We start from the raw sequence: 57,671 nt of genomic DNA, 5'->3' as shown, positions 1-57,671 counted from the left end.
GGTTCAGGATCAGTTGCAGATTCTCGTTGTCACCACTGGCCCAGAACGCCCCTGATTCCAGTACATTCACCTCAACCGTGATGCCGATTTGACCCAAGGTTGCCTGAATGATCTGCGCAATGGTGCTGTAGGTGGTCTTGTTCAGGATATCCAGCGTCAGGGTCACATTGGTTTCACCGGATTCCGCCAGCAATTCTGCCGCTTTGGCAAAATCGGCCTGCGGTGGCACCAGACTGTTAGTGCGGTTGCCGGTCAGCCCCGGCGCGATGATCCCGGTTGATGGCTCAGCCGCCCCGAAATACGCCGCCTCAAGAATGGTCGGTACGTCGATGGCATGCTGAATCGCCTGCCGCAGCTTCTTGTTTTGCAGCTTGGGGTGATCCATGTTCATGCCCAGCCAGACATAGTACAGCGACGGGTTCTCGATCAGCGTCCCACCATTGGGCACCCCTGCCCGATAACGTTCGACCGAACCCAGCGACACTCGTGTCAAATCCAGTTCACCGGCTTCAAAGGCGATCTCGGCGGTATTTTCATCGTCGATCGGCAGGATTTCTATTGTATCCCAGGCCGGAGCATCCCCTTTCCAATCGGGGTTGCGGGTCAGAACCGTCTTTTCCTTCGGGTTCCAGGCCGACCGCAGATAAGGACCAGACTCTGCCACCGGATCGGTGCCGATACGCCCGCCCGCGGCCTCGACCGCCGCTTTCGACACGATATTGCCGGTGATATAGGGCAACGCAATGGACCAGAGCGGTGCAAACGGATCGTTCAGAACGATGGTTCCTTCCCGTTCGCCCGTCACCTCGACATGGCTGAGCGGGCCCATATCCGGCTTGTTCGGGCTGCCGGTGGCCTCGTCAATAATCCGCTCGAACGAGAACTTCACGTCCTCCGCCGTCATCGCGCCGAACCCGTTGGTAAATCCGATATCATCGCGCAGCGCGAATTTGATATGGGTCGGATCAGCCTGTTCGATCATGGCCGCAGCATCCAGTTGCCAATCCCATTCTGTGCCGGGTTTATACTGGATCAGCTTGTTGTAAATCGGGGCCTGAATCTGTTCGTCACTCTGACCTTCGGAATGCGCCGGGTCCAGCGTCTGCATGTCACGATACGAACGGATGCGCAGAACCCCATCTTCTGCCGCAATCGCCCGCCCCGGCCAAACGCCAGTGAGCGCCGAGCTTGCACCTAATGCGGCGGCCGTTTTCAGAAATCCGCGCCGATCCAGCGGCGCTTGCATCCATTTCATTTTCATGTCGTTCTCCCTTTGGCTTTCCGGGCCGTGCTGTGTGCAGCGTGGGACCAAACCCCGCATCCGCTATTCTGCCGCTTTCTGATTGCATACGCATGACACCCGGTCTCATGCGCAGCTTTAGGGCAAATAACCACGATCGAGGGGCATGTTGAAAGTAAGCGAGTTTATGCTAGTGTATGTATGTTTACGCACAACTGCAGCAACTAGTGTAAGAAGCAAGACCAATGGCCGAGGATTTTTCAAAAAACCTGCGGGCGCTTTGCGCGCGCTTTGCCAGCATATCAGCCGTCTGCCGCGAGATCGGAATCAACCGCCAGCAATTTAACCGGTATTTGAACGGTGGCGGGCTGCCTTCGGCCTTTAACTTGCGCCGTATCGCTGGGTTTTTCAGCATTGCCGAGGCAGAGCTACTGCTGCCTCATGACACGTTTCATGCAAGACATATCCGTCAAAACAAGGTTACGCGCCGTGTTCCGGAACAGCTGATCGGCGACGTGTTTCGGGATCAGGCCCGGGGCCTGCGCCGCTATTTGGGGTTTTATCACGGGCATTTTCGTACTCCCACGTGGGAGGGCGGTATTCTGCGAACCCTGATCTGGCTGCGGGAACAGGATGGTTATGTCGTCACTCACAGTTTTGAACGCGCCACGGATGCCAATGGCAACATCCGACAGCGGACACGTTACTCAGGTCTGGCCGCATATCGCGGCAACCGGATCTACATTTTCGAACGCGCTTTCAGCGATGACGGGTTTTTGTCCGAGACCATTCTTTATCCGGCCCATCGCCAACAGATTGTTCATATCAAGGGATTGACCACGGGCGTGGCGACGCGGCCTCGACTTGCACCGTTTTCGTCCCCGACTATCTGGAAGCGCATCGGCAATGCAACCTCGGCGCGCGATGCGGTCAGCAAAACGGGTGTATATCCGACCGCCAGTTCCAGGATCGAACCCCAGATCAGACGGTTTTTGACAGAGAACGAGGGGACGTTGCTGAGGTGACCGGCTCATTGCGCAGGCATCGAATGCAAACTCTAGGCTTTAACTTCAAACTCAGGAGTCAGTTAATCACATCGTCACAATGCTTGAATTGACGGGCTGCACAGGAGGGGTTAGCTCCAGCCAGAACATCGTAGTACGCTCCCGCCATAATCGAACAAGTACCAGCGACATACACTAGTTCTGAAGGTGTAGACGCCCCCGCCATTCAATGAAACTTGTACGGATCTGGTGATATCAGCGAAATAAAGGTGTGAGCGCGTCCAACGAACTCAAGCTCGCGATGCCTTGCAAGCGGTCGTATAGGTCACCGGCATTTTCATGACCATCTATGCAATCGAGGAATTTCTCTCGTTTTTGCGACTCAGAAAATGGTTCGGTGATGCTGCCTTTTGGATTTCGCCGAACCCGCTCGACCTTTGATCCATCCGTGAGTGTCACGGTCAGGATATGTGGTAGAAAGTCCTCGGCTGCTTCTTCCTCTGCTGTGTAGTGGGTCATCTTTATGCGATCCAGCAGCGGTTCCTCCGCATGGGTCGCCACCCCTTCCGGGGTGAAATCCGTGACGCTCAACCGGCCCGCCCGCACCGCGCGCGCGATGCAATAGGACATCGAAAACCGGGCTTCCATTTCGTTTTCGGGATGCGTGAACGGCATGTTCCGAAAGTTTGCTTTGCGCACTTTGACCGTGATGTCAGCAATGTTCTCGGGGTTGGTCACCCCTTCGTCCCGCAGATCCAGCGCCATGTCGATGGCCATATGGCTTGAGCCGCAACAGGGGAACCGCTTTGGCATGACACCGGCGGTTTCGATATAATGGGGCATGTCTGGGACAATGTCGAGATCGCCGTATCCACGAGGGTCTTTGCCGCCCAAAAGCTCAAGAAACCCCTGCCCGCGTTCAATGATATCAGCGTGCCCGGACAGGCCAGCCCGCGCCAGACGGGCGGCCTCGATAGCATTCTTTGCGCCCATGCCCGCGTGGAATGGTTTGACGGGCGCTCCGAACTGGGCCTTGCTGCCCGAGGCGAAGCTGGTAGCCAACGACATTGCGTGCACGATTTGCGCGCGGTCAAACCCCATCATCGAAGCCACGCCAGCCGCCGTTCCGATGGTGCCGATTGTCGACGTGCTGTGCCAGCCAGCTGTGTAATGAGAGGGGACAACACCCGCACCAATCAGGCCTTGAACCTGCAACGCGACCAGATAGACCTCAACAACCTGTGCGCCGGATGCGTTGAGTTCGTCACCGATTGCCAGCAAAGCCGGAACTGAAACCGCCGAAGCGTGGCTGAGCGCGGGTCGGAAATTGTCGTCGAAATCCAGCGCATGAGCCGCGGTTCCGTTGATTGCAGCGGCAATTGCGGCGTCCGACCGCCCGCCGCCAATGAACCGCGCGGGGCCGTCGCTGGTCGACCCCGACAAATAGGCCTGTCGCACGCTGAGGGTCGCCGGGTCGTCGCGCCCCAGATACATGCATGCAACCGTGTCCGTGATCGCATCGGCTGCGAGGGCACGTTGACGTTCTGTCGATTGGTACGAGACGCACCAATCCGCGATACGTTCCAGAACGGTGCTCATATCAGTTGGGCATGCTGGTCGGGGCCAGCACGTTCTCGACGACCTCGGCAAACCACGCCGCGCCGACGGGCAGAACATCATCGTTGAAATCGTAACGCGGATTGTGCAGCGGCACGGCCGTCTCACCGGGTTTGGTGGTGCCGATCCGGGCAAAGCAACCGGGGCGCGCTTGCGCCAAAAAGGCAAAGTCCTCGCCGCCCATCGCAGGAGGGCGCTTTAGCATCACATTGTCGCCGCCAACAACGGCAATGGCAGCGTCCATGCCAAAATCAGTCGGCGTGTCCGCGTTTATCACGGGCGGATAGCCGCGCCGGTAATCGACGGCAACCTCGGCTCCCATCGTTGCCGCCGCGTTGCGGGCAACCTCGGAAATCAGCCTTTCGAATTCGTCCTGAACCTCGGGTGTCAGGCTGCGGGCGGTGCCTTGCAGTTCGGCCACTTCCGGTATCACATTGCCTGTGGTGCCGGCATGAAACTGCGTCACCGAGATCACGCCGTTTTCCAGTGGATCGATCCGGCGCGAGAGGATCGTCTGCAGAGACAAGGCAACCTGCGCCCCGGCGATCAGAGGGTCAACGGTGTGATGCGGGCGCGCGGCGTGTCCACCCTTGCCTGTGACCTTGATCGAAAACCGGTCGGACGCAGCCATTGTTGGGCCTTTGACCACGCTCATCACACCTTCGGGCAACAAAGGGTCGTTGTGTTGGCCAAACACCATGTCAGCAGGAAATTTCTCGAAGAGACCCGCATCAAGCAGGCTTTTGGCCCCGGCCAGCCCTTCCTCGGCGGGTTGAAAGATCGCATGAACCGTTCCAGAATATCGGCGCGTCTGCGACAGGTATTTCATCGCACCCAACAGCGTCGCGGTATGCCCGTCATGGCCGCAGCCATGCATGACACCCGGCACGGTCGAGGCCCAGGGCGCGTCTCCCTGATCTTCCATCGGCAGCGCGTCCATGTCGGCTCGCAAGGCTACGGCCCGGTTGCCGTCACCTGCGCGCAGAGTTGCGACGATGCCGGTCTCTGTCAGGCGTTCAAACGGGATGCCCCATTCCGTCAAGTGCCGGGCGACGAAGTCCGAGGTCTCGAACTCCCTATACCCCAGCTCGGGGTGGGCATGGAGATGCCGGCGCCAGCTGGTCATTTCACCGGCAAAGGTGGCGATTTCAGAAGGTATGGCCATAAGAAACCTCATGCATGGAAAAGGCCCTGCCCTCTGCCTGTGTGCGATGGCAGAGGGCAGATGCTGTGTTTGGGATCAGTCGTCCTGAATGGCGGCAAGCGCCTTGTTCATCCGGGCTTTTCTAATCCGCATGATGATCATGATCACCGTCAGGATCAGGATCGTCAGCGAAATCGGGCGCTGGAAGATAATCCAGAGGCCGTCATTGGCAAGCAGCTGGGTCTGACGCACCGCACGCTCCATGCCGCCGCCCAGAAGCAGGGCGATCATGAAGGCGGGGATGTTGTAGTTGTAGCGCCGAAACAGATAGCCGAGGACACCGAACAGAACCATGATCCACACGTCGAACAAGGACGAATGCAGCACATAAGCCGACGAGACCGAAATCATCAGGATCAGCGAATAGGTAATCCGCGCAGGCACCGCCAGAATGATCCGCCCGATCATCGGGCTGAACCAGAAACCAACAACAAAGTAGGCGACGATGCAGAACAGCCCGGCACTGAACAACGCATAGATCAGGTTGGCATCTTCGGTGAAGACCTGCGGCCCAACGGTGATGCCGTGGATCAGCATCGCACCGGCCAGCAACGCCGCCTGTGTCGACCCGGGAATACCAAGCGTCAGCAACGGGATCAGGTTCGCGCCGGACGTTGCATTATTGGCTGCCTCGGATGCTGCAACGCCTTTGACTTCACCATTGCCCCATTCATCATCGGGCTTTGCCTGCCGTCTGGCCTCGCCGAAGGACAGGAACGACGCAACCGAGGCTCCGATGCCGGGGAACATACCGACCGAGGCTCCGATGAACATCGACCGCACGATTGTCGGCAGAACCCGTAGATAATCCGCAAAGCCGAAAGTATCGTCGGGTTTGCTGACTTCGTTCTTTTGGTTCTTTTGATCCTTGTGCGAGGTCGCACCAAAATCCCGTACGTCAAAGCGGTGGAACACTTCTCCAACCACAAAGATACCGATCAGCGCCGGAACCAGCGGCAGACCATCCATCAGCGGCAACTGATCAAAGGTCATACGCAGGTTGCCCGAGATCGGGTCGAACCCGACCAAGGCCAGAGTGATGCCGAACAAGGTGCTGATGATACCTTTGATCATCGATTCACCAATGATCGACGAGATCACCACAAAGGCCAGAATATAGATCGTCACCAGCTCGGGCGGACCGATTTTCACGGCGTAAACGGCAAGGTAAGCCGCGCCAAAGATCAGCAGGCATTCCGAGAAGAAGTCGCCCGTTGCCGACGCCGCCGTGGCGGCACGCAACGCCTTTACCGGGTATCCCTTCCGCGCCAGCGGATGACCTTCGATCATGGTCGCAGCCGCGGAAGGGGTCCCGGGAGTGTTGAAGAGAATTCCGGGGATCGAGCCGCCGAAATCCGATGACTTTGAGATCGTATACATCAGGATCAACGCGATCAGCGGATCCAGATAGAACGAAAAGGGCAGAAGCAGAGCAACAGCCGTGGTACCGCTGAGGCCGGGCACGGCACCGACGAGAATACCCGCAACCGAGCCGATGATGGCAACAATCACCGCGCTGGGGCTGGTGATGAACGCCGACATACCTTCCAGGAATGGAGACATATTCTAGGTCCTTTTGATCGGTCTTCGGATGCGTTCAGAACGCAGCAAAGAAATCGCGGCGCCATGTGGGCACCTTGTCGTTCAACCCGGTCGAAATCAGCGCGCCATCGCCTTCGGTGATCCCGAGGACAAAGAAGAACAGAAGGTATGACAACAGGGTGAAACACACCGCAATCGTTGCCTGCTTGCGACCGAATTCTCCGGTAAACAGGCTGACCGCGACAAAGCCCACGATGGTAGTGGCGATGATGTATTCGGCGGTCCAGAAGAGGATCGGATAGGCACAGCCCACCAGCCCAATCAGAACACCGCGCCGTGTCATGAAAGGAAAATAGGCATCCGGGTCCTCGCGCTCTTCCAGACTGGCACGTGCAGCGGGCGACAGGATGACCACGGCCAGCAAGATGACCGACAGGACGATGATGGCCAATGCAAAGGCCACTCCGCTGTCCTGCGCAATTCCGGCCAAGCCACCAACGGACAGCAGATCATACGCGCCCGCCAAAAAAACAACGATCATGAAGAGTCCGAACAGGATCTCGCCATCAAGCCACTTAGGCATCTCTCTCTCCCTATTTCCGTTGACCGAAGGCAGCGTACTGCCTCCGGTCCTGATCAAGATGCTCTTACAGCGAGCCTGCGACCGCGTCGGTCGTCGGGCGCCATGCGTCCATCAGCGTTTTCATGTGCTCATGGGTTTCTGCACCATCCATGAACACGACATTCAGGTTCGCGTTCTTGACTTTTTCCTGCGTCGCCGGGTCATCGATGGCGAATTTGAACGCGGCGGTCAGTTCCTCGATCACCTCGTCGGGGGTGTCTTTGGGGGCAAGCACGAGGTAAGGTGCAGGCATGGCGACGAACTCGGTATTCTGTTCGGCGAAGGACAGCATATCGGGGGCCAGACCATCGCGTTCTTCAGCCATGACACCGATTGCGCTCATGGTGTCGAGGTTGGCCAGATAGTGGTGCGTGCCAACTACGCCAAAGGCCACCTGATCGCCGATGATCGCAGCACGGGCCGGGGCGCCGCCTGCAAACGGGACGTCCTGCACCTTGTCCTGCAGATCATTGGCCAGCAGCCAGCTGGTCATGGCGACATCGGTGATCGAGCCTTTACCGGTATGGGCCCAGCGAAGCTGTTCGCCTGCCGCGTCCGCGTCCAGAATGGCTTGTTTCAGATCGGCAACCGAGTTCAGGTTGCGCGCCTTAGGGGCAACAACGGCCAGGTTCGCCACGGCCACATGCGCCACTGGTTTGAAGTCGTTCAGAACGTCAACGCCGGTTTCCTTGACCATCGTTGCGATCATGGCCGAGCCCGAGATCATCACGACGGTCTGGCCATCAGGCTTTGCAGGTTTGGTGAATTTCAGGCCAATCAACTGGCCCGCACCCGGACGGTTCGCGACGACGATGGGCTGGTTATCCAGCGCTTCGGTCAAAGCCGGCGCAAATATGCGGGACAATGTGTCAAGTCCGCCGCCGGGTTTTGCGCCCACAACGATAGTGACCGGCCCGTTCGGGAAGTTGTCGGCGGCCATTGCCGCACCGGCCATTGCGGCCAGCGCGATTGTCGCGCTTGCGGCTACGCTTTTAAGTGTTCTGTACATGGTGTTCTCCCTTGATTGGTATGCGCAGAATTGAGGTTGAAGTAAGCATCCACAAAGCGGGTCAGCTTATGCAGAATGTCGTCGAAGAAGATCTTGCCTGCCTCGGCACTGAACGGCACGTTTTCACCGTTGATTTTTGCGTCTTCGCTGATGTCCTCAGCATAAACGGGCAGGTTTACGTCGAGATCCTCGAACTTGCCCTGATGCATCGAGACAAGGGGGATTCCGTTCATCTCGCCTTTGCCTTCACGATGCACGTCCTGCTGCGGGGGGCAGTCATCGGGGAACAGATAGCGGCTGAGCGAGCCCATCGGCTCGGTCCCGTGGCCTTTGGCGCGAATACCGAGTTCGGGCTGCGCACGGTTCCACACATCATCGTCGAACTTGCCCCAGACATTAACCGACGGAATGATGATGCCGTGCTTGGCACGCGCCAACCGAAGCTGATTGGCAATGATCCCGGAATTGCCGCCATGCCCGTTCAGAACGAGAATATTCCGAACGCCGTCCCGAATGAGACCGTCCACAATCTCCGAGAATACGGCGGCAAATGTCTCGGCAGACAGGGCGATGCCTGCAGGGGCGTTCTGAAAATAGGTGGCATGACCAAAAGGCAGCGTTGGTACGGTGATGCAACCTGTTTTCTTTGCCAGACGCTTGGCCAGTTCATCGACCAGCCGGTAATCCCCCATGGGCGTAAAACACCCGTGCGGTTCCGTCGACCCAACCGGGATCAGAAAGGGCTTGTCGGCGGCGACGGCTGCGCGGGCGTTCAGAATGGTGGTTGCTGCAAGATCAGTCATTGCGCTGTCTCCACGGTCACGGCGTATTGCGCCACAAGATCGTCGGCACCGGACAAGGCGCCAAGCGTTGCCCCGGCCTTCATGTCCGCACGGCGCTGGGTGCTTGTGTCCTCTTTTGTCGCCGCCGCTTTGGCGAGCTCTGCGGCTTGGGCGCGGGGGATGCAGATCACTCCGCTATCGTCGGCCATGATCAGATCGCCCGCATGAACCACAACGCCGCCACAGTTGACGGGCAGGTTCAGGCTACCTGCGGGGCCGGTCCGACGCGTGGTGATGGGCGAAACACCGTCGGACCAGACCGGAAAGTCATGTTCGCGGATTTCGTCGGGATCGCAGATCGGGCCATCGACAATGGCACCCGCCGCGCCCGCCTGCACCAGCCCATAGGCTACATTGCCACCAAGACAGGCCAAACGGGTATCCCCTGCCCGGTCGATCACGACGATGTCGCCGGGACGCACCCGTCCCGACGCATAATGCAACAGAGTCGAATCCGGCGTGGGCAACCGCAGCGTCACGGCTGTTCCCATGATGCGTTGGTCGGACTGGCGCGGCGTGATGCGGTGATGATCCAGAAAGCCGGTCCAGGTCAGATGACCGACCGTTGCAACCGAAACACCGGACAGCATCGACAAGATTTCGCCGTCGATCTGGTCCGGCATGGGGGCTATGTCGTAGTGTCCAATCATATGTTCGAACATTTCTATTATTTCGATGATCTATAAATTTGTAGCAGAAACATAATTATCGGTCAACAATTTCAAATTCGACTATTTTCTAATGCCCGATCACATGTTAAACACAAGGAATGCGCACAGATATTTTGCCCACCTCCGCGACCTCGACCGCCAAAGAACCGATAACGAACCGAATTTATGATTCGATTCTTGAGGACATCCGGTCGGGAAAGCTTGAACCGGGGCAAAAGCTGAAAGTGCGCGAACTAACATCCGAGTACGGCGGCTCCACCGGATCCTGCCGCGAAGTCCTGAACCGGCTCGCGGGCGAGCGATTCGTGCAAACCAAAGGCATGACCGGTTTCAGCGTCCGCGATCTGTCAGCCGAGGATCTGGTCGAAGTGCTCGATCTACGGGACCAGCTGGAATCGCAGGCCTTCGTTCAGGCGATCCAGCATGGGGATACCGAGTGGGAAGAACGCATGGTTCTGGCGTTTCACAGGCTGGAACGCGAGCGCGCGCGGGAAGGAACCTCGTTGATCGAGCGGGAGTATTTCCACCGGGAATTCCATCTGGCCCTGATCGGCGCACATACCTCGGAATGGCATCAGTTCTTCATTCGGACACTCAGCCTGCATTCCGAACGATACCGCCGGATTCTGCTGCCCAAGAGGATATTCGAACCCGAATACGTCCAATTGGTTGATGAAGAACACGCGCAGATCATGGGTCTGGCGATGGAACGTCGCGCCGAAGAAGCGGCCGCGGCACTGAAGAAACACCGCTCAAGATCCCGAACAGACCTGCTTATCGCACTGGAAGGTCGCTGACCTTGGGCCCGACCTGTCCAAACCCCGCACAAAGTGAAGCCTGACGTATGACCCTGCCCCGTATCGCCCTGATCCATTTCCATCTGGAAAGCAATCGTGCCGCACCGATAACTGCGCGCGCGGATTTTGCCGCTCAACGCCTTGCCATCGGCACAGACTTCGCTCGCGACCTGGCGGAACGACCTGCCCTCGCCTCGGCCGGGATCAGAGGGTTCCAAGAGGATTTCGGGCCGTTTGACCCCGTGCCGGTCTTCGCGGCATTCGCAGGGGCTGGCGGCATGATGGACGGCCCATTCTTCGACGAGTTGTTGCAAGCGGTGCATGACCAGCTTCCGGCCGACGTCGATGGTGTCTATCTGGACGCGCACGGGGCCTGCATCGCAACCAACGACGAAGACCCAGATGGGACTCTGATCTCCCTGATCCGCAAAATTGTCGGGCCGGGTGTCCCGCTGGCGGTGACGCTGGACTTACACGCCCATGTCAGTCCGGCCATGATTGAGGGCGCGGATTTCATCGCCGCGTATCGGACCAATCCTCATGTGGATCAGTTCGAACGGGGACAGGAAGCAGCCGCTGCAATGAAACGGCTGCTGAACGGAGAAAAAACAGGCCGTGCCTTGGTCCGCCTGCCCTTTATTCCGCCGTCGACCACGCAGGATACGACAGGTGGGCCATATGGGCGGCTTATGAACCAAGCGGTGACACAGGCCATCGGCCCGATCTGGAACGTGTCATTATGCGCAGGCTTTTCCGTCGGAGATTCGTCGAAGGCCGGTGTGAATGTCACGGTCACGGCGGATACCTCTGCGATCGCGTTAAAAACCGCGCGCGCTATCGGACAGGCGTTTTGGGACGCGCGCCATGAGTTCCGGATCAACCTGACCTCAATCGACGATTCTGTTCGCCTGATGTCGGATAGGGGCACCGCTCGTATTTATGCAGACGTGGCGGACAACCCGGGCGGCGGAGGTCGCGGCAACACGTTGGCCATATTGCAGGCCATGCTCGACGCAGGGGTTGAAAACGCTCTGGTCGGGATGCTCTTTGACCCCGAGCTCGCCGCCGAGGCAGCGGGACATGGCGAGGGCGTAAGATTTCAAGCCCGGTTCAACCGGTCCGAAGCCGATACGCAATCGGGCCATCTGACAGCCGATGTCGACGTCGTGAAACTGGCCGATGGCCCGGTCGATTGCAGACGTGGCCTTTATGCGGGCGGGCGGCAAGACCTTGGCCAATGCGCCCTTCTGCGGTGCCAGGGTGTGCTGATCATGGTCACAAGCATTCGTCGCCAATTGTGTGAACCCGCATTCGTCGAGCGTTTCGGGCTGAACATCGCCGATTTCAACACAATTGTCGTCAAATCCCGCGGCCATTTTAGGGCCGGTTTCGACGAGTATTTCACGCCTGACCACGTTGTGGAAATCGACGGCCCGGGCCTGACCTCTCCGGAGTTGTCCCGAATAGACTTCAAGAAGACACCGCGCCCTATTTACCCGATTGATCCGGGTGTGGAATGGTCTTCCGAGTCAGAAGAGTGTGTCACCGGAAGAAGCTGACCACCTGCACCCACTTTATTGAATGGTAGAACATGCGCCACTACAGCGGGAAAATCGTTGCACTTTCCATAGGCTTAGTTGGCGCAGGCTTTGCTACGAGCATCGGGTTTCCTCTTCCATGGATGCTGGGATCAATGATCATGGTTACGATTGGCGCAATTGCTGGCGCGCCCGTTCAGGCTCCAATCAAATTGCGAAAGGTCATCATGCCAATCATTGGCGTGATGCTGGGCTCTGGATTTCACCCCGAGATTTTCGAGCAGATTTCTCAATGGGCCGTCACAATCGCCGTCATCCCGATTTTTATCGTGCTGGCGTTTTCAGTTGCTTTCGCCGTGTACACCAAGCTTGGTCAGTTTGATCCTGTCACTGCGTATTTCTCGTCGGCACCTGGCGGATTGAATGACATGATGCTGATCGGTGCGGAAGCCGGAGGTGTCGAACGACGAATTGCGCTGGCTCACGCAAGTCGGGTGCTGATCGTTGTTTCTGTTGTGTCGTTCATATTCTGGTTCTTTTTCGATGTTCGCTCGACGGGTCAAACGTCAAAAAGCGTAGCTTTTGAAGACCTGAATCTAGCCGACTATGGCATACTTATCGCCTGCGCTGTGATCGGTGCCTTGGTTGCCCCGAAGTTGAAACTCCCCGCAGGTCCCGTCATCGGCCCCATGATTCTGTCATCGATCGTGCATCTCACGGGCCTCACCGGAAGCGCTCCACCTACGATGGCCGTCAACCTTGCCCAGCTTGTAATGGGAACCGTTGTCGGATGCAGATTTGTCGGCGTGCCGCTTCGCGAAATATGCCGGGACATCGGTTTGGCCACCATCTCCACAACTGGCATGATGATAGTCGCGGTTCTTTGCGCGTGTTTTGTGACCTGGCAGACAGGTATGGATCTGAAACAGACACTTCTGACGTTTGCGCCTGGCGGATTACCTGAGATGAGTCTGTTGACGCTAGCGATGGGCGCTGATGTGGCGTTTGTCGCAACCGCACATATCATTAGGATTCTTATTGTTATCGCTGCTGCCCCAATTGCATTTCAAATCTTCAAAGCAAAGATCTAACTGACTCAGTGTCAGAATCCTTCGGCATTGGTTTCAACTAGCCAATGACGTACCTATCAAGTTGGACTCTATTCTTCGGTAAGCACAAAGAACCGTCCATACCGTATGCTGACCTCTCGTTGTACTTTCAATCAACGAAAGTAGCTTTGAATAATCGCGACCTAACTTTCAGCCTGCCTTGATGGTCCAGGTGGTCCAGCCAAAAGCCATATCTAACAGCCTCCAACGTTGTCCACGGCGATGAGAAAGACGGCCATTTGGCGGAGCAAAAGTTGTCCACTGTTTGGGTTACCGGTGCCTTGGCAAACCCGCTCCCAAATAGCTGGCGGTTGCCAAGGCGTCTTGGTCCGCCGGGACCAATCTATTCTGTGCCTTAGGAGTTCTGCCGCGCCTTGCTCTGTGCGAAACGACAGCTTCCTCCGTTCGTCTCCAGGATGCTGATATGGTGGGTCAACCGGTCGAGCAAGGCACTGGACGCCGGTTCAACACGTTCGAGGCTGTGCCAGCCGAAACACAGGCATGGCGCGCAATATCGACCATCGTCGGATTCTTCATCAGTCCCTTCCCTAAGAGAATCTCTTTTTAAAACCTTTCAATACGATTTTCTGCGACCCTCCAGACACAATCAAAGCGCCGGATTAGCAGATCATCTGGCGGAGTCGGCGGTTGAGATCATCGACATGAGGCGCAGTTTGCGAAGCTCGAATACCGTGTCCCTGGCATCGGACAGCACCTCAAGATGCGGAGAAGCGTTGTGTTTGTCCCACTCCGCGCGGTTCGCCCAGTTTTCATAATACATAAACTCGGCCGGATCCTCGTTGTCCTGATGCAGCCAATATTCAATACACCCCGGTTCCTGACGGGTAGGTTCTAACAGACCCATCAGGATAGATCTGGTTTCTTCAATCTGACCGTCAATGGCCCGGATATGCGCGACGACCGTTAGCTGTTCCGACATGTTTTTCTCCTGCTCGAAATCGTAACGTTGAATAGTTTGGGATAGCCGTTACAGAACCTGTTCCAGGCGGTCCCGCATGGGGGCCTTGTCGGGACTGACGCCGGTCCAAAGCTCGATGCCATAGCGCCCCTGTTCGATCAGCATGTCCAGCCCGTCGATGGTGCGGCACCCAAGGTCTGCGGCGCGCTTGAGCAAAGGCGTCTGCGGCGGATTGGGCACCACATCGATCACCAGCGCCGAGGACGGAAGGCTGTCAAAATCCAGCGGAACAAGGGCGTCGGCATCCGGATACATGCCAATCGAGGTGGCATTTACGAAAACATCCGTGTCCGCGTCCAGTTGGATGGTGCTGACCAGTGGTCTGAATTCGGCAGTGAGCCCCGTGGTCTGCGCAGTCAGTTCATCGGATTGCAGCCGGGCCAGCAGGTCCTGCCCCCGCGCTGTGTCCCGATTTACGACCGTCAAATGCCGCACACCGGCCAAGGCCAGTTCCACCGCGATGGCGCGGGCCGCGCCGCCTGCGCCCAGCATCGTAACCTTCAGCCCCTGCGGCGACACCACATCCTGCAACGCCCGAACCAAACCGCGCCCATCGGTGTTTTCGCCTATCAGGCGATCCCCCTTGCGCACAACGCAGTTGACTGCACCGATCAATGACGCGGACGGGGCAATCTGATCCAGACAATCCATCACGGCGATCTTGTGCGGCATGGTGCAGTTGAACCCGGCAAACCCCATGGCGCGCAGCCCCTGAACCGCAGCGGCCAGCCCGTTTTCATCGACCTCCAGCGTCAGATAGCGCCACGGCAGGTCGTGATGGTCAAAGGCCGCCTGCACCATCGGTTCGCTGGGATTGTCCCACACCGGTTTGCCGATCACGCCGACAAGGTCTGTTTTGAATTTCATTCTTCTCTGGCTTCCCGTTGGCGCGATCAGCTACTGCGGCTGCGCGATTTGATGTATGTGTCGAAGGCAACGGCGGCGACGATGATGATGCCGATCACGATCTGCTGCCAGAACGGTTTGACGTTCAGCATGACCAGCCCGTTGAGCAGAACCCCGATCAGTAACGCCCCCGCCGCGGTCCCCAGAACCGAGCCGACGCCGCCAAACAAACTGGTGCCGCCGATGACCACCGAGGCGATCACGCGCAATTCGAACCCGACGCCCGCCACGGCCTCGGCCGAGTTCAGGCGCGCGGACAGGACAAATCCGGCCAGCCCGGCGCAAAAGCCGGTGATTGTGTAGACACTTGCGATGACGAACTTGACGTTGATCCCCGACAGCCGCGCCGCCTCGGGGTTTGCGCCCACGGCGTAGATACTTCGGCCGTAGCGGGTGTAATTCAGAACATACCACGCCAGAATCGTACCGCTGACGAACAGGACCACTGGAACGGGAACGCCCGCAATATCGCCCCTACCCCACCAGCGATATCCCGCGTCAAAGCCGCTGATCGGTCCGCCATCGCCCACCAACAGAGTAATGCCCCGGAACAGCGACATGCCGCCCAACGTCACAACAAAGGGCGGCACGTTGAACACAGTAGTCGTGACCCCTTGCAACAGCCCCGCAAGCGTTCCCACAAGGATGGCCGCCGAAAAGGCCCAGAACCACCACAGCGCCTCCTGATCTCCGCCGCCGAGGGAAAAGGATTCCGTTTGCCCGCCCGTCACAAGCGCCGCGCCGACAATCCCTGCGGCGGCCAGGGTCGAGCCGACCGAAAGGTCGATCCCGGCGGTCAGGATCACGAAGGTCATGCCGATGGCCAAAAGGCCGAAAATTGACACTTCGGTCAAAATGTTCAGGATGTTTCGGGTCGACAGGAACCGCTCATTATACGAGGTGAAGACGATCACCAGCAGCACCAGAAAGATCAGCGGGGCCAGTTTCGCCAGCACGCCCGCCCAGTCAATCGGTCGGGCCTCGTTTTCCTGCTGAACGGCCGCCTTGGCACCGGTGTCTCCTTGTCTGGTGTTGTCGCTCATGGCCGGGCTCCTGCGGAAATTGGGGTCTCGCTCGGCAGGGTCTGCACGGGCGTCATGCTTTGCATCAGGGTTTCTTCGGTCGCATCCTCGCGCCGGAACTCACCGGTGATCCGGCCCTCGGACATGGTCAGAATCCGGTCCGAGACGGTCAGGATTTCCGGCAGTTCCGAGGAAATCACGATCACCGCCGTGCCCCGGTCGGCAAGGTCAAACAGAATGTCATGAACCTGCGCCTTGGATCGCACGTCGATCCCGCGGGTCGGCTCATCCACGATCAGGATTTTGGGGGCCTTGGCCAGCCAGCGGGCGATCAGGGCCTTTTGCTGGTTGCCCCCGGACAGTTTGCCGATCGCCTGCCGCGCGCCCGAGACCTTGATGTCCAGCTTGTCCCTGCTTTCTTCGAAAAGCCGGTTTTCTGCGCCCAGGTCGAGATGTCCGAATTTGCTGGACAGCTCGGCCAAGGACGCGATCGATATATTGTGGTTCACGGGCAGATCCAGAAAGCAGCCCTGTTTCTTGCGGTCCTCTGTTACCAGCCCCAAGCCGGCGTTGATGGCTTGCCGGGGGCTGTCGATCTCGACCGGCTGACCGTCCACAAGAATCTCACCGGACTGACGCCCGTCCGCACCAAACAACATGCGCACCGTTTCCGTGCGCCCCGCCCCCACAAGCCCGGCCACCCCAAGGATTTCACCGTATTTGGCCTGCAACGAGACCTCGTGCACCATCGTGGCGTTGGGATCGCGCAGATTGGGAATGCTGGTCAGGTCACGCGCCTCGAGCGCAACCTCTCCGCCCGTCGCAGCGGTGCGTTTGGCGAAAATATGTGAAAATTCGCGCCCGACCATGGAATGAATCAACCCGTCCTCATCGGTGTCCGTGACGTTGCCGATGTCGACAAGCTGCCCGTCGCGCAGCACGGAGTAGCGGTCGCAAATGCGAAACACCTCGCCCAGACGGTGGGTGACATAGATGACGCTGATATTCTGACGCTTCAGCTCCAATACGATGTCCAAAAGGCGATCCACCTCGGACCCGCTGAGCGCGGCGGTCGGTTCGTCCATGATGATCAGTTTGGAATCAAACGACAAAGCGCGGGCGATTTCGACCATTTGTTGCTCGGCCACGCTCAGGCTGCTCACCAAGCGCGAGGGCGAAATAGTCAGGCCGATCCTGTCCAGCGCCCGTTTTGCATCGCGATGCATCTGACCATGACGGATGCCGAAGGTACCCCTTGGTTCGCGACCCAGAAATATGTTTTCCGCAACCGAGAGCGGCGGGATCAGGCTGAATTCCTGATAGATCGTGACGATCCCGGCCTCACGCGCTTCCAGCGGGGTTTCAACTTGCAAAGCGGCGCCGAACAGCGCGATTTCACCGCTGTCGGCGGGCTGTGCACCGCTGAGGATATTCAACAGGGTGGATTTTCCGGCCCCGTTTTCGCCCAGCAGGGCATGGACTTCGGCCGGCCCCACCTCAAGCGACACACCATCAAGCGCAGTCACGCCGGGAAAGGTTTTAGTCAGGTCGGAGATACTCAGTATCGGGTCTGCCACGATCCGCACCTTGTCAGTTGACGACCGCATGCGGGCGGCGACGCCCGCATGCGGTCTGTGCATTACTTGATTTCACCGTAACGTTCGGCTTCTTCCAGGTTGTCGGCAATAATCATGCGGGGGATGATAAGGTTCACCTGTTCTTTCGGGCGTGTGCCGTCGGTCACAAAGGCATTGACAATCTGCACGGCAGTGCGTGATTGCAGGCCAGGGAACTGGTCGACCGCACCGGCCAGCCCACCTTCGCGCACCGCCAAAAGCGCCTCGGGGCCCGCATCAAAGGCGATGATCTTGACCTTATCTTCTGCTCCAATCGACCGCAGCGCTTCCAGCGCGCCCAAGCCCATTTCGTCATTGGCTGCGACGATGACATCAGGCAACTCAGGCAGACCGGTCAGGATTGCGTTTGTGACACTCAGGCCCTGATCCCGGCTCCAGTTGGCGGTTTGTTCAGCAACGATTTGATACTTATCGCTCAGCGGATCCAGAACATTGTGCAATCCCTGATTTCGGTCAATGGCTGGGCTGGCACCCGGTTGGCCCTGAAGGTTTACGACTTGCGCACCATCGGGGAATTGTTCCACGACCCATTGCCCCTGCGCCTCGCCACCAGCCACATTGTCGGCACCCACATGAGCGAGCAAACCGTCGACATTGTCGACACGACGGTCGATTGTTACGACCGGGATACCTTCGTTCACCGCATCTTCAATAACTGTCGCCAACGCGTTTACATCATTGGGGCTGATGATGATCCCATCAACACCCTGCACAATCGCGTTCTCGACATCCGCTACCTGTTTGGGTGATTCATTACGTCCGTCCGCCTCAATAATAGAGATGTTTCCGATGTTCTGGGCTTCATCATTGATACTGTTTTGCATGTGCACAAAAAACGGAAATTGAAGCGAGGGCATGGACGACATGATCGTCATGTCTTCGGCAACTGCGGGCGCGACACCGCCCACGGCAAGCGCTGTCGCCAAAATCAAACTTTTAACGTTGGAATATTTCATCTGTTTCCTCCTCCGAGTACCGCGACGTTTGAATCGGACGCTGGTCTCATTTTTGACTTTTGCATACAAAAGTTGTAATTTCAAGCTACATGAAGCCTTGGGTTTTTCTTGACTAAACCGGCGTATGAAGACACGCCAATCCAGGGTAGAAACGTGGGAGACCGATTTGGCAGAGTTTAACCCTGGCCCAATGTACGCCCAGATTAGGGATCGGCTTGACGAGGCAATTGCATCTGGAGAGATTCCAGATGGAATGCGCCTGACCGAGTCGACAGTCGCTGATCATTTTGAAGTCAGTCGACAAACTGCGCGAAACGCGCTCCATGAATTGCGGACCCATGGATATGTTCAGTTGCGGCCCGGAAAACGTGGTTTTTTTGTTACGAGTCCTGGATCTGCAGATTCCAAGCAAGATCCGGTAGTGGACCGCAAACAACCGCTTGCGAATATCAGAAAACTCAAGCGCGAGCAAAAGTGGATGGAGCGCTATGACGACATCAAGTCTGAACTCATGGCCGTGGCGAGTACCGGAGAATTCAGAATTGTCCCCTCGAATCTGGCTGAACAGCACAACATCAGCAGAACCGTTTTAAACGATATTCAGTTCAGGTTGATTGCGGACAACATAGTACGCCTAGAGGGGCAAAAATGGATACTGAACCGTTTTGATAAAGAAACCATTGCCGAACAATTTGCGGTTCGGAAGCTGCTTGAACCATATGCCTTGTCCAAAGCGTTTGATCGGATCGACACCACCTTTGTCAACGCCTGCCTGGATCGAACACTGAACGCAAACGCTCAAACCACCGCTTATTCCTCGGAGCAGTTGGAAGAGCTGGAAGCAGACCTTCATGATCGCGTTCTTGCGTTCTGTGGCAACGATTTTCTGATGCATACTCTGCGCAATTGCAGGTTGGTTCACGTTTTCAATAGCTACTATTATCCTCGATACCATTCCGAGATCTTCTTCGCGAAAGAGCATGAAGCCGTTTATCGGGCCATACTGTCAGGTGATCGGGAAGGAGCACAAACAAAATTGATCGACCACCTTGAATTGTCGCGTAAGACCACGATGGATCGTCTGAGCCGATTTTCGGCTGATAATAGCGAAGTCCATATAGGCTATGTCAGACGATTGTAGATCGCTTTAGACACAGATAATCGGACGCCACCAAATTTTTGCATCTCACGCGATCTGCTGATTTAACGCATCATGCAGTGAAGCAACAAACGCGTTTTCGCCCTAGTAATCTAAGGGTGGTCGCAGAGAACCCCTTCTGCAGGTCGCTTATGATGGGAGCGACCAATATCTCAGCGCATCACACGGCCTCAAATCTGCGGCTGCAAAAGCGGCGCGTAGAAGCCTGATCGGCTGCGTTTAGGGCAGTATGTATGAGAAGGATCTGTTGCAAATTTTTGACTGTTGACGCTCATAAATGTTTCGAGTGATTGGATATCGAAATATTGAAGCCGAAAGTCTGTTTTAGGATCTCTTTCAAAGGCGCGTAGTATCCGAAAAACATGATCCTCTTCGCAGTGTTCTTCTATGTCCGATACAGTGTGTCATATCGCGATCTAGAAGAGATCATGCGCGAGCGAGGCGTTGCAGTGGATCACACGACGCTGAACCGCTGGGTGACGCGGTATGCAGGCGCAATCGCTGAAGCGGCGCGTCGTCGAAAGGGACCGTGCGATCGCTCCTGGAGAATGGACGAGACTTACATCAGGGTGAAAGGCAACTGGGTCTATCTCGATAGAGCCGTCGACAAGCACGGCAAGACGCTTGATTTCATGCTTTTCCCGCGACGAAACAAGCCTGCCTCCAAAAAGGTCTTCGCTAGGATGTTGGAGGTCAATGGATTGCCCAGAAAGATTGTCATCGACAAAAGCGGAGCTAACACGGCTGGCATCAAGGCCGTCAACAAAATGCTCAAAGGCTTTGGCTGCCCGATCCTGATCGAGATGGTGAGGCGCAAGTATCTCAATAACATCGTGGAACAAGATCACCGTTTCATCAAGAGGCGCACACGGCCAATGCTGGACTTCAAAGCCTTTGTTTCAGCGGCGGCAACGCTCGACGGCATCGAAGTTGCGCACATGATCCGCAAGGATCAGTTGTCGCCTGGAATCTGCCCGTTTCGTCAATTCTCCGAGATGGCAATCTGAACTTGAAGCGATCTCAGGTCTATTTGTCTGACCTAAAACTTTGCAACTGAACCACTTGCCCATTATGACTTCGCGCATCAGACGAGCAGAGTCTTCAGTTTCGAATTCTCCATCGGGCAGCAGTCTGGTCCTGGTTGGCCCGGGTCTTAGAAAAAAATATGTGATGCCTATTTCAGCTAATTCTGCAACCAATGACTTGGTGACGGCATGTGCGGCAGCTTTCGTCGACTGATAAATGACATTTCCGGGTGCGTCCATCATTGGAAAGGTGCCGACATAACTTCCAAGAGTTACCCCAACCGGGTTTTGCGAGGATTTTAGATTGGCCAGTAGAGCCCGCGTAACAATTGGAGGCCCTAGCAACTGTATTTCTCAGGCTGGTCCGGGACTGTTCTGATCTTCTCTTCCCCTGAATGCTGTTTGTGTGTCGCACGGTGTACATGCACAGCAGAATTTGTAAATTTTGGGCAGGTGCATGTTTCACATAGCCATTGATCGACGGTGCATGATGTCCCAAAAACTTGCTTCAACAAGTATTCAGAATTCAGTCGCGCGAGCCTCTCAACTACAGGCACAGTTCAATTAATTCTGGCCGCCAGCGACGATTTTGACGATCACAGATACATCATCCGCAGCAAATACAGGTTTCTTGCGTGGTTCAGTCTAGTCTCATAGTCTTCAAAGACTAAGCGAACGGCGGTTTTTTATCTTTTGCGCGCAGGGGAAATCAGAATGCCCAGAATGAAAATGGTTGTGCCTTTTGCCCTCTGTCTGGTTCTTGTGCACGCTCTCCCGCACGGAACCTTGGCGCAGGACACACAACCAACCGCCTCTGCCGTGGACGTCGGAGAAGACGAACCGCTTCCTGAGTTTGCAACAGGTTTGACAAATGAAGAGTTGAGGACTCTTGTTGGTCCAATCGCGCTTTATCCAGACACGTTGCTAATTCAGGTTCTGGTCAGCGCTACAGTCCCGTTCGACGTACTGAAAGCTGACCGTTTTCTGCTTGAAAACCCGGATGCGGAACCTCAGGAACTTAGTGATGAAATCGCTGCCCAGAATTGGGACGAAAGCGTGGAAGTTCTGGCACTGGGGTTTCCGGACCTCATCGGTCAGATGGCGGACCATATAGAATGGACCGAAGCCCTTGGAACCGCAATGCTGGCCCAGCAGGATGAAGTGTTGCAAGCCGTGCAGGATCTCCGCGACATCGCATTGGCCAATGGGGCCCTTGAAAGCAATGAGGCGGTCGAAGTGACAGAAGACGAGAATGACAATATCATCATCGTGCCCGCCAATCCCGAGGTGGTCTACGTTCCGCAATACAAGTCTGAAGTTGTCTATGTTTCGCAACCAAGGCCGACCGCGGGTGATGTGATTGCAACCAGTTTGATCATTTGGGGCACCTTCGTTGTGGTCGACGCGATCTTTGGCCCCTCTTACCGATATTGGGGATGCCGAAATTGCTGTGGATGGAGCAGCGGCCGGGTTTACAACAACATCAATATCAACATTGACCGGAATAATAACATCATTGGCAATCGCCCGGGTGAAAGCTGGCGGCCTGGCCCGCAGAAACGGGTTGAAGCCCGCGACCGCATCACCGACCGCAGGAGCCCTAATGGTGCCACGACGCTCCCCGTTAACCGCCCGAACCGGAACGATGATCTTCGCCGCAAATTGTCGAACCGGACGGGTGCCCCAGATATTGCAGATCGCGTTAATCGCGACAATTTGCCGACCGTAAACCGTGGCATCAACGGTACTGGAGCGGAAACGCTGCGTGAACGCAGTCGCGAAGGGCAAGCGTTGACCAGGCCAAACCGAGCGGTGAAGCCTGGTGCGCGTCCTGCCACCAAACCTTCGCTGCCGACCCCGCGTCCAAATACCAGACCAGTGAACAACACGCGCCCCTCGGTCAATCGACCGAGCCAGCGCCCCACTGTAACTCAGCCAGCTAGACGCCCCGCACAATCTCGCCCGCCTGCGTCGCGGGCCCCTGCCGCGAAGAAATCAATTGGCGGAGGCGCAAGGGCCCATTCGACGCGTGGCAAGGCATCCCGCGGCAGCACGCGGCCAAACCGGAGGTAAGGAATATGAGATATCTGTTTCTGACCGGCCTTTTGGCAGCATTCGTCCAATCCGCTTTGGCCGAGACTCCGGTTTACCAGACACCCCAGGATGCCCTGGATCGGTTGGCCGAGGCGTTTGCCCGAGGGTCGGTTGAAGACACGGTTGCAGCAGTTGATTCCAGCGCACTGGACCTGTTTCTGGACCCTGACAATCCGGCCAACATCGCACATCTTGAGGAGCTTGCAGGTCTGCATACCGAAGGCTATCGCTTTGTCCCGCAGGAGAACGGTGTCATCATCGAGCTGGGGAAAGAAGGCTGGCCGCTTGGTATTCCTCTTACCCGCAGGGATGAAGGCTGGGTTTTTGACGTAGATGCGGGACGAGAAGAGTTGCTGTTGCGCCAGATTGGACGCAACGAACTTGCAGTGATTGAAGCACTTGAGGGTTATGTCGCAATCCAGCGCGCGTTCCGCGAGTTTGATCACGATGGCGATGGTGTTCTGGAGTTTGCGTCCCAATTGATTTCAACGCCCGGGACGCGTGACGGCCTTTATTGGCCGGGTGATGACAGCCCGGTAGGTGATATGGTGGCCCGCGCTAGTCTGGACGGTTTTGACGAGGGTCAGGGACCCGAAGCCCCAGAGCCCTTCCGGGGATATTACTTCCGCGTATTGCAGGAACAGGGTCCGAACGCACCGGGTGGTGCGTATTCTTATTTGGTTGATGGCAAGATGTTGGCTGGCCACGCCATGCTTGCAGTTCCCGCGGAATACGGCGTTACCGGCGTAACAACTTTTCTTGTGTCCGAAACCGGTATCGTAATGGAGAAAGACCTGGGTTCAAAGACTGTGGAGACGGCGGTAGGTATTACAAGCTACGATATTGGCAATGGCTGGAGCCCGGCCATAAGCCGACAACCGAATTGAAACGCAAAAGGGAAAGACAATTTCGTTTAAGTCTTAGCTACTGGCGTTCTCAGACAGCCTGAGAAATATAGTTGCTACAAACACAGTGTGGCAGTTTCACAGTTGACAGGCAAATCCTTCCGCCCTGCCTGCGACAACACCTGCAGACCCGAATACTGTCATTCTTCCAGCACAAATTCCTGAACCATTACGTTCATGCCCGCCGTCAGACCCCCGTCGACCGTCAGCCCAATGCCGGTCACATAATCGGCATCGTCTGAGCCCAGATAGGCCACGGCTTTAGCCACGTCCTCAGGGACAGCGACGCGGCCCAGAGGATACCATTTCGATAGCTTCTCAAAAACCTCGGGGTCTTTTTCAAGACGCATGCGCCAGCTTACAGCATCGGTGCGTACCGAACCAGGAAGAACCGCGTTACAACGAATGCCAAACACGCCGTATTCACTTGCAACGGACTGTGTCAAGTTGAGGACCGCCGCCTTGGCTGCGCTGTAGGCCGGGCTGCCGAAATAGCGAATGCCGTTGACCGATGCGATATTGATGATGACACCATCTTTACGCGCCTTCATTGCAGGCGTGACAGCCCGGATGCAATTGTATGGGCCATTCAGGTTCACATCGATCTCGCGTTTCCAAATCTCGACGGCGATCTCATCAAGGCTGCCAGCGAAACTGTAGGCGGCGTTGTTTACCAATACATCGACTTGTCCAAGCGACTTTTCAGTCTCGGCAATTGCAGCCTCCACCTGCGATAAATCCGTGATGTCGGCTTCGACGAAACAGGCCCGCCCACCCGCAGACTGGATGTCTTTTGCTTTTGCCGCGCCGGTTTCCGCGTTGATTTCAAGAACAGCAATCGCTGCCCCTTCCGAGGCAAGCTTGTCAGCGATGGCCGACCCGATCCCGTGCCCGGCACCCGTAACCAAAGCGATCTTGTTTGAATATCTCATGTAACCCTCGCTGATCAGGTCAACGCGGCTTGAATCCAGTCGAGAGATTGCAGCCTGATGTGACCAAAGTTGTAGAATGAAATGGATTGGGCGCCCTGCCCTTTAAGCATTTGAACGGCATCCTTAACCTGCGACGCATTTGTCAGGTTCGGATAGGACGGACGCAGGATGTATCCGACGTTTTTGGCCCCGCAGGAGCGCTCTTGGACATCGACGATATCCTCTTGCATCGCAGAGACACCGTTCTGGTAGCTTGGGATTTCCAGCGCGTCAGCCGCTTGCGATAAACCAGCCAGATCGGACCCTTCGGTCACGCATAGCTCATTCGGTGATTGTGTGGTCGGGATGATGGACAGCCGCACACCGCGTGGCATCTCGGATCGGATGCGCCGAACGAGAGAGGTTACCTGCCCAGCCCGCCATTCGTGGAAAGCAAGCCAATCCGGGTCGTGCAAAGGCTCGAATGACGGTTTGGTAACATCTGCAAAGAACCGTTCCAGAGCCGTAACGGTCGCGGCTTTCAAGTCTTCGAACGCAACCCCGTCTGCCATTGCTCCCGATCTGCAGGCATCGCAAAAGCACAGACCCAGCAGCGTTTCTGTTGCCCCCGTCAGTTCGATCAGTTCAAATTCGTGGTGATGGCCGTGACGGAACGCCTGCCAGCCCGGTGTTTCGACCGAAACCTCTGCCACTGGTTGATTGCGGGCGATATCGCAGCACAGCGCCGTCAGATAGTTTCGAACATCCGGTTGCGACGGGCAAAGCGAGTTAAAAATCCGATCGCCAAACGCGGTCCGCGCCGTCAGATCCGGGTGCTGTTGTCCAAGCGGCGTGTTGTGAAGCCCGACAGTCCAAGCGATACGTTCAAGATCGGGGGCTGATCGCGCAAGTTCTGACAACGGGTCAAAATCCCGGATCATGTCCGCAACGCGCGGCTTGATACGGCCATACAGGCTGAGGTCAGGATGAAAATATACGGTCCCGTCTTGCGGGAAATAGACTTTACCCCTGGGTCCGTGCGGTCGCAAAAACTTGCCCGCATGATATGACGTTGCCAAATGAACCGCCGTAATACCTGCGTCCCGCAGACGAGCGGCAATCATTCCAACACCCTCGTCCTTCAGGTCCCAAGGATAGACATACATCCCGGTGCGCATGGTTACTCTCCTTGTGGCCAAGCTCGGCCACGTACTATCATGTCCGAACAGGACAAGTATCGGTCAGCAGTACGCCGCACACCGACCGCATCCAAAAACTCGGCGGCCTCTTCGTGAAGGTCCAGGATAGCGACATCCGCGCGCGAGCCCGGGGCCAAAGTGCCCAGATCCGGGCGGTTCAGAACACTCGCAGGATTGGATGTCGCGGCGCGCACAACGTCGTTCAGATCCATGCCCATAGACCAGAACTTGTTCATCACCGACAACACGTCATAGGCCGGGCCGTTTTCGCATAACACATGGACATCGCTGCTTATTATGTCCGGCGCGAATCCGTGGCTCAATGCGGCTTCGCCCGGCTCGAATCCGAACCCGCCATAGCCGTGGCCCACGTCAAAGAGCACTCCGCGTTCCCGAGCCTCCCAATATTCGGCTTTAACGAAACCTTGCCCATCAACAGCCGAGTTTGGAAATGGCCGCAGGAAATGTGTTAGGATATCCCCAGGACGCAGCAGATCGAGGATCTGTTTGCCGCCCGGCGGAGGAAAGTCAATATGCGACATCAGAGGCAGGCCAAGCTGGTCGGCGATGTCCACAGCGACTTCCAAAGGCGCGATCCCCTGATCTCCGCCCGCCTTCTGGCCAATCCGAACTTTAACACCGCGCACAAACTCGGGGAACTGTTTGGCGACGCGAACGCATTCGCGCGCGTCCAATAGCCTGACATCGCTACATTCTCCGATCATAACGCTTTCGGAAAACCCGAAAATTCCGGCAAATGAAACATTGATATAAGCCAGAATGGTCAGGTCGCTGCGATCGGCGACATGGGTTTTGAACCCTCCCATCGTACCAGCACCAGCGCTGCCGGTGTCCAGAAACGTGGTCGCGCCACTTCTGCGCGCTATGGGTTCGGGCCGAACGCTTAACGACGTGCCGCCCCACCAGACGTGACTGTGGAAATCGATCAAACCAGGGACGACGATCTTGCCATCGGCATTCAGGACTGTCGCGTCAGTGCCAACGCTCAGCCCATGCCCGAACTCAGCCACTTGACCGTCGCGCAGAACAATCTCGGCTGGCCCATCCCAATTCTGGGCGGGGTCGATGACACGGGACGCGCGGATCAGCAGTTCTTGGGTCAAATTCCTGTCTTTCCAGCACAAAATTTCACACCCAAGTTTACTGTGACGCGTGCCCGCTCACCAATGCCGCACGGTCATGTGCCTATCGACCTGCCGCATGGCGCATTGGAAATGATCGGCGATCTTCGCCAGAATGTGCGGAAAGAGAACGCAATCCTAAATGAAAAAGGCTGACTGATGAAAAACATTCTCGTCACAGGAGGGAGCGGCAAGGCCGGGCGCGCCGTCTGCCGTGATCTGGTAGATCACGGATACAACGCACTGAACGTCGATTTGACCCCTTCGACCGATCCAGTATGCCCGTACTTGAAAGTCGATCTGTGCGACTTCGGTCAAACTATGGCGATGATGACGCGCGGTGGCGGGGCGGATTCCCCCTTTCGCCCGTTTGGCATACCGGATGCGGTTGTCCATTTCGCCGCGATTCCAGCCCCGGAACTGGCAACAGATGACAAGATTTTTCACACCAACATTCTAAGCACCTACAATGTGTTTGAGGCCGCCGTTCGCATGGGCGTGCGCCGCGTTGTCTGGGCTTCTAGCGAAACCACTCTGGGGCTGCCATTTTCACCCGATAATCCGCCCGCTTATCTGCCAGTGGATGAAGAGCACCCTATGCGCCCGGAAAGTGCCTATTCCCTGTCCAAGGATCTGGGTGAGGAAATGGCCCGGCAGTACTGCCGATGGAACCCCGATCTGACCATGATCGGCCTGCGCCTTTCGAACGTGATGGAACCAGACGATTATGCGCGATTTGACGACTGGCAGGATGATCCGGCAGTGCGGCAATGGAACATGTGGGGCTATATCGACGCCCGCGATGCCGCGCAGGCCACGCGCAAGGCGCTGCATATCGATCTTGTGGGGGCCGACTGTTTCGTCATCGCCAATAGCGACACGACCATGAAACTGGACAGCGCTGACCTGATGGCAGAGGTGTTTCCGAACATCGAGAAACGCAAACCGGTCAGTGGCCGTGAAACGCTGTTGTCGATTAAAAAGGCGCAGCGCGTTCTTGGGTTCTCACCGGAACACAACTGGCTGGAATAACGCCTAATTCACTAGAAAGATGTGCCCATATCTTGTAAAAGTACATATCGGCGAAATTTTGAACTTTTAGTACAGGAGGGGAAGATTTGGCCAGAATAGAACTGGACGGGATTTCCAAATCCTACGGGTCCTTTGAGGTCATGCGCGACCTGTCACTGGACATCGAAGAGGGCGAGTTCGTCGTCATCGTCGGGCCTTCTGGCTGTGGCAAATCCACCTTGTTGCGCATGGTGGCGGGGCTGGAAGACATCACCTCGGGCGAATTGCGCATCGGCGGCAAACGGGCAAATGAACTGCCCGCACAAAAACGCAACATCGCGCTGGTCTTTCAATCCTACGCGCTGTTTCCACATCTCAACGTTGCAGACAACATCCGGTTCGGCCCGCAGGTACGCGGCGAAAACCGCGAGATGTCTGAAGAGAAAGTGCATCGCGCTGCGGATATTCTAAACCTGACACCCTACCTTGACCGGATGCCTTCGGAACTGTCCGGTGGACAGCGTCAGCGTGTTGCAATGGGCCGCGCGATTGTGCGCGATCCGAACATGTTCTTGTTTGATGAGCCGTTATCGAATCTCGACGCCCATCTTCGGGTCGAGATGCGCACGGAAATCAAAGCATTGCAGCGCCAGCTGAAAACCACAACGCTCTATGTGACCCACGATCAGATCGAGGCTATGACCATGTCCGACCGCATCGTGATCATGAATCAAGGCAAGATCGAACAGGTGGGCGCGCCGCTGGATCTGTATGACCGGCCCGCCAACAGATTTGTAGCCGGGTTTCTGGGATCTCCGTCGATGAACTTCATGGAGGCCCGTTATGAATCCGATGCAGATGCCGCGAATGCTGTGCTAACAGATGGGCAGAGCATTGCTGTTCCACGCGCTGATCTTCGTACAGGTGAAAAGATCATTGTCGGTATCCGACCCGACGCCTGGATGCTGCAACACGCGCCATCAAAATTGACACTGAAGGTGGATCAGTTCGAACCGACCGGGTCCGAGACGCTTGTGTATGGCTCATTAGCCGAAGCCGATATCAAATGCGCCTTCCGGGAACGCATAGACGTTGGCGAAGGTCAGCCCCTTGAGGTTGGCATCGATCCCGGGAAAATCCACATGTTCCGGCACGACACCGGACACCGCGTGTAAAAAGGGGGCTGGCAGAGCCAGCCCCATAGGAACCAGATTTTGCACCAACAAAATCCTGGGAGAACCTCTTTACCAAAGCGTATATCCGCCGTCGAAAACGATCCCGGCCCCCGTCATGTAACTGGACGCTTCGCTGGCCAGAAACACCGCAAGCGCGCCGATCTCATCTGGGTCGCCCGCCCGTCCCATGGGAATTGCGCTGACCAGCTTTTCGATCACTTCGGGTTTGGTTTCGTTCCAAGCACGGTTCGCATCCGTCATAAACAGGCCCGGACAAATCGCGTTGACGGTCACGCCATGGGGCGCCCAATCAGCGGCGGCGGCTTTGGTGAATTGCAGCACAGCGGCTTTCGACGTCTCATAGGCCCGGTCACCAATACCCCTGTTCGAGACAAAGGCGTTCATTGAAGAAATCGAGATGATCCGCCCCCCCTGACCGCGCTCGATCATGGCAGCGCCCAGGATTTTCGAGCCCAAAAAGCTGCTGGTCAGATTGGTGTCGATCGTCTTCTGCCAGCTTTCCAGCGACTGTTCGATGATGGAGTCTGAATTCAGGCGGTTGCCGACGTTGTTCACCAGAATGTCGATAGGACCAAAGTTGTCGCGGATGCGCTCAAACCCGGCCTGGCAGGCCTCGGGCTCACTCATGTCCAGTGCGACCGTGTCCACTTTGTGCCCGCCGTGGTCCCGGATATCACTGGCTGTTTTTTCCAGCGACTCTTTGGTGCGTCCGGTAATGATAACATCCGCCCCGGCCTCGGCCATTGCAAGCGCCATGACACGGCCAAGCCCGCGGCTGGCACCGGTCAGCACGGCTGTCTTACCGTCTAACCTGAATTTTTCCATATAGGTCATTTAAGTGTCTCGATCCGAATTGAAGGATACGCGGACTGGCCGTGTATCCGGCCAGCCCGCGCCTCACAAGGTCATTACAACCCGCGCAGCTGGTCGATTTTCGCAGCCGCGTCCGACAGCGCATCCTCGGGCGTGGCGTCGCCCAGATAAATCGTCTGCAATGCGCTGCGGGTGATGTCGATGATCTCGTCCCAACGTTCAACCGTGGGCTGGAACTTGGCATAGGCCAGACCGTCGGCAAACGCTTTGATGTCCAGATCTTCCTGATAGACAGGGTCGTTCACGACACTGGTCATCACAGGCAACAGACCATCGGCCAGGTTGAAGGCCAGCCGGAAGTCGTGTTGGTAGATGAAATCCAAGAACTTTTGGATCTCGGGCTTCGCATTTGACGACCGGAACACCGCAACACTGTCCGTGATCCCCATCGTAACCTTCTGCGCCTCAACCGGGAAAGGCAGGACCGAGTAGTTCAGATCCGGCGCTTCGGCCTTGATCTGTGGCACCAGCATCGGGAAGGTGAAGATCGTACCAATCTTACCGTTCTTGAACAGGTTGAACACATCTTCACGGCTGTTGGCCGTGGGTGCGGGCTGCGTATGGCCTGCGGCAACCAGATCCGCATAGACCTGCGCAGCGGCAACGCCTTGTGGGGATGCAATCGCGCTGCGGCCTTCTTCATCAAAGATCTCGCCGCCGAAGGACCACAAGGCATAGTAGAAGTAGACGTCAACCTCGTCTTCCTTGCCCGGCAGGCCAAAGCCAAAAATGTCGGATTGTTCCGAGATTTTGGCGGAGGTGGCGCGCAGCTCTTCCCATGTCGTTGGCGCAGTCATGCCTGCGGCCTCATAGAGGTCATTGTTGACCATCATCGCACGCGCCGAGGCGGCAATCGGCAAGCCCATCAGTTCACCATCAATGACGGACGGACCAAGCAGCGCCGGTATGAACTTGTCTTTCAGTTCCGGCGTGATCAGATCATTCATCGGTTCGATCAAACCTTGGGTGGCGAATTCCTTCAGCCAGATCGAAGCCAGGACCGACATATCCGGCGCGTTATTGCCCGAAATGTCGGTCGTCAAAGTCTGGAGGTAGTTGCTCCAGGGAATGACTTCGATGATGACATCAATATCCGGGTTTTCCGCTTCAAACGCTTCGGCAACCTGTTCGAACGACTTGCGTGTTTCAGCCGAGTACTCCCCCAGGGTAAATCGAATTTCTGCCGCCTGCGATGCAAACGCAAACGTGGACGCCACAAGGCCTGAGACAACCGCGCTTCCAATTCTTCCAATCATGTCTTTTCCCTCCATGCTGACGCGCTTTGACCTAAGGCCGGTGGATGAGTGTCGGCGGCGCGTTCTCTACTATAATTACACCATATGCCGAAATTTTTATAATTAAAGTACACCTCGAGATTTTCGGACACTTTCCCTTTAATATCATTATTTTAAGGTACTTTTTTCAAATTCCTAGCGCCCACTATGCGACTTTCGCACCAAACAATTCGAGATTCGCATGATCTTTCGCCAGATTTTCTGTCAAAAATCCCTCATTCGTAACAAAGTTTCTTTTCCCTTGTAATTTTAACGAAGGGACGCCAGCATTCTTGGCAACACTAAAGGAAGAAAAGGCTGATGCAGACGCGAAGAAACAAGGCAATTCCCTATGGTCTAGTACTGCCCGGGCTTCTCTTTTCGGCAACGATCATTCTGTGGCCTCTGTTCCAACTTGGGTCATTATCCTTTGGCGACGTGAACCGCTTTGGTCAGGTGATCGGATTTGGGGGCCTTAAGAATTACGCCGCCGTCTTCGCCGACCCCGAACTTTACGCATCGCTCTGGCGCACGGTTATCTGGACCGTTTCGATTGTGGCCGGAACCTTTGTCATCGCGATGCCCACATCCATTATCCTACATCGTGACTTTTATGGTCGAAACATCGCCCGCGTCATCATCATGCTGCCTTGGGCGATCTCACTGGCCATGCTTGCAATCACCGCACGCCTGGCGTTAAACGGGGAAAGCGGGATGCTGAACTCGGCTTTGATTTTCGCGGGCATCATAGATGAGAACGTTGCCTGGCTGGCATCATACCGCACAGCCTTCCCCATGCAGATCATCGTGGGCATTCTGGCCACGATTCCGTTCACAACCACTATTTTTCTGGGCGGCCTGTCCTCGATCCCGCAGGATTTGTACGAGGCGGCTAAGATGGAGGGCGCGAATGGCTGGCAAAGGTTCCGGCGCGTGACCCTACCGATGATGCGCCCCTTTGTGAACATCGCGGTGGTGCTGAACACGATCTACGTGTTCAACTCGTTCCCGATCATCTGGGTCACGACACAGGGCGGACCCGTCAACAGCACCGATATTCTGGTCACTTACCTTTACAAAAGCGCGTTTCGGTTCGGCAAGGTCGGTGAAGCGGCGGTGCTGTCGCTGATCATGTTCGCAATCCTGCTGATCTTCAGCCTGATCTACGTCCGTCTGGCAATGAAAAACGAAAGAGCGGCACAGTGATGAGCACCAAATTAAACACAACGATCGTATCGTGGCTGGTTTTGGCCCCTTTGCTGGCCTTCTGCCTGTTTCCTTTCGCCGTCATGTTCCTGAGCGCACTGAAACCGCAGACCGAACTATATGACCCAAGATGGATACCCAGTCGCCTCGCCTGGAGCAATTTCATCGAGATGTGGCAAGCCACGAATTTCGGCGTCGCCTTGGGCAACTCGCTTTACATCTCGACGGTGTCCACCGTTCTGACCATCCTGTGTGCGATCCCGGCGGCTTATGCGCTCAGTAGGTTACGCTTTCACGGCAAACAGGCGTTTCGCGGGTTCCTGCTGGTGTCGCAGATGCTGTCTCCCATCGTGCTGATCCTTGGCCTGTTCAAACTGCTGGTTTTGGTTGGTGCACTGGACAGCAAGATCGCCGTCGCCATGGTCAATACCGGCTTTAATATGGCCTTCGCCGTCTGGATGATGGAGAGCTATTTCTCGACCATCCCACGCGATCTTGAGGAAGCAGCGTGGATGGAGGGCGCCTCGTCCTCGCTTTCGCTGCGGCGCGTGTTCCTCCCATTGGCTATCCCGGCGCTGGTGGTGACAGCGTTGTTCACCTTCGTGAACACATGGAACGAGTTCGTCATCGCCCTGACCAGCCTGCGCAGCGCCGAGAATTATACGCTGCCGATCCAAATCCTGTCGCTGGTCTCGGGGCGGTACTCGATCGAATGGCACTATGTCATGGCTGCAACGTTCGTGGCGACTTTGCCCGTTGCCATCGTCTTCGCGTGGCTACAACGCTATTTGGTTACAGGCCTGACCTCAGGTGCGGTGAAATAGGAATGATCTTTGGTCCCATGCTGGTACAACGGCGTGACGGACTGTCGCGACAGAATAAAGGGACGCATGAATGGATGGGGACGACAAAAGCGATGAAGAACAGCTGAGCAGCCCTGCCGAACATCGGGGCCCTGCCGTGCTGGACCTGATATCGGTATTGCGGCGCACAAGTGGTGAATTCGCGCCGCGCGAACAACGTGTTGCCGACTATGTCATGGAAAACCTTGAGACCGTCAGTCAAATGGTTATCGCCGATCTGGCCGAGGCATGTGATGTCAGCACACCAACTGTCATCCGGTTCTGTCGCACACTGGGCTGTGACGGATATCGCGACTTCAAAATCAAACTGGCCCGAAACGTTGCGGTCAGCATGCAGTATCTGGCACCCGGTCCGGAATCAACGGCATCCAGAGACAACTCTCCGGTCGATCTTGTGATCGCAGCGCTAAGCTCGTCGCTCGAGATTATGCGGGCCCAACTCGACCAAGACATCTTTGAAGCGGCGGTCCTGCGCCTGTGCGACTCCAACCAGATTCTGTTCGTCGGCATAGGCGGCGGGTCATCCATCGTTGCCAATGACGCCGCAAACCGGTTTTTTCGGCTAGGGATACCTGCAACTTTCGTAAGCGACAGCTATCTGGCCCAGATGCGGGCGGCAACACTGAAACGCAGCGACACGCTGTTCCTCATCTCTGCCAGCGGCGAAGCGCAAGAGGTAGTTAAGGCCGCCGAAATTGCAAACGGCTATGGGGCGTCCACGATCTGCATTACCCGTCCCGACTCGACGCTGGCGCGCATCGCAACCCTGCCGATCACAGTCGATCTTGCCGAAGATCTGGATATCCACAAACCAACGGCGTCCAGGTATGCCCATCTGGTTCTGATCGACTCTTTGGCCATGGCCGTTGCACAGGCACAGCCCGCCTTGACCAACGAAGCACTACGTCGTGTCCGCGCCTCGCTGACGGCGTTTCACGGGCGCATCGGCCCGCAGCCACTGGGTGACTAGGGCCGGTTACGGCGACAATTGCCCGCCATTCACCTCGATGATCTGCCCGGTGATATAGGCGGCCAATTCATCACTGGCCAGAAACAGAAAGGCGCCCACGCAATCCTCAGGCGTGCCAAGCCGCTCCATCGGGATGGTCTGACGGACAACCTCCAACGCTTCGGGAGTGGAGAACGCATCGTGAAACGGCGTCTGTATGACCCCGGGCGATACGGCATTGACCCGCACACCATGGGGTGCCTCTTCTTTGGCCAAGGACCGCGTCAGGCTGCTGACGGTCGCCTTTGACGCCGCATATACGCCGGACCCGATCGCCCCCCCGTTTCGTGCCGCGATCGAGGTCAGATTGATGATAGATCCTTTGGTTTTGCGCAGATGCGGCACGGCGGCTTTGCTGACCGCATAGACCGATGTGGCGTTCACATCCATGACCTGATGAAACAGCTCAGGTTCCTGTTCTGTCACCGGCATGCGTTGCACCATTGAGCCCGCATTGTTGATGAGGACATCCAGACCACCCGCCTTTTCAACAAAACCATCGATCAACCGCGAACAGGCGGCGAAATCCGACACATCCGCCTGCAGGACATGGGCTGAGCCCCCTGCGGCGCGCACCTCGGCGGCGACCGCTTCGGCCTGATCGCGCTGTGCGTTGCAGTGCACGCCGACAGTCGCGCCCAGTGCGCCGAACTTGCGGGCCACAGCCGCGCCAATGCCCGAACTGGCACCGGTTACAAGAACTGCTTTTCCCTTGAACGCGTCGAACATATGAAGGCCCCTTTGCTTTCGTCCTTGAGCTGGATCCGGTGATACCGACCTTGTTCACCGGTGGCGAATGCGGTCTGCGGATTTAAGAATGACAATTGTTCATAACGGTTTGTGCGCGTAAGCTTGGGACAAGGCTTTTCGGAACGGGACCTAATGGAAAAACGCTGGCTCGAAGATTTTCTGGCGGTGGCCGCCCTTGGCAATTTCACGCAATCCGCGCAAGTCCGGGGCGGAACCCAATCGGCCTTGAGCCGCCGCATTCAGGCATTGGAAGAATGGCTGGGCGCAGAACTCTTTGACCGAAATACCAAACCCGTCAGCCTGTCCGAGGCCGGAAAGCAGTTTCTGCCGGTGGCGGAAGACGTCTGCCGCCAATTGCAAAGCATTCAAGAGCAACTGTCGTCGCAAAATGACAGCGCGTGGCCCAAAGTTCATTTCGCTATTCCTCACGGGTTATCGCTGGGCTTTTTTCCGCATTGGTTGTCCAGTGAAATACACGGTGGCCGCGATCTGGATGTACGTCTTGAGTCGATGAATTTTCTAGATTGCATGCAGCATCTGCGTGAATCCCGCTGCCACTTCGCCATGTCTCATGCCCATCCGACGATTGCTGTCCCACTGGCTGACCAACTGTTCGAAAGCGCGGTAATCGGGCGCGATGCGCTAATCCCTGTGACGATGGCTGACGCAAACGGCACGCCCGTGGACCGGTTGCCCGGAGAGCCGGATGATCCAATCCCGTTGCTCGCTTATTCGGAGGAATCTGCAATCGGTCAGGCAGTCAACGGGCTGCTGGCTGAGCCGCCCCTGCCGATTTACGTCAACCGCGTATTCTCGTCCCATTTGGCCGGGGTGCTGCGGTCTTTAACCCGTGAAGGGCGCGGTCTGGCCTGGGTGCCGGAAAGCATGGTGCAGGACGATATCCAGCAGGGAAGGTTGGCCTATGCGGGCGACGATCAGTGGCGCATTCCAACCGAGATTCGTTTGTATCGGGCCACTGAACCCCTGCCCGACCCTGCAGAAGAGCTTTGGAAAATCCTGCGCGATGCATAATCCGCATCGCCAAAGACCTGCGCAGAATTGGCATTAAGGCAGACCGGGTCTTAGGCCTGTAGTCATGCAAACCGGTCCTTCTGCCAGCCCACGCATCGCCGTTCTGGGTCTCATGCTTGAAAGCAATCGTTTCGCACCCGTTGTACAGCGTTCTGACTTCCAAGAACGCGTGCTGGTCTGGGCCGACGAAATGAAGCAGGAATTGCACGCGCCCCAGTCCCGCTTGCCCGCCGAACTGCGGGCGTTCTGCGCAAGCTTTGACAAGGCAACGATCGTTCCCTTGGGCTTTGGTCTGGTCGAGGCAGGCGGGCCCGTACAACACAGCTTCTTTCAGGAAACGCTGGACCGAATGTGTGCGATGTTGGCGGATCCAACCCCCGATGCAGTCTATATTTGCAACCACGGCGCAATGCGTAGCACTGAAAACATGGATCCCGATGGTGAGATGTTCGCAGCAATCCGCAGGCAGGTTGGTGCAGATATTCCGATTGTGGCCACTCTGGATTTGCATGCCAATATCTCTGAGCAAATGGTCGAAGCGGTTGATCTGATTGTGGGCTACCAAACAAACCCGCACGTGGACATGGCAGAGCGCGGACACGAGGCCGCTTTGGCGATGAAACGCCTGCTTTCGAGGGATATCCACCCCACCTCGGCGCTGGTGCGCCTTCCAATCGTGCCACCAACGGTAACTCTGTTGACAGATTCCGGGCCTTTCGCCGATTTGTCCCGCGCGGCGGCCGCTTCGAAATCCGAGGCCCTTTTGAATGTCTCATTGTTCGGCGGGTTCGCCTATGCCGACACTCCCAAAAACGGCTTGAGCATTCTGGTTACCACGGATGATGATAAAGCCGAGGCACAACGGCTGGCCAATGATCTGGCGGCAAAGGCTTGGGCATCCCGCCAACGCTACCGCCCGACCCTTAGCAGTTTGGAAAATGCAATCAAAAAGGCCGTGGACGCAGGCAATGATCCGTCCCTGCCCGCAGTTGCGCTGGCCGATGTCGCCGACAACCCGGGCGGCGGTGGAACCGGCGCGACCACTTGGATCTTGTCTGAACTTGTCGCTGCACAGGCGAAGGGTGTATATTTGGGAACTCTGAATGCGCCCGACGTGGCGAAGGCTGCGCATAATGCCGGTGAAGGGCACTCCTTCCAAGCCAACTTTGTGGATCACGGCGCTCCCGACTATTCAAAACCGTTTTTTCATACAGCGACGGTCGAAAGGTTAAGCGACGGGAATTGCACCGGGCGGCGCGGGTTTTACCGGGATCGGCATATGCAACTGGGACCAACAGCGTTGCTGGACATAGCAGGCGTCAAAGTTGTGGTGATTTCGGTGCGAACGCAATGCGCTGATCCCATTTTCTTTGAGATGCTAGGGATAGACCTGCGCACCGTTCGGTCGTTGACTGTCAAATCACGCGGGCATTTTCGTGCAGGCTTTGACGAGTTCTTTAGGCCGGATCAAATCCTGGAGGTCGACGCGCCAGGCCTGAGTTCTCCGGTGCTATCACGGTTTGATTTTCAGGAATTGCCACGCCCCTGCATTCCGCTGGATGACGACGCCGAATGGCACCCTGCCCCGATCAGCACACCCAGACCGGGGCTTACCTTTAAAGTACGTTGAACGTGATGGTTTTCGCCTCGGTCACAGCGCGCAGCGTATGCTTGCCCCCCAAACGCCCCATACCGCTGGATTTTCCAGGGGCGCCCCCAAACGGCAGATGCAGTTCCCAATAACTGCTGGATCCGTTGATATTGACGATACCGGCCTCAATCTCTTCACCGAACCGGAAGGCACGCGACAGGTCTTTGGTGAAAACCCCTGCAGACAGCCCGTGACCCGCAGAATTAGCGACCCGGATCAGATCGTCGTCATCTTCGCACACGATGATGGGGGCGACGGGGCCAAAAGTCTCGGCGTTGTTCAAAAGCGCCTCGCCCGGCACGTTGTCGATTACGGTCGGGGCGAAAAACAAGTCCGACCCAAGGCCTGCGACCTTGCTGCCACCGGCGACAAGCTCACCGCCAAGACGCACACCTTCGGCCACATGCTCTTCAATTTTTGCCATGACCGACGGGTTATTGAGCGGCCCCATAGTGACGCCTTCATTCAGCGGATTTCCCAGTGTCACCGCACGGGCCCGTTCTGAAAGTTTCTCAGCCAACGCCCGGTGCATGGACCGCGTGGTCAGAATCCGACCGGTCGCCGCGCAGACCTGACCAGCATTGAAAAAGCTGCCCGAGGCCGCAGCATCTGCGGCCTTTTCCAGATCGGCATCGTCCAGAACGATCACAGGGCCGTTTCCTCCAAGCTCCAGCAACATCGGTTTACCGGCGCCTCGTGTGGCGATAATCCCCCCGGTCTGCGGGCTGCCGGTAAAGCCGATACCATCGGTACCGGGGTTCGAAACGATCTCGTCCCCCACTACATCGCCGGGGCCATGAACCAGATTGATCGCACCGTCCGGCAACCCGGCTTCGGCGATACACTCCATCAACACAGCGGCACAGGCCGAGGTCGTGGGGGCGGGAACCCAGACCACACCGTTCCCTGCCGCCAGACAGGGCGCGAGGTATTCGACCGGGATGTTAATGGGAAAGTTCCAAGGTGTCACAACCGCATAAACACCCCGCGCCTTGCGGAAACTCAGGGCCCGCACGCCCGGTGTCTCGACCGGGATGTATTCGCCTTCCATCCATTTGATCAGCTCAGCCGCTTCGCGAAACCCTTTGATGGCCGTATCGACTTCGCGATAAGCCTCAGTATGCAACGGCTTGCCCTGTTCACGGGACAGGATTTCGGCAAGATCGTCACGGCGTTTGTGCATCTGATCAGCCACAGCCGCACAGAGCCCCGACCGTTCCCAAGCCGTCATGCGGGCAAGTGCGGCATGCCCTTTGCGTGCGGCTTTAATCGCCCGTTGCGCGTCCGCACGGTCACTTTTGGGCACCCGACCAACAAGCGCATTATCTGCCGGATTAAATGTTTCGAACTCCTCATGCGATTGGGCATCGCACCAGTTATTTTCTATGAAATTCCTGTAGCTCTTGACGGTCATAAGCGTTAGCCTTTTCTCAATTCTTCAAATTACAATAGACACTGTGAAACCCTTGGGAAACGACGCGTCCTGCGCTGTATGCACGTTCGCACTCAGTGCATTCGTAACAAGCATCGACCGACTGAAAACGATACTCGGTGTTTCACGCGCGGACACTACGCACCTGCGTCCGATGCCACGAAAGCTCAGCCCGGAACCGCTATCCGGGATACCAGATCTTCCTTTGATCATCGGGTGCGCGTTCGTAATCAAAAGCACGATCAATCAGAGTTTTCATATCGACCTTAGGCCGCCAACCAAGCGTTTGGCGGGCCTTGGCGTTGTCCAGCAAGTTGCTGTGATAAGGCGTGTCGATCTCTGCGATCTGGAAACCACGGGTTTGCGCAAGATATTCAGCCGCGTCTGCATAGTTCAGAGCATCGGTCATGGCGATGTTGAACAGTTCGCCCCGGGCCAGTGGGTTGTCAAATGCCGCCAGAATCGCCGCAACCAGATCATCCACATGAACAAAGTTCCGACGCAGCGGCGCACCCGTACTGTCACGTAACCGCGGCGCGAACTTCCCTGCTGCATAGGCCTCGACCTTATCTTCAGGCAGGACATCCGACCAAGGCGGACCACCGAATTGATCGGGTCCAAAACTGATCGCATGGCGAAAGTCATCCTTTTCCATGATCCAGGGCGCGCGCAATATGCAGCCATTCAGATCGTACTGAATCTGGTACTGTTCCAGCATCACCTCTTCGAGCACCTTTGTCAGCGCGTAGCAGCCGGGATAAGCCATTTTCGGAGAGGTCTCAGTCACGGGGCCAGGGTATTTGTGAAACATATGCCCAACTGAACAATCACCGCCGATCAACATGAATTGCCGCGCCGTGGGCGAAGTGCGATGCGCTTCAAGCATCAGAAACATGCCCTTGATGCATACGTCTATAGCCAGATCCGGGGATTCTTTGACGGCTGCCATGTGGACCACATGGGTGACGCCGTTCATCGCGGTCTCGACAGTTTCAGGATCAGCGATGGAACCTCGGATTACCGAGACCCGGTCGGTTTCGGGGATCGTTCTGTTGTTGCACAGAGCTACAATCTCAGCGTTGAGAAACCGCTGATCAGCCAGAAAAGCCTTAAGAAAGTGACTGCCGACCTTCCCGGTGGCACCCGTTACAAGAACTTTCATCACATACCTCAGCTATACGATAGACATCTTTGTTTTGTTTGCCTTGGCCTCTTTGCCTTAGCGGATGGCACTGGGGCACGCTGCCGGCCCATCCCACCTTCGGGCCTTGATGCAAGATCCAGCGTCACAGTTCGACTTTCTACCTTAGGTACAAAGTTTCACGAAATAAAGCCCGTTTGGCTTATTGAATGTAATCTAGGTACATATTTTTGTTGACAGGCCCTTAGCCTCTCGCCCAGACTGTACCTAAGCTTCAGAAGGGGAGGATCTGGATGCGCTCGGTTTCTGCCCGGTTGAGCCAGTCAATCAACGCCATTGTCGAAGGCATTGTTGCCCTGTTGATGGTAGCGCTGGTTATGGACGTTTGGATTGGGGTCATTGACCGCTACTGGTTTCGCTGGCAGTTGCCATGGCCCGAAACGCTTGCACGTTACCTGATGATCTGGGCGGCCATGCTGGCAGTATCCTCGGGCATCGCCAGACGTGAACATATTGGCCTGACCGCCTTTGTGCTATCGTTTCCTGCCCCCCTACGCCGGACCGTCCTCGTCATTATCGACGTCCTGAGCGTTGCTCTCTTTGCCTATGTCCTTTGGTTCGGAATCGCCTTTGCCCAAGGCGGGGCGACCCGGCAGGCGATGATCTTTGGCGCAACGCTGGAGCCCTTCTACTGGGCTATCCCCGCCTCGGCAGGGTTGGCGATGGTGCAGCAAATACTGGGATTGCTGCGCGATACCGGGTCACAGCTTGACCCGACCGAGGCTTCGTGATGCTGGTTGCTGCTGCATTCGTGGGACTGATCCTGTTTGGCATGCCCATCGGTTTTGCAATCGGTATGGCTGGCCTTGTCGGGCTCATCAGCATGGGTGGCACGAATTTTCTGGCCATCGGTCCCAGCAAAATCTTCAACGGTCTGAACATCTTTCCGTTTTTAGCCATGCCCTTTTTCATTCTGGCGAGCGAGATCATGAACGGGATCGGCATCACCGACCGTCTGGTCAAGCTGGCACAAGTTTTGGTCGGGCGGTTCCGCGGCGGGCTGGCGCATACGAATATGCTGGCCTCGGTCTTCTTTGCGGGCTTGACCGGATCGGCCACCGCGGACGCCGCCGCCTTCGGGCGCACCTTGGTGCCCGCCATGGTGAAAGAGGGCTACGCCCGCGACTATGCCTGTGCTGTCACCGCTGCAGGGTCCATCATCGGGCCGACCATTCCGCCTTCGGGTTTGATGGTCGTCTACGGCTCGCTCATGGGCGTGTCCATCGGGGGGCTGTTTGCGGCTGGTATCCTGCCGGGGCTGGTGATCTGCCTTGTCTGCATGGGCGTCATCGTGATCGGCGGCAAACGCGAGAACCTGCCCAAAGCCATGCGCGGCGCGACATTGGCCGAGGTCTGGTCAACCTTCCTGTCCTCACTCACTGCGCTGCTAATGCCGGTCATCATTCTGGGCGGTATCCTTGGTGGGATCGTCACGCCAACCGAGGCGGCCTCGATCGCCGTGGCCTATGCCCTGTTCATCGGCGTCTTTGTGTACCGGTCGCTGACATTGCGGGACTTTTACGGGATGCTGGTGCGCACCGCCCGGATCACCGGGGTTATTTTCGTCATCATCGCCTTTGCCGGGCTTCTCGGCTTTTGGATGAGTTTCGAGCGTGTTCCGCAAGCGCTCGCTGGTGCCGTTCTGCAAATCTCGGACAATCCCTACACGATCATCGCCATCATCATCGCACTTTTACTGGTTGTCGGCATGGTCATGGATATCACCGCAATCCTGATCATCCTCGGCCCGGTTCTCGTGCCTTTGACCGAACAGATCGGGTTGGAGCCCATTCACGCAGGCATCATCTTTGTGCTGGCGCTGAACATCTCGCTGATGACGCCGCCCGTAGGGGCGTGCCTGTTCGTTCTATCCTCGGTCACCGGGGAAAAGTTGGAACGGATATCGCTGAAACTGGCGCCATTCCTGTTCGCCGAAGTCGCGATCCTGTTCCTGTTCGCATTCTGGGAGGACGCGGCCCTGTTGCTGCCCCGCGCCTTTGGATTTGCCCAATGACGTTTCATCACAATCAACCTCAGGAGGAGATTATGAAAACTCTAGCCAAAAGCCTTGTTGCAGGCGCTGTTGCCAGCCTTCTTGCCACTGCAGCGCTTGCCGAAGGGGGCGTGATCCGGTTCGGCCATGACAACAAAACCGACCCGTTCGAAAACCCCGGCCATGCTTGCACCGCCGTGTTTTCAAACATCGTGACCGCCGACACCAACGGCAGCGTGACGGTTGAGGTTTTTGGCTCGAACCAGCTTGGCACCGCGTCCGAGCATGTTCAGCAGGTCCGGGATGGCGTCATTCAGGCCACGCTGTCATCAACCGGCGCACTAGCCAGCTATTACCCCCGGATCGACGTTCTGAATCTGCCCTTTGCCTTTGCCAACAACGCAGCGACCTACGAAGTTTTTGATGGTCCGTTTGGTGAGGCTTTGGCCGCTGATATCGAAGAAACGCTGGGCGACGTGGTTGTCCTTGGCTTCCCGGACACAGGTGGTTTCTTTGCGGTCACAAACTCGCAAAAGCCCATCGCTGATCTGTCGGATTTCGAAGGCATCCGCATCCGCACCATGACCTTGCCATCGCATCAGAAGATCGTGCAGGCGCTGGGGGCCGAGGCCTATCCGCTGGCTTGGGGCGAGGTGTATTCCGGGCTGCAAACCGGTGTGATCGACGGGCAGATGAACCCGGTTCCGATCATCTCATTCTCGAACTTCTCGGAAGTTCAGAAATACATGACGCTGACCAATCACCTGTTTTCGCCTTACACGCTTATGGTGAACCGCGCCTTCTTCGAAGGGCTCAGCGAAAGTGAACAGGCAACCCTGCGCGTGGCAGCGGAAAACTGTGTGACCGCCAGCCGGGGCATTTCGCGGATCATCGAAGCCTCAGATCGTGGCCTGACCGGTCTGATGGACAAGATCGAAGTGACCGCCCTGAACGCCGATCAGCGTCAGGCCATGGCCGCGGCAACACAGCCTGCCTTCGAGGCGCATGTGTCCGATAACCTTGATGCGAAATCAACCGAACTTCTGACCCTGTTCAAAGAGCAGGTCAACGCGGCCAATGAAGACGCGTATCTGAACTAACCGACAACCTCCTTGGGCGGGAGTGAGCATGGAAGCTCTCGCCCCTTTTTTTCGGAGCAATTGATCATGCGGGTTTTTTGCGCGTCAGTCGCGACGGAAACAAACACCTTTTCGCCGCTGCGCACGGATTTCACGGATTTCGAGCAGAGCTTTTATGCTGCGCCCGGGGACCACCCCGAGACGCCTACCCTTTGCAGCGCCGTTTTTCCTGCCTTGCGGCGCCGCGCGCGGGAAGAAGGGTTCACTCTGATCGAAGGTACCGCCACCTGGGCCGAACCCGGCGGCCTTGTCAGCAACGCAACATGGCTGCGGTTGCTGAACGAAATACTGGATCAACTGCGGGCCGCGCTGCCGCTGGATGCGGCCATCTTCGGCTTGCACGGCGCTATGATTGCGGATCGATGCACCGACTGCGAAGGCACATTGCTGGCCCGGGCGCGCGAGATCGTCGGCCCCGATTGCAAGATCGGCGTCAGTTTCGACCCCCACAGCCATCTGAGCGACCAGCGGGTCCAAAACGCCGATATCATCACGGTGTTCAAGGAATTCCCGCATACGGATTTTGTCGAAGCAGGCGAGGCCTGCGTCTATCTGACCCTGCGCGCGACACGCGGAGAAATCACGCCGGATATTCAGGTGTTCGACGTGCGGATGATGGATATTCTGCCCACCTCTCAGAACCCCATGCGCGGGTTCGTGGACCGTATGAAGGCGCTGGAACAACAGGATGGGGTTCTGTCGATCTCGGCAATTCACGGGTTCATGGCCGGCGATTCCCCCGATCTGGGTGCAAAGATCATTGTCATTACAGATAATGCCCCGGACCTTGGCGCACGCTTTGCACGGGATCTGGGGATGGAGCTTTTCGGGTTTCGCGGCCGCGCCACGCCCGAATTCCTGCACCCGCGCATCGCGCTTGAACGCGCGGATGCGGCAACTGGCGTTCCGGTTGTGATTGCCGATGTCTGGGACAACCCCGGCGGCGGCGTGGCCGGGGATTCCACGATCCTGCTGCAGCATGCAATGGATATGAACCTGACTGGCATCGCCCTTGGCACAATCTGGGACCCGATGGCCGTGCGCCTGTGTTTCGCCGCCGGTGAAGGCGCGACGCTGGATCTTCGGTTCGGTGGCAAGACCTCGGCCCATGCCGGTCAGCCCATCGACGCCGAGGTTCAGGTGACGCGGCTGGTGCGCAACGCGGTGCAAAGTTTTGGGGCCTCAATCGTGCCTCTGGGCGACTGCGCGGCGATCCGGATCGGCGATCTGGACATCGTGCTGAATTCCAACCGCAGTCAGGCGTTCTCGCCCGATGTGTTCACCAATCTAGGCATCGACATCGACCAAAAACGCATCCTGATGATCAAATCGACCAATCATTTCCACGGAGCCTTCGCTCCGGTCGCCAGTGAAATCCTGTATGCTGCGGTCGAAGGCCCCTATCCCAACGACCCCAGCAAGAACCTGTACAAGAGCCTCCAAAGGCCGCTATGGCCCATCGTGGAACACCCCCACGAGGTGACGCAATCCGCTGATCCGCAACCCAGCCCCCGAACCGCGCAGAGCACCCTATGACAGACCAGATTTTCCCGACAATTGATACCCCTTCGGTCCTTGTTGATCTGGACGTGGCCGAGGCCAATATTCGAGCGTTTCAAGCCTATTGCGACCAACATGATCTGAAGTTGCGCCCGCACATAAAAACTCACAAACTGCCTGATCTGGCCCGTTATCAGATCGCGCAGGGGGCGATTGGGATTACCTGCCAGAAAGTCTCGGAAGCCGAGGCGATGGTTAATGCTGGCGGCATCGAGGATGTGCTGATTACCTACAACATCCTGGGCGAGGCCAAAACCCGCCGCCTGCGGGCGCTAGCCGGCCGGGTCCACCTGAGCGTTGTAGCCGATAACAGTGTCGTTGTTCAGGGTTTGAGTGCGGCATTCGCAGATGCCTCAGACCCCCTGAACGTACTGGTCGAGTGCAATACCGGCGCAGATCGCTGCGGCGTCGCGACACCGGAACTGGCCCTGGCCCTGGCGCAGGAAATCGACGCGGCCCCGGGCCTGCGATTTGTGGGCCTTATGACCTATCCACCAAAACGCGTCACCCCCGATGTGGCGGATTGGCTGCGCGGCGCCAAATCCCTGATCGAAGATAGCGGGCTGACGGTCGGAACCATCTCGTCCGGTGGCTCGCCCGATATGTGGCGCGCGCATGAGATGCCTTTGGCCACGGAATACCGGATTGGCACCTACATCTACAATGACCGCTCTCTGGTTGAGAATGGAACCTGCGGCTGGTCCGATTGCGCACTGACCGTGCTGGCTACGGTCGTCTCGGTCCCGTCGGAACACCACGCTGTCATCGACGCGGGCTCAAAAGTGCTGACATCCGATCTGGTCGGGATGCAGGGGCATGGCCACGTGCTTGGCCGGGACGACCTGATCATAGATCAGCTCAGCGAGGAACATGGCCGCCTTAGCAGCGAAGGGCCCATAGGTCTATCGGTTGGGGAACGTCTGCAGATCGTGCCGAACCATGCTTGCGTGGTCTCGAACATGCTGGATCATGTCGTGCTGATGCGTGGCACAGACCCCGTCGGCCCAACCCTGGTCGTTGCACGTGGTCAGGTCTGGTGAGCGCACTTTTCTATTCAACAACTCATCCCGCTCAGTAAGGAGTTTTCCCATGTCAGTAGAACGTATCGGCGTTGAGCGCACAGGCGCTGGCGGTCAGTCTCTGCCCTTTTCCCCAGCAACCCGCGCCGGAGATTTCGTGTTTATTTCCGGACAGGTCGCCATGAAAGAAAATGGCGAGATCGAGCCTGGCGGCATTGAGGCCCAAACAAAGCGAACCATGGAAAACGTGATCGCCGTTCTGGCCAAGGCCGGCTGCACGCTTGACGACGTGGCCAAAGTCAATGTCTGGCTGGACGATCCCCGTGACTTCTGGACGTTCAACCGTGTATACGCCAGCTACTTTCCAAACGGTGCTCCGGCACGCTCTACCGTGCGGTCTCAACTTATGGTCGACGCAAAAATTGAGATCGACGTGACGGCGTACAAACCGTTGTAAAAAAATCTCGTTGCGGTCATTGACGAGTACGTTGTCACTGACCTGTCCGAGGGGAATCGGTTATGTCCAGGCGTATTAGGTTGGAATTGACCCACCGGCGTTGCCAGGTAATTTAGGCTGGCGCGTAGGAGAGCATCAAAGTCTGATTACGTTGTAATTTCCAGGGCACAACCGTGCCATAAGTCAAAGGCATCGGCTCTTGAATGACGGTAGCGGTTAGCTGTCATTTGATATCGGTGCGGGCGGAAGACTGTGTTGATCTGATTGTAAGCAATCGGAACCTCTGTGCTTGCGCGGTTGACAATTACGCTGGATGCGGCATGAAGATCTTCTACACCAGACATGCTCAAAGCAAACCGATGATACGCCCAAACCGCGTGCCCGATCACCTCTCGTGGAAAACGGATGCCTTTGAGATGGGGCAAATTTATCAGTATTTTCATGCGGCAGGCGTAACCCGACGAGTGTCGAAATTCAATTTGGCAATGCCCGTCAGTCCAGCGAAATTGATCAGGCATATAGAGCAATACTAGTCTTCGAGGATAAACTCTTTGACCATAAGATCCATTCCGGCGGTTAGCCCTCCGTCCACAGCAAGCCCGATACCTGTGACGTAGTCAGCGTCGTCGGAGCCCGAATAAGCAACAGCTTTTGCGACATCTTCAGGTTCTGCCACCCGGCCCAGCAGATACCATTTAGCCAGTTTTTTGAAGACATCGGGGTCCTTTTCCACCCGGATTTTCCATGCGGCGGCCTCTGTGCGCACAGAGCCCGGAAGCACAGAATTGCATCGAATCCCGAAGGGGCCATATTCGGTTGCCTCCGCTTGCGTCAAGTTCAAGACAGCTGCTTTGGACGCACTATAGGCGGGGCTTCCAAAGTACCGAATACCTGCCTGATTTTTTGGCAGTTCACATATGTGCGCGGCCGCGAAATTTTAGTAAAGGCGCGAAAATCACGCTGAATCTAACTGTCGGACTCCGAGCTTCTGTCGTAACTATCAAACCCAGTTTTATCCCAAGACACCTGGCGTCCCTTTGGCCTTACTGCGCAAAGGCAAGAAACACGATCCCAAACGCCACAATAGTTGCGGCAAGAAGTCTGTTGGATTTTGGTCCCTCACCGAACCACATCACACCGATAACCGCTGCAAAGATGACAGAGCTTTCTCTGAGTGCCGAGACCATACCTAAGGGTGCAATTGTTTTTGCATAAAGCACAAGTCCATACGCCAACCCAGAAATGACGCCGCCGGCCAGACCGGCCCAGACAAACCGTCGGGGCAACGCGACCAGTCGCTGCCAGCGCGTCGTGAAAATAAACGCCGCAACAAAGATCTCGGCAGCAAATAGTGCCGCAATATAACCCAACGTGTTTTGCGAAATCCGGATCCCGATCCCATCCACAATCGAATAAGATGCAATCATCACGCCGGTACCACCAGCTGCCGCTAACGCAATCAGGCTCGTTTGCCTGCCCAGCCCGGCAATGGAAAGACAACCGATCCCAATCGAAATGCAGAAAATGCCAATCCAGGCCGTCACAGGAAGATATTCGTGAGCAAACACAATGGCACCCAATGCGACAAGGATAGGCGTCATTCCCCGCGAGATGGGGTAAACCACCGACAGGTCACCGTGTTTGTAAGCAGTATTCAAAAACCAGTAATAGCCCCAATGGATCATTGTCGACCCTACGATGAAGGGAAAAGCAGCCAGAGCCGGAAATCCAGTGAAAGGTAAAACAAAGAACGCGGGAACAGCATGCCCAAGCGAGACGAGGCCCAGAACAATGGCCTTGTCGGGCGCCCCCTTTACGACCGCATTCCACAGTGCATGCAGGAACGCGGCGGTTAAGACTATGAGAAGGGCATAAATTGTCATGAAGTTCCACATATTGGGCCAACCAGCCGTTGTGTACCAAATCTCGCAGCAATGTCACGTTGTTCCGGTTGAACCGAACCACGAGATACGACCGGGGCAGTCCATTGAGATCTTTTGCATATTTGTCTGCGCCCAAAACATCGACGAGGTGTATTAGTTGGGCACTCAAACGGTTAGACTAGCAATAGAGGTAGCAGATGCCGCGAATCTCATGTCGGTTCATGTTCGCGACTTCGATGCCTGCCTGAGTCGCTGAAGCTGAGCATCGGGCGGGTTCGCCCTTTGATAAATCGGTGATCATGCTCGACGATATTATTCAAGTAATTCCGCCTCACCATCTTTATCGGAAAGCCGTTGACCTCCGGCATCCGGGCGAAGAATTTGGTCGCGGCGAGTTCGCTTCGACGCTTTGAAAGCATGAAATCAAACGTTTTGCCGTGCTTGTCGATAGCTCGATAGAGATAACTCCACGCGCAGCTTCAGCGATTGCACCAGAGTATCTCGTCACCCAGCGGTTCAGTGTGTTGTGATCTACCGAAACACCCCGCTCTCGCATGATCTCCTCCAGATCACGATAGGACGCGCCGTATCGAGCATAGAGGAATACGGCGAACAGGATCACGTCCTTCGGATATTGCGCACCTTTGAAAGAAATCATGAACTGGTTCTCGACAGAATACACCTGTCACCATTCACCGTCTGCATTCGAGCGCGTCAAAGGTCAAAAGTTTGCAACGGAACCCTAAGCGCTTTGCCTGAGACAGCTCGAAGTAAGCAATTTCCCCTGGTTTTCGGAATTACTTTTCCCGCCGACAAAGACGGCCTTGATGCCTTTGGATTTCCTCTTTGGCTGATCCGCCGTCGCCTGATCTGCAACATCACTCTCGGAGAACAGGACCATATCTGCAATAGTTCCTTCCGTGATCACACCTCTATTCTTGAGACCGAAGACCTTGGACGGCAGTCCAGTCATTCGATGAACGGCCTCTTCCAGAGTGTAGACCGGAATATCGCGCACATAGCGCGACAACACTCGTGGGAACGTACCCCACAGGCGTGGATGTGGCTTTTTGTCAAAGGGGAGGCCATCGGAGCCAATCATGGTCATCGGATATTTCATGACACGCTGCACATCGGTTTCAGACATCAGGTAATAAAGCGCGCCAGCAGGTGCGAGCCGATCAACAGCGTCAGCTTCGGAACAGTTCAGAAGTTCCGCCACTTCCTTGAGGCTCTTGCCGACCATGTCGGGCATTGGGTCCGAGCGTGCGATCACGATATGCCCGCCGCGCAATGCCCTTTCGCGGGTCAGAGACGTGGACGAGTAGCAATAGGGATAGACGTCCAGCGCAAGGCTTTGCTGGGCCGCTGAATCGTCAATCAGCTTGAGAGACTGCTTGGTCGCGCCGTGATTATGATCGCACATCGACTTGTGATGGGAAAAGATGACCGGCACATCTGCGTCCCGACCGATTTTCAGCGCTTCCTTGACGCCATCAATCATGCCATCCGCCTCGTTACGGATATGCGTGACGTAGAAGCCTTTTCGATCTGACATCGCCTTGCACAGCTCAATCAGTTCCCGCGTGTCGGATTTTTGCGCCATGGAATAGGCCAATCCAGAGCTCAGACCGATCGCGCCTGCGTCCATGCTCTCAACCAGCAGATCGGCCATCTTTGCGATTTCTTGATCCGTTGCCGGACGGTTCACATCATCCATGACCGATAAGCGCAGCGTCGAATGTCCAACGAGGCCCAGGTAGTTCACCGATGGTTTCGCTTGCTTCACCGCCTCCAGGTAATCTGCGAACCGCTCAAACCGCTGCGAATGGGATTGCAGCAGAATATCGTATTCGGCGGGGATATTGGCATGAGGTACGAACGGTGCGGGGCTGTATCCACACAATCCCACAATGACTGTGGTAACCCCCTGACTTGTCTTGCAGGTCATGTCGGGGTCGGCAATCAGCGCAATGTCGTCATGCGTGTGGACATCGATAAATCCCGGTGCCAGGATCAGGCCTTGCGCGTCCACATCCGATCGACTGGGAAATGACCCACCGCCACGCTCGATCCGGACAATCTTGTCGTCCTTCACACAGACAGTCGCCACGTAACGCTGAGACCCCGTGCCATCCACCACGGTCGCATTTGAGACAGTGAGGTCATACATTGGAGGACGTCTCTTGGGATTGGTATTTTGGCTGACGTGAGAGGACTTCGGCAATGACGATCAACACAAGCGTTCCAACTGCAAAGAGGTTTGCCGTGCCTCTGTCGAGTAGAAAACAACCGACGGCTGTCACGAACAGCACGATGGCCAGAACGCTGGGTATCGAACCCGCGACTGTGTGTTTCGATAGCGAATAGGCAAGTCCCGTCAGTCCTATCAACGCGGCACCGAAGGCTACAAAAGCCGCCATCGCACCATTTTGGAACAGGATATCTCCAGAGAGAAACAGCAGCGGAATGGCATAAAGACCCTTTGACAGTTTCCATGAAACGATACTGGTCGCGAAGGGCTTAGCTCCTGCTATTCCCGCAGCCGCGAAGGCGGACAGCGCGATCGGCGGGGTAACGGTGCTGTCCTGACTATACCAGTAGATCATCAGGTGGATGGCCAGGATCGTAAACCCGAACTCCTCGAACCCGGTGCCGACGACTGCCGCGACAATGACATAGCTGGCCGTGATCGGCAGCCCCATGCCAAGGATTAGTGAGATCAGGATGACCGCAATCACCATCAGATAGACGTTTCCTTGCGCAACATCGAAGATCATTGCAGAGAAGGTGATCGCCTTGCCGGTCATGGTCAGAATGCCAACGACAACGTTGGCGGCCGCCAACATCAAAGCAGTTATCGAAGCGGTCTTGGCGGTGTCCAGAAACACGTCCGCCATCCGCGCAAAGGTAATCTTGTTGTGTTCCGTCAACCAGCTGGCGGCAACAACGACGACAATTGCGGCGCAGCACGAGTAGATGGGGGTGTATCCCAGGATAAGGCCGCCGATGAATGCCGAAATGCCGGTCAGGAAAGGTATTCCGTCACGCCACTCGACAGGCGTCCGCTCGATCTTAAGCTCGAAACCGGCCCGTTTGGTGTAACAGGCGACGCCGATGAAGACTGAGTAGAAGTACAAAATTGCCGGCAGGATCGACAAGGTGACGACCGTGCCATATCCAACTTGCGTCCATGCCGAGAGGATGAAAGCCCCTGCGCCCATCACGGGCGGTGCAATCTGTCCGATATTGGACGCACTCGCCTCAACTCCCGCAGCAAACTTTGGCGAATACCCTGCCCGCTTCATCATAGGGATCGTGACAGAGCCAGTGGCCATGACATTCCCGATCGAGGTTCCGCTTACCGATCCCATCAACGCACTGGCAATGACCGCGGCCTGTGCCGGACCGCCGTGCATACGAGATCCCAGCGCGAGGGCCAGGCGCATCAGGAAATCCCCGCTGCCTGCGGCCAATAAGACCGAGCCGAAGAGGATAAACAGGTAGACAAAGGTGGCGGATATCGATGCCAGGAATCCAAAATACCCTTCTCCGCCCCAGAAGATACGATAGGCGAAGGTCTCATAAGAGATGCCCCTGAAACCAAGATTTCCCGGCAGCAATGCCCCAAAATATATCGCATAAAAGACGCAGATCGTTGCCAAGGCCGACAACACCCAGCCACCTCCGACACCCGCCGCGATGACCACAAGAAACATACCCAGCGCGGCCATGAACAGGTCTGCCGGGATCAGTTCGTCACCCCTTTGGAACAGGGCCTCCTCCATCCCCACCACATAGATCGGCAAGGTCACGGGCAAAGCCGCAAAGAGGAACAGGATGTTTCGGTTCAGAACGGATGTACTGCGCATCGCCGCAAAGGTGAACAGGAACATCATCGCGCCGCCCACATGGATGCTGTTGCGCCAGCTTTCAGAGATTGTGGACAGCGTAGAAAAATAAAGGTGGAAGATACCAAACGCGGTGGCGAGGATCAGCAGTGCTTTATTCAGCACTGTCCAGTCGGTTTGTGTTTGCTGGTCGGCCATGGGACTCTCCTGATGAAAACGGCGGCGATTGAGAGAGAGCCGCCGCCGTTTCGCGTGGCCTTGCAGAACACTCAAATGCCCCGCAAGCCGTCAGTGTTAGGGGCGCAGGTGATCCGGGATGGTCAGACCGTTTTCCTCGTAGAAGCGGACCGCACCGGGATGCAGCGGGGCGCTCAGACCTGAAAGCGCGGTTTCAAGCTGGATGGCTTGGGCGGACGGATGGATTGCGTGAACGTCTTCAAGATTGTCAAAGACCGCTTTCACGAACTGATAGACCACTTCATCAGATATCCCTTCATCAACCACCATCAGGTTGGCATATTCTGCGCTGGCAACGGCATCCGTCTGTCCGGGATAGGTGTTGGCGGGAATTTCCTTCCGGTAATACAGCCCGGGGAAGGCGTCGTTCAGCATGTCGAGCTGCTCGTCTGAGAATGAAAGGATGGTAACCCCATCCGCCCCGACTGTTGCGTAAAGCTCGGTCACGGCGGCAACGGGCATACCGGCCCCAAGGTTTGCCGCGGAAATTCGGCGATCTTGCAGTGCACGCCCGGATTCAGAGTATTTCGCAAGAAACTCCATATCCATGTTTTCGACGTCATTGCCGATCGCACCCAGCATCAGCGAAGCAGCAGTGCGCGCGCCGCTTTTGCGGCCGCCGATATTGTATTTGCCTGACAGCGTTGCGAGGTCGGCGACAGTTCCGGTTTTGACTTCGCTTGTCAGGGCCACCTGATGTTCAGTATTGCCCCAGAGCGAAAACAGAGCCCGCAGGTTGGATTGAGGCTTGCCATCAAATACTCCAGTCCCACTGGTGGCGAGCGCCCCGACAACTCCGTTTGTGATACCGAGGTCGATCTCGTTTTTGCCGATCAGACGGACATTTTCGGTACTGCCGCCCGATGAAACCGCATCTACTGACAAGTCGGGAACCGTGTCAGAGACGATTTTGGCGATGCCGACCCCGACCGGGTAATAGGTGCCCCCGGTTCCGCCGGTGCCAATCACCAGTTGATCTGCTGCCATAGCTTGATTTGCGAATGAAAAACTTGCTGCCACGGCAGCTGCCAAAATCTTGTTCATGGGTCTCCTCCGGTATTCATCCGTGCGTTTCGCCGGATATTCCCATGAGGCTAGTCAGGTCTGCACATATCACCTAATAATGAATATTGACCCATGTATAATGTCATCTAATAGGACGGTGTATGCAGCTTAGACAGATCGAAGTCTTTCACGCCTATATGATCACGGGATCAACGGTTGCCGCAGCGGATATGCTGTCAGTCACGCAGCCTGCCATCAGCACGACCTTGAAACGGATGCAGGACGAGCTGAAGCTGAAACTGTTTCGGTCGGTCAAAGGGCGTCTGCAGCCCACCGCCGAAGCCCACATGTTGTTTCGACAGGTTCGCGCAATTCATGAGGACATTAATCAACTTGAACAGCTCTCTAAGGCCCTTGCAGAAGGAAAAACGGGTAACATTCGGGTGGGTGTTGTACCCGCACTTGGAGAAAACATCGCGGCTCAGGCCATTGCCAGTGTAACCCACGGAAGCACAGATCTGAAGGTGGCTATCGAGGTCCTGAACACGCATGAACTGATGCACCTTATTCAAGCCGGCCGCCTGGATTTTGCATGTATATTTGGAAAAGCGCACGATCTTCCCGTAGAAACCATCTTTGAGACTAACATACGGGTGCACTGTGTCTTGCCGACAGGCTATTTTAATGATGCTGACTGCATAAAGTTGGAAGAATATGTCCAACTTCCTCTTTCCTTGATGCGCCCCACAGATCCGATCGGCCGCCTGCTGCGCGAAGCTTGCGCGGAAAAAAATCTTTATCCAAACTCCATGATCGAACTGCGCAATTGCAAAGCTGCAATCGCGTTTGCCGAGAACGGCGTCGCTGTAGGGGTGGCCGACGACATTACGCTTGCCGGGGCCGCGCTTGCCAATTCCAGAGCGGTACCGTTTGACCCGCCGCTTAGCCTTGCAGTCTCACTGGTGCGAAAACCTGATCATCTGCCTTCGATTGCAGAATCCAGGTTGGTAGATGCATTCATGGCCTCATTGGAGAATATGCGCGATGGATAGCTTGATGAGATTTTTGCGTATCTGCCCAGCCTTTGGTTGGGCGGAGAGCTTATTGTTACTCTTCGAAAGGGCTTCGCTACTTCCTAGCCACTGGTTTGTCACTGCCAGAGCTTACTTTGCCAGAAGGATCAATATTTTTACTCGATGCAGGTATTAGCTCCTGCGCATTTAATAGAACATGCAGCTCGGTTCGCGTTGAGACGGTGTGCTTTCACGGGAATTCAATTGGACGTAACTTTTTCAAAAAGCCGAGAAGCAATTCTGTTTACATCGTTTGTTGTGTTGTTGGAAAAAACTGCAACCAATACGTCGTCTTCAAAGCTATATATGAAGAAGCTCCGGAACCCCACTATGCTGCCTTCGTGCATAACCAGATCCCCGCTTCTCATCACACCGAGACCGTAATGAGCCTCACCGCGCAAATCTCGCCCGGGCCATCGGTTCGCGTCGATGGAAACGACCGGTCGAAGTATGTATTCAATTGATTGCTTCGAGAGTCGTGGGTGTTTCATACGCCTGTACACATCCACCCATTGGGAGAAATCGCCTGCGGTGGTCACCAGGCCTCCGTCGGCAGGAGTGACCGGAAGCGATATGATGTCATCTTTGGCATAATCGCCTTTCTTGTGGTCCCATCGAAGACCTTGGGCGTCGTTTTGTTGGAGCTGAAACCGCTCGTCGTGAATCTCAGATTCGGTCATTCCCAGCGGAGCAAGAAGCTCGTTTCTTAGATAGTCACCAAAAAGGGTTTCTGTCCTGGATTCGATTATTTTGCCGAGCAGAGTGTAGCCAATGTTCGAGTATCGAAATCGGTCACCTGGTGTAAAATTTAGTTTGCTATGCATCGCCTCGCGGATCATTCCATCAATCGTCTTGTCGAATGCCCAGCCATCAGTCACGTCATAGTAGTCGCGCTCGATTGCGTAGTCTGGTATGCCGCTTGTGTGGCTCAACAGATGCCGGACACAGATTTGGGACCACATCGGCGATCTGTACTTCTGCGGCAGCAGACTGTTGATCGGATCGTCGAGCGTCATCCGCTCTTTTTCGACAAGTTGCAGTATCGCTGCGGCAGTGAACTGTTTGGTTAGGGAGCCGACATGCAGACGGTGGCTAAGCTGGTTCCGTGAGCCTTCGAGGGAAAGTCCGTAGGCGCAGTTGTGGGTGACTCTGTTCGCAATCTTTATGAACGCAACTCCGGAAAAATGCTCGACTGAGATCATTTCTTGAAGAAGGGCTTCCAATTGTTCGTCAACTACTTGGTCCAATCCGGTTCGCTCCCCCTCATTCGACGTGTATGAATAGCTCATCACCGCACTGCACTCCCGGACCAGAAAGCGCCTCAACCCACCACAACGTCGCGAAAGCTTCTTTGGGCTTGCGTGGTTATGCTCTCATTTTGATCCGCGGCTCTCCTAAACATAGCGGTGGACCCTTTCACAGGGAAAGGATCAATGGCTACTTTACGAGTGTAGTTTTTCTAGACGTCGCAAGTCACGATATATATAAATTATATATGTTTCATATATCATCTGGAGAATTGACAATGGGATTAGTTAAGATTGACGAAGTGCTGCACGAAGACGTGCGACGCGCCAGTGCGGTAATGTGTCGATCCATTAACGCACAGGCAGAATTTTGGATGAAAATTGGTATGTTGGCTGAGGCCAATCCTACACTTTCTTTTGTAGATATTATCAAGATGCAGCTAAAAGCGGCGACCATGAAAACTAACGTCGATGCTGCATAGGGTGTAGAAAGATGATCAACGAACCAACAACGTTTATGTTGGAGATCAAAGGCTTCTTTGACGCCTACATAGCTGCTTTCGCCCGTGAAGACGCTTCGTCTATCGCTGGAATGTGGGACGATGTTGGCCTGTTTCCTTCTCCGACTGGCAACTTCTCGATGAACAGGAAAGAATTCCACAAGCATTGCGAAACGCTTCTTAATTTCTATCGGACAATGGGTGTCGTCAATCCAACCGGCGCTTTGCTTTCGGTAGAGGAGTTATTCCCAAATGTTGCGCTCGCCCGTATGGCATACCGTGCGCTTGGAGCGGGCGAAGCAGTTGTTGCCGCATGGGAGCATGTGTACATTCTCCGAAAGACTGATCAACGTTGGCGCGTTTCGTGGACAATTGCGGATGATGAGATTGCAACTTGGAGTGCTGTCGAAGCCCAAAGCTAAAAGCAAACTACCTTTGAGTGATACCTCGAGCGTGCCCCACATTTCCTCTTAGGGTAAACAAGATGCTCAAAGGTTTTGGTTGAACGCGTCCGATCAAGATTGTGACACAGAAACACCTAAATAGCATCGTGGAATAAGATCACAGATTCATCAAAATTCGATCCCGGCCGATGCTTGGCTTCAAATCATTTGAATCTGTATCTACAAATCTTTCTCGTATCGAAGTCACGCACATGATCCTTAAAAGCCAATTCACGCCCGGACTCTGTAGATTTCAAAAATTCGTAGAATTGGTGGCCTAATCCATCTGTCACTGTGCCCTTAATTGCTGGACGCAGATACATACTGGTGCATTTGCCGAGGTTTTGTGCCCTCAATTCTCGGATATCCACAGGTCACCAACCGATGACCTCACATACATTCGGTGAAGGATCCAAAGGGCCGCTGAACCTGTTCACGTCTGTCTAACACACGACTTATCCCCAGAATGCACAGTCTTGGATCATGGGCACAGTCAGGCAATTAAGGACACAGTCTAGCAATTAAGGGCACAGTGACAGCGGCACGCAAGCTTACTCCAATAATATTGCGACTTCCCAAGGTTCTGTCGCAAACTCCGTCCCCACCTGTCAGATCGAACGCAGTTCTGTTAACGCG

52 protein-coding genes and 2 pseudogenes (1 of these 54 running past the window's edge) are annotated in these 57,671 nt (G+C 56.1%); 24 read left to right on the top strand and 30 right to left on the bottom strand.

The genetic code is table 11. The features are described 5' to 3' along the window. Positions 1-1,261, bottom strand: the 5' portion of a protein-coding gene (locus ACR0K4_RS21025; protein WP_480522139.1) for an ABC transporter substrate-binding protein. 302 nt of this gene lie to the left of the window's left edge; 1,261 of the gene's 1,563 nt are visible here — the first part of the coding sequence; it begins with the start codon at positions 1,259-1,261; the stop codon falls past the left edge of the window. Between the two features lie 224 nt (positions 1,262-1,485). Between ACR0K4_RS21025 and ACR0K4_RS21020 the strand changes: the two genes are divergently transcribed. After that, positions 1,486-2,265 (top strand): XRE family transcriptional regulator, encoded by a 780-nt coding sequence (locus ACR0K4_RS21020; RefSeq protein WP_480855625.1) that lies wholly within the window; start codon positions 1,486-1,488, stop codon positions 2,263-2,265. Positions 2,266-2,499: 234 nt separating this feature from the next. On the opposite strand, the gene ACR0K4_RS21015 is transcribed toward ACR0K4_RS21020, so the two are convergent. From ACR0K4_RS21015 to ACR0K4_RS20985, 7 genes are all read right to left on the bottom strand, one after another. Beyond that, positions 2,500-3,843 carry an MmgE/PrpD family protein gene (locus ACR0K4_RS21015; RefSeq protein ID WP_480855623.1) on the bottom strand — a complete coding sequence of 448 codons (1,344 nt, stop codon included), beginning with the start codon at positions 3,841-3,843 and terminating at the stop codon, positions 2,500-2,502. A gap of 1 nt (position 3,844) precedes the next feature. Beyond that, positions 3,845-5,026: a M20 aminoacylase family protein gene (locus tag ACR0K4_RS21010; RefSeq protein ID WP_480855622.1), complete on the bottom strand. Its 1,182-nt coding sequence runs from the start codon at positions 5,024-5,026 to the stop codon at positions 3,845-3,847. A gap of 75 nt (positions 5,027-5,101) precedes the next feature. Then, entirely contained in the window at positions 5,102-6,628 is a 1,527-nt protein-coding gene (locus ACR0K4_RS21005) for a tripartite tricarboxylate transporter permease (RefSeq protein WP_480855621.1), read from the bottom strand. Positions 6,629-6,662: 34 nt separating this feature from the next. Next, positions 6,663-7,190, bottom strand: a complete 528-nt coding sequence (locus ACR0K4_RS21000) for a hypothetical protein (protein WP_480855620.1) — start codon at positions 7,188-7,190, stop codon at positions 6,663-6,665. 64 nt (positions 7,191-7,254) lie between these two features. Continuing rightward, on the bottom strand, positions 7,255-8,238 hold the full coding sequence (locus tag ACR0K4_RS20995; protein WP_480855619.1) for a tripartite tricarboxylate transporter substrate binding protein: 984 nt from the start codon (positions 8,236-8,238) through the stop codon (positions 7,255-7,257). Then, complete coding sequence (locus tag ACR0K4_RS20990) at positions 8,214-9,041, bottom strand: creatininase family protein (protein WP_480855618.1); 828 nt, start codon at positions 9,039-9,041, stop codon at positions 8,214-8,216. Before ACR0K4_RS20990 ends, ACR0K4_RS20995 begins: the two co-directional genes overlap by 25 nt. After that, on the bottom strand, positions 9,038-9,730 hold the full coding sequence (locus ACR0K4_RS20985; protein ID WP_480855617.1) for an RraA family protein: 693 nt from the start codon (positions 9,728-9,730) through the stop codon (positions 9,038-9,040). The genes ACR0K4_RS20990 and ACR0K4_RS20985 overlap by 4 nt, the downstream gene beginning before the upstream one ends. A gap of 119 nt (positions 9,731-9,849) precedes the next feature. Between ACR0K4_RS20985 and ACR0K4_RS20980 the strand changes: the two genes are divergently transcribed. The 3 genes from ACR0K4_RS20980 to ACR0K4_RS20970 are packed head-to-tail and all read left to right on the top strand — an operon-like array spanning position 9,850 to position 13,177. After that, positions 9,850-10,548 carry a GntR family transcriptional regulator gene (locus tag ACR0K4_RS20980; protein ID WP_480855616.1) on the top strand — a complete coding sequence of 233 codons (699 nt, stop codon included), beginning with the start codon at positions 9,850-9,852 and terminating at the stop codon, positions 10,546-10,548. A 47-nt stretch (positions 10,549-10,595) separates the two neighbouring features. After that, a complete protein-coding gene (locus ACR0K4_RS20975; protein WP_480855615.1) occupies positions 10,596-12,107 on the top strand; it encodes a M81 family metallopeptidase in 1,512 nt (503 codons plus the stop codon). Positions 12,108-12,139: 32 nt separating this feature from the next. Next, positions 12,140-13,177, top strand: a complete 1,038-nt coding sequence (locus ACR0K4_RS20970) for an AbrB family transcriptional regulator (RefSeq protein ID WP_480522128.1) — start codon at positions 12,140-12,142, stop codon at positions 13,175-13,177. Between the two features lie 373 nt (positions 13,178-13,550). On the opposite strand, the pseudogene ACR0K4_RS20965 reads toward ACR0K4_RS20970, so the two are convergent. From ACR0K4_RS20965 to ACR0K4_RS20940, 6 genes and pseudogenes are all read right to left on the bottom strand, one after another. After that, positions 13,551-13,652: pseudogene (locus tag ACR0K4_RS20965) on the bottom strand (ATP-binding protein); the annotation flags it as partial. A gap of 171 nt (positions 13,653-13,823) precedes the next feature. Beyond that, entirely contained in the window at positions 13,824-14,135 is a 312-nt protein-coding gene (locus ACR0K4_RS20960; RefSeq protein WP_480522127.1) for a putative quinol monooxygenase, read from the bottom strand. A gap of 48 nt (positions 14,136-14,183) precedes the next feature. Continuing rightward, a complete protein-coding gene (gene aroE, locus ACR0K4_RS20955) occupies positions 14,184-15,041 on the bottom strand; it encodes a shikimate dehydrogenase (RefSeq protein ID WP_480522126.1) in 858 nt (285 codons plus the stop codon). Positions 15,042-15,067: 26 nt separating this feature from the next. Continuing rightward, a complete protein-coding gene (locus ACR0K4_RS20950) occupies positions 15,068-16,123 on the bottom strand; it encodes an ABC transporter permease (RefSeq protein WP_480855613.1) in 1,056 nt (351 codons plus the stop codon). Next, complete coding sequence (locus ACR0K4_RS20945) at positions 16,120-17,742, bottom strand: sugar ABC transporter ATP-binding protein (protein WP_480855612.1); 1,623 nt, start codon at positions 17,740-17,742, stop codon at positions 16,120-16,122. The genes ACR0K4_RS20950 and ACR0K4_RS20945 overlap by 4 nt, the downstream gene beginning before the upstream one ends. Further along, positions 17,742-18,695 (bottom strand): substrate-binding domain-containing protein, encoded by a 954-nt coding sequence (locus tag ACR0K4_RS20940; RefSeq protein WP_480855611.1) that lies wholly within the window; start codon positions 18,693-18,695, stop codon positions 17,742-17,744. The genes ACR0K4_RS20945 and ACR0K4_RS20940 overlap by 1 nt, the downstream gene beginning before the upstream one ends. Before the next feature lie 166 nt (positions 18,696-18,861). On the opposite strand from ACR0K4_RS20940, the gene ACR0K4_RS20935 reads away from it, so the two are divergent. Both ACR0K4_RS20935 and ACR0K4_RS20930 read left to right on the top strand, forming a co-directional pair. Further along, complete coding sequence (locus ACR0K4_RS20935) at positions 18,862-19,836, top strand: GntR family transcriptional regulator (protein ID WP_480522122.1); 975 nt, start codon at positions 18,862-18,864, stop codon at positions 19,834-19,836. Positions 19,837-20,216: 380 nt separating this feature from the next. Next, entirely contained in the window at positions 20,217-20,861 is a 645-nt protein-coding gene (locus tag ACR0K4_RS20930; RefSeq protein WP_480855610.1) for an IS6 family transposase, read from the top strand. Here the strand turns inward: ACR0K4_RS20930 and ACR0K4_RS20925 are convergent. Beyond that, the gene (locus ACR0K4_RS20925) at positions 20,754-21,224 is read right to left on the bottom strand and encodes an SDR family NAD(P)-dependent oxidoreductase (RefSeq protein ID WP_480855608.1); all 471 of its coding nucleotides are present in this window, start codon (positions 21,222-21,224) and stop codon (positions 20,754-20,756) included. The genes ACR0K4_RS20930 and ACR0K4_RS20925 overlap by 108 nt on opposite strands. Positions 21,225-21,593: 369 nt before the next feature. Here ACR0K4_RS20925 and ACR0K4_RS20920 point away from each other — a divergent pair, with 369 nt between their 5' ends. Both ACR0K4_RS20920 and ACR0K4_RS20915 read left to right on the top strand, forming a co-directional pair. After that, a complete protein-coding gene (locus ACR0K4_RS20920) occupies positions 21,594-22,952 on the top strand; it encodes a DUF3300 domain-containing protein (RefSeq protein ID WP_480855607.1) in 1,359 nt (452 codons plus the stop codon). A gap of 5 nt (positions 22,953-22,957) precedes the next feature. Continuing rightward, positions 22,958-23,860: a DUF2950 family protein gene (locus ACR0K4_RS20915; RefSeq protein WP_480522118.1), complete on the top strand. Its 903-nt coding sequence runs from the start codon at positions 22,958-22,960 to the stop codon at positions 23,858-23,860. Positions 23,861-24,018: 158 nt separating this feature from the next. On the opposite strand, the gene ACR0K4_RS20910 is transcribed toward ACR0K4_RS20915, so the two are convergent. The 3 genes from ACR0K4_RS20910 to ACR0K4_RS20900 are packed head-to-tail and all read right to left on the bottom strand — an operon-like array spanning position 24,019 to position 27,112. After that, positions 24,019-24,810 carry an SDR family NAD(P)-dependent oxidoreductase gene (locus ACR0K4_RS20910; RefSeq protein WP_480855605.1) on the bottom strand — a complete coding sequence of 264 codons (792 nt, stop codon included), beginning with the start codon at positions 24,808-24,810 and terminating at the stop codon, positions 24,019-24,021. 14 nt (positions 24,811-24,824) lie between these two features. After that, the gene (locus tag ACR0K4_RS20905) at positions 24,825-25,967 is read right to left on the bottom strand and encodes a hypothetical protein (RefSeq protein WP_480855604.1); all 1,143 of its coding nucleotides are present in this window, start codon (positions 25,965-25,967) and stop codon (positions 24,825-24,827) included. Positions 25,968-25,969: 2 nt separating this feature from the next. After that, positions 25,970-27,112 (bottom strand): amidohydrolase/deacetylase family metallohydrolase, encoded by a 1,143-nt coding sequence (locus tag ACR0K4_RS20900; RefSeq protein WP_480855603.1) that lies wholly within the window; start codon positions 27,110-27,112, stop codon positions 25,970-25,972. A 177-nt stretch (positions 27,113-27,289) separates the two neighbouring features. Between ACR0K4_RS20900 and ACR0K4_RS20895 the strand changes: the two genes are divergently transcribed. Together ACR0K4_RS20895 and ACR0K4_RS20890 are read left to right on the top strand one after the other, a co-directional pair. Next, positions 27,290-28,162, top strand: coding sequence for an NAD-dependent epimerase/dehydratase family protein (locus tag ACR0K4_RS20895; RefSeq protein WP_480855602.1), 873 nt, complete (start codon positions 27,290-27,292; stop codon positions 28,160-28,162). Between the two features lie 86 nt (positions 28,163-28,248). Continuing rightward, positions 28,249-29,316, top strand: coding sequence for an ABC transporter ATP-binding protein (locus tag ACR0K4_RS20890; protein WP_480855601.1), 1,068 nt, complete (start codon positions 28,249-28,251; stop codon positions 29,314-29,316). 69 nt (positions 29,317-29,385) lie between these two features. Here ACR0K4_RS20890 and ACR0K4_RS20885 read toward each other — a convergent pair whose 3' ends face one another. Together ACR0K4_RS20885 and ACR0K4_RS20880 are read right to left on the bottom strand one after the other, a co-directional pair. Then, positions 29,386-30,171, bottom strand: coding sequence for an SDR family NAD(P)-dependent oxidoreductase (locus ACR0K4_RS20885; protein WP_480855600.1), 786 nt, complete (start codon positions 30,169-30,171; stop codon positions 29,386-29,388). 74 nt (positions 30,172-30,245) lie between these two features. Continuing rightward, entirely contained in the window at positions 30,246-31,466 is a 1,221-nt protein-coding gene (locus ACR0K4_RS20880) for an ABC transporter substrate-binding protein (protein ID WP_480522111.1), read from the bottom strand. A 339-nt stretch (positions 31,467-31,805) separates the two neighbouring features. Between ACR0K4_RS20880 and ACR0K4_RS20875 the strand changes: the two genes are divergently transcribed. The 3 genes from ACR0K4_RS20875 to ACR0K4_RS20865 all read left to right on the top strand — a co-directional run bounded on the left by ACR0K4_RS20875 (position 31,806) and on the right by ACR0K4_RS20865 (position 34,523). After that, complete coding sequence (locus ACR0K4_RS20875; protein ID WP_480855598.1) at positions 31,806-32,690, top strand: carbohydrate ABC transporter permease; 885 nt, start codon at positions 31,806-31,808, stop codon at positions 32,688-32,690. Next, positions 32,690-33,514 (top strand): carbohydrate ABC transporter permease, encoded by an 825-nt coding sequence (locus tag ACR0K4_RS20870; RefSeq protein WP_480522109.1) that lies wholly within the window; start codon positions 32,690-32,692, stop codon positions 33,512-33,514. Before ACR0K4_RS20875 ends, ACR0K4_RS20870 begins: the two co-directional genes overlap by 1 nt. Positions 33,515-33,584: 70 nt before the next feature. Further along, positions 33,585-34,523, top strand: coding sequence for a MurR/RpiR family transcriptional regulator (locus tag ACR0K4_RS20865; RefSeq protein ID WP_480855597.1), 939 nt, complete (start codon positions 33,585-33,587; stop codon positions 34,521-34,523). Positions 34,524-34,529: 6 nt separating this feature from the next. On the opposite strand, the gene ACR0K4_RS20860 is transcribed toward ACR0K4_RS20865, so the two are convergent. Continuing rightward, positions 34,530-35,291, bottom strand: coding sequence for an SDR family NAD(P)-dependent oxidoreductase (locus tag ACR0K4_RS20860; protein ID WP_480522107.1), 762 nt, complete (start codon positions 35,289-35,291; stop codon positions 34,530-34,532). A gap of 153 nt (positions 35,292-35,444) precedes the next feature. Here ACR0K4_RS20860 and ACR0K4_RS20855 point away from each other — a divergent pair, with 153 nt between their 5' ends. Together ACR0K4_RS20855 and ACR0K4_RS20850 are read left to right on the top strand one after the other, a co-directional pair. Beyond that, positions 35,445-36,344 (top strand): LysR family transcriptional regulator, encoded by a 900-nt coding sequence (locus ACR0K4_RS20855; RefSeq protein ID WP_480855596.1) that lies wholly within the window; start codon positions 35,445-35,447, stop codon positions 36,342-36,344. A 64-nt stretch (positions 36,345-36,408) separates the two neighbouring features. Beyond that, a complete protein-coding gene (locus ACR0K4_RS20850; RefSeq protein WP_480855595.1) occupies positions 36,409-37,974 on the top strand; it encodes a M81 family metallopeptidase in 1,566 nt (521 codons plus the stop codon). On the opposite strand, the gene ACR0K4_RS20845 is transcribed toward ACR0K4_RS20850, so the two are convergent. Further along, on the bottom strand, positions 37,961-39,409 hold the full coding sequence (locus tag ACR0K4_RS20845) for an aldehyde dehydrogenase family protein (protein WP_480855594.1): 1,449 nt from the start codon (positions 39,407-39,409) through the stop codon (positions 37,961-37,963). The genes ACR0K4_RS20850 and ACR0K4_RS20845 overlap by 14 nt on opposite strands. A gap of 199 nt (positions 39,410-39,608) precedes the next feature. Continuing rightward, positions 39,609-40,589 carry an NAD-dependent epimerase/dehydratase family protein gene (locus ACR0K4_RS20840; protein WP_480855593.1) on the bottom strand — a complete coding sequence of 327 codons (981 nt, stop codon included), beginning with the start codon at positions 40,587-40,589 and terminating at the stop codon, positions 39,609-39,611. A gap of 272 nt (positions 40,590-40,861) precedes the next feature. Here ACR0K4_RS20840 and ACR0K4_RS20835 point away from each other — a divergent pair, with 272 nt between their 5' ends. The 6 genes from ACR0K4_RS20835 (at position 40,862) to ACR0K4_RS20810 (ending at position 46,796) form a co-directional block, all read left to right on the top strand. Further along, complete coding sequence (locus ACR0K4_RS20835) at positions 40,862-41,359, top strand: TRAP transporter small permease (protein WP_480855592.1); 498 nt, start codon at positions 40,862-40,864, stop codon at positions 41,357-41,359. After that, positions 41,359-42,642, top strand: a complete 1,284-nt coding sequence (locus tag ACR0K4_RS20830) for a TRAP transporter large permease (RefSeq protein WP_480855591.1) — start codon at positions 41,359-41,361, stop codon at positions 42,640-42,642. The genes ACR0K4_RS20835 and ACR0K4_RS20830 overlap by 1 nt, the downstream gene beginning before the upstream one ends. A gap of 32 nt (positions 42,643-42,674) precedes the next feature. Next, entirely contained in the window at positions 42,675-43,721 is a 1,047-nt protein-coding gene (locus ACR0K4_RS20825) for a TRAP transporter substrate-binding protein (protein WP_480522100.1), read from the top strand. A 66-nt stretch (positions 43,722-43,787) separates the two neighbouring features. Beyond that, positions 43,788-45,296, top strand: a complete 1,509-nt coding sequence (locus ACR0K4_RS20820; protein ID WP_480522099.1) for a M81 family metallopeptidase — start codon at positions 43,788-43,790, stop codon at positions 45,294-45,296. Then, complete coding sequence (locus ACR0K4_RS20815) at positions 45,293-46,360, top strand: D-TA family PLP-dependent enzyme (RefSeq protein WP_480855590.1); 1,068 nt, start codon at positions 45,293-45,295, stop codon at positions 46,358-46,360. Before ACR0K4_RS20820 ends, ACR0K4_RS20815 begins: the two co-directional genes overlap by 4 nt. Positions 46,361-46,409: 49 nt before the next feature. After that, positions 46,410-46,796: a RidA family protein gene (locus ACR0K4_RS20810; RefSeq protein ID WP_480522097.1), complete on the top strand. Its 387-nt coding sequence runs from the start codon at positions 46,410-46,412 to the stop codon at positions 46,794-46,796. Positions 46,797-47,325: 529 nt separating this feature from the next. On the opposite strand, the gene ACR0K4_RS20805 is transcribed toward ACR0K4_RS20810, so the two are convergent. The 6 genes and pseudogenes from ACR0K4_RS20805 to ACR0K4_RS20780 all read right to left on the bottom strand — a co-directional run bounded on the left by ACR0K4_RS20805 (position 47,326) and on the right by ACR0K4_RS20780 (position 53,811). Next, positions 47,326-47,685: an SDR family oxidoreductase gene (locus ACR0K4_RS20805; RefSeq protein WP_480855632.1), complete on the bottom strand. Its 360-nt coding sequence runs from the start codon at positions 47,683-47,685 to the stop codon at positions 47,326-47,328. A gap of 154 nt (positions 47,686-47,839) precedes the next feature. After that, positions 47,840-48,679, bottom strand: coding sequence for an EamA family transporter (locus ACR0K4_RS20800; RefSeq protein WP_480855588.1), 840 nt, complete (start codon positions 48,677-48,679; stop codon positions 47,840-47,842). 254 nt (positions 48,680-48,933) lie between these two features. After that, positions 48,934-49,337: pseudogene (locus ACR0K4_RS20795) on the bottom strand (IS6 family transposase); the annotation flags it as partial. An 84-nt stretch (positions 49,338-49,421) separates the two neighbouring features. Beyond that, positions 49,422-50,852 carry an N-acyl-D-amino-acid deacylase family protein gene (locus ACR0K4_RS20790; protein ID WP_480855587.1) on the bottom strand — a complete coding sequence of 477 codons (1,431 nt, stop codon included), beginning with the start codon at positions 50,850-50,852 and terminating at the stop codon, positions 49,422-49,424. Next, positions 50,845-52,728: a TRAP transporter permease gene (locus ACR0K4_RS20785; protein WP_480855586.1), complete on the bottom strand. Its 1,884-nt coding sequence runs from the start codon at positions 52,726-52,728 to the stop codon at positions 50,845-50,847. The genes ACR0K4_RS20790 and ACR0K4_RS20785 overlap by 8 nt, the downstream gene beginning before the upstream one ends. A gap of 96 nt (positions 52,729-52,824) precedes the next feature. Then, positions 52,825-53,811, bottom strand: coding sequence for a TAXI family TRAP transporter solute-binding subunit (locus tag ACR0K4_RS20780; protein WP_480855585.1), 987 nt, complete (start codon positions 53,809-53,811; stop codon positions 52,825-52,827). Between the two features lie 122 nt (positions 53,812-53,933). Here ACR0K4_RS20780 and ACR0K4_RS20775 point away from each other — a divergent pair, with 122 nt between their 5' ends. Next, on the top strand, positions 53,934-54,824 hold the full coding sequence (locus ACR0K4_RS20775; RefSeq protein WP_480522092.1) for a LysR family transcriptional regulator: 891 nt from the start codon (positions 53,934-53,936) through the stop codon (positions 54,822-54,824). Positions 54,825-55,045: 221 nt separating this feature from the next. Here ACR0K4_RS20775 and ACR0K4_RS20770 read toward each other — a convergent pair whose 3' ends face one another. Further along, entirely contained in the window at positions 55,046-56,092 is a 1,047-nt protein-coding gene (locus ACR0K4_RS20770) for a serine hydrolase domain-containing protein (protein ID WP_480522091.1), read from the bottom strand. 278 nt (positions 56,093-56,370) lie between these two features. Here ACR0K4_RS20770 and ACR0K4_RS20765 point away from each other — a divergent pair, with 278 nt between their 5' ends. Both ACR0K4_RS20765 and ACR0K4_RS20760 read left to right on the top strand, forming a co-directional pair. Further along, a complete protein-coding gene (locus ACR0K4_RS20765) occupies positions 56,371-56,574 on the top strand; it encodes a ParD-like family protein (protein ID WP_480522090.1) in 204 nt (67 codons plus the stop codon). Positions 56,575-56,585: 11 nt separating this feature from the next. Further along, positions 56,586-57,014 (top strand): DUF4440 domain-containing protein, encoded by a 429-nt coding sequence (locus ACR0K4_RS20760; RefSeq protein WP_480855583.1) that lies wholly within the window; start codon positions 56,586-56,588, stop codon positions 57,012-57,014. The last annotated feature ends 657 nt before the right edge of the window (positions 57,015-57,671 follow it).

It is taken from the genome of Ruegeria sp. K11 (assembly GCF_056531905.1).
This window is presented reverse-complemented; position numbering and strand designations above follow the sequence as displayed.

Bases quoted from the DNA above. Each gene is read 5' to 3' on its own strand.
- ACR0K4_RS21020 (WP_480855625.1), top strand. From the start codon at position 1,486: ATGGCCGAGGATTTTTCAAAAAACCTGCGGGCGCTTTGCGCGCGCTTT.
- ACR0K4_RS21015 (WP_480855623.1), bottom strand. From the start codon at position 3,843: ATGAGCACCGTTCTGGAACGTATCGCGGATTGGTGCGTCTCGTACCAA.
- ACR0K4_RS21010 (WP_480855622.1), bottom strand. From the start codon at position 5,026: ATGGCCATACCTTCTGAAATCGCCACCTTTGCCGGTGAAATGACCAGC.
- ACR0K4_RS21005 (WP_480855621.1), bottom strand. From the start codon at position 6,628: ATGTCTCCATTCCTGGAAGGTATGTCGGCGTTCATCACCAGCCCCAGC.
- ACR0K4_RS21000 (WP_480855620.1), bottom strand. From the start codon at position 7,190: ATGCCTAAGTGGCTTGATGGCGAGATCCTGTTCGGACTCTTCATGATC.
- ACR0K4_RS20995 (WP_480855619.1), bottom strand. From the start codon at position 8,238: ATGTACAGAACACTTAAAAGCGTAGCCGCAAGCGCGACAATCGCGCTG.
- ACR0K4_RS20990 (WP_480855618.1), bottom strand. From the start codon at position 9,041: ATGACTGATCTTGCAGCAACCACCATTCTGAACGCCCGCGCAGCCGTC.
- ACR0K4_RS20985 (WP_480855617.1), bottom strand. From the start codon at position 9,730: ATGATTGGACACTACGACATAGCCCCCATGCCGGACCAGATCGACGGC.
- ACR0K4_RS20980 (WP_480855616.1), top strand. From the start codon at position 9,850: ATGCGCACAGATATTTTGCCCACCTCCGCGACCTCGACCGCCAAAGAA.
- ACR0K4_RS20975 (WP_480855615.1), top strand. From the start codon at position 10,596: ATGACCCTGCCCCGTATCGCCCTGATCCATTTCCATCTGGAAAGCAAT.
- ACR0K4_RS20970 (WP_480522128.1), top strand. From the start codon at position 12,140: ATGCGCCACTACAGCGGGAAAATCGTTGCACTTTCCATAGGCTTAGTT.
- ACR0K4_RS20960 (WP_480522127.1), bottom strand. From the start codon at position 14,135: ATGTCGGAACAGCTAACGGTCGTCGCGCATATCCGGGCCATTGACGGT.
- aroE (WP_480522126.1), bottom strand. From the start codon at position 15,041: ATGAAATTCAAAACAGACCTTGTCGGCGTGATCGGCAAACCGGTGTGG.
- ACR0K4_RS20950 (WP_480855613.1), bottom strand. From the start codon at position 16,123: ATGAGCGACAACACCAGACAAGGAGACACCGGTGCCAAGGCGGCCGTT.
- ACR0K4_RS20945 (WP_480855612.1), bottom strand. From the start codon at position 17,742: ATGCACAGACCGCATGCGGGCGTCGCCGCCCGCATGCGGTCGTCAACT.
- ACR0K4_RS20940 (WP_480855611.1), bottom strand. From the start codon at position 18,695: ATGAAATATTCCAACGTTAAAAGTTTGATTTTGGCGACAGCGCTTGCC.
- ACR0K4_RS20930 (WP_480855610.1), top strand. From the start codon at position 20,217: ATGATCCTCTTCGCAGTGTTCTTCTATGTCCGATACAGTGTGTCATAT.
- ACR0K4_RS20920 (WP_480855607.1), top strand. From the start codon at position 21,594: ATGCCCAGAATGAAAATGGTTGTGCCTTTTGCCCTCTGTCTGGTTCTT.
- ACR0K4_RS20915 (WP_480522118.1), top strand. From the start codon at position 22,958: ATGAGATATCTGTTTCTGACCGGCCTTTTGGCAGCATTCGTCCAATCC.
- ACR0K4_RS20910 (WP_480855605.1), bottom strand. From the start codon at position 24,810: ATGAGATATTCAAACAAGATCGCTTTGGTTACGGGTGCCGGGCACGGG.
- ACR0K4_RS20905 (WP_480855604.1), bottom strand. From the start codon at position 25,967: ATGCGCACCGGGATGTATGTCTATCCTTGGGACCTGAAGGACGAGGGT.
- ACR0K4_RS20895 (WP_480855602.1), top strand. From the start codon at position 27,290: ATGAAAAACATTCTCGTCACAGGAGGGAGCGGCAAGGCCGGGCGCGCC.
- ACR0K4_RS20885 (WP_480855600.1), bottom strand. From the start codon at position 30,171: ATGACCTATATGGAAAAATTCAGGTTAGACGGTAAGACAGCCGTGCTG.
- ACR0K4_RS20880 (WP_480522111.1), bottom strand. From the start codon at position 31,466: ATGATTGGAAGAATTGGAAGCGCGGTTGTCTCAGGCCTTGTGGCGTCC.
- ACR0K4_RS20875 (WP_480855598.1), top strand. From the start codon at position 31,806: ATGCAGACGCGAAGAAACAAGGCAATTCCCTATGGTCTAGTACTGCCC.
- ACR0K4_RS20870 (WP_480522109.1), top strand. From the start codon at position 32,690: ATGAGCACCAAATTAAACACAACGATCGTATCGTGGCTGGTTTTGGCC.
- ACR0K4_RS20865 (WP_480855597.1), top strand. From the start codon at position 33,585: ATGGATGGGGACGACAAAAGCGATGAAGAACAGCTGAGCAGCCCTGCC.
- ACR0K4_RS20860 (WP_480522107.1), bottom strand. From the start codon at position 35,291: ATGTTCGACGCGTTCAAGGGAAAAGCAGTTCTTGTAACCGGTGCCAGT.
- ACR0K4_RS20855 (WP_480855596.1), top strand. From the start codon at position 35,445: ATGGAAAAACGCTGGCTCGAAGATTTTCTGGCGGTGGCCGCCCTTGGC.
- ACR0K4_RS20850 (WP_480855595.1), top strand. From the start codon at position 36,409: ATGCAAACCGGTCCTTCTGCCAGCCCACGCATCGCCGTTCTGGGTCTC.
- ACR0K4_RS20845 (WP_480855594.1), bottom strand. From the start codon at position 39,409: ATGACCGTCAAGAGCTACAGGAATTTCATAGAAAATAACTGGTGCGAT.
- ACR0K4_RS20840 (WP_480855593.1), bottom strand. From the start codon at position 40,589: ATGAAAGTTCTTGTAACGGGTGCCACCGGGAAGGTCGGCAGTCACTTT.
- ACR0K4_RS20835 (WP_480855592.1), top strand. From the start codon at position 40,862: ATGCGCTCGGTTTCTGCCCGGTTGAGCCAGTCAATCAACGCCATTGTC.
- ACR0K4_RS20830 (WP_480855591.1), top strand. From the start codon at position 41,359: ATGCTGGTTGCTGCTGCATTCGTGGGACTGATCCTGTTTGGCATGCCC.
- ACR0K4_RS20825 (WP_480522100.1), top strand. From the start codon at position 42,675: ATGAAAACTCTAGCCAAAAGCCTTGTTGCAGGCGCTGTTGCCAGCCTT.
- ACR0K4_RS20820 (WP_480522099.1), top strand. From the start codon at position 43,788: ATGCGGGTTTTTTGCGCGTCAGTCGCGACGGAAACAAACACCTTTTCG.
- ACR0K4_RS20815 (WP_480855590.1), top strand. From the start codon at position 45,293: ATGACAGACCAGATTTTCCCGACAATTGATACCCCTTCGGTCCTTGTT.
- ACR0K4_RS20810 (WP_480522097.1), top strand. From the start codon at position 46,410: ATGTCAGTAGAACGTATCGGCGTTGAGCGCACAGGCGCTGGCGGTCAG.
- ACR0K4_RS20800 (WP_480855588.1), bottom strand. From the start codon at position 48,679: ATGACAATTTATGCCCTTCTCATAGTCTTAACCGCCGCGTTCCTGCAT.
- ACR0K4_RS20790 (WP_480855587.1), bottom strand. From the start codon at position 50,852: ATGTATGACCTCACTGTCTCAAATGCGACCGTGGTGGATGGCACGGGG.
- ACR0K4_RS20785 (WP_480855586.1), bottom strand. From the start codon at position 52,728: ATGGCCGACCAGCAAACACAAACCGACTGGACAGTGCTGAATAAAGCA.
- ACR0K4_RS20780 (WP_480855585.1), bottom strand. From the start codon at position 53,811: ATGAACAAGATTTTGGCAGCTGCCGTGGCAGCAAGTTTTTCATTCGCA.
- ACR0K4_RS20775 (WP_480522092.1), top strand. From the start codon at position 53,934: ATGCAGCTTAGACAGATCGAAGTCTTTCACGCCTATATGATCACGGGA.
- ACR0K4_RS20765 (WP_480522090.1), top strand. From the start codon at position 56,371: ATGGGATTAGTTAAGATTGACGAAGTGCTGCACGAAGACGTGCGACGC.
- ACR0K4_RS20760 (WP_480855583.1), top strand. From the start codon at position 56,586: ATGATCAACGAACCAACAACGTTTATGTTGGAGATCAAAGGCTTCTTT.